The following is a 57,671-nucleotide window of genomic DNA, read 5'->3' as shown; positions in this document are numbered from 1 at the left end:
CGCAGCATCCGTTTCAGGGACCACGGCGGTTGCCCCCACCAAGACCGTCGTCGCTTGGTCGGATACTCCGGTCGCCCACTGCATCAGTCCACGCCAGATCACAAACGCGGGCCAAGCGTCAGCGGCCGTGAACATCTGGTTCCACGATCGCGTCTTCTTCGACAACGCCGGCAAGGGCGTGGTGAGCACCGCGACGCGACCTGATTTCACACTTGATTCATCCGACTCAATTGTGCGAGCCAGGATGGCAGGGTGCTGAGTCCCGGCGTAGCGGACCACCGTCTGCCAACCGGCATCCACATTGGGTTCGGTTTGCCAGTAGCGATTGACAGGGAAGGAACTCCACGGCGGCTGATCATCGAGCAAGGTCAGCGGTCGCAAGATCGGGTGCGAAGGCAGACGCTCTTCCCAAAACTCCCCTGGCGCCGGCACTCGCCACGAGCGCACCAAAGGCGGCAACAACCGATCCACCTCGTCCGTTTGATTGTTCGGCCGCGCAACACCCAAGACCTCCGTTGACGGCCCCATCATCATGACCACGCCTCCACCGCGACGAGCCAACTCCATCAACTGGTCGACGGTGTTCTTGGTCAGCCCATTGCCCGAAACGACCGATTGCGATGCCGCGTCGATTTGGATCGGCGGGTCGATCATCGCCACCGCATCAATCAGCTGCCAATCAACCGCCGACAAATCCGAGTAGGCCACCCCGGCAACACGAAATCCTGCCCCGTCATCATCCGGTGCTTTGGGTGCTGTCAAAGCGAGTCCAAGCTCGTTGCGTTCATCCGCGTTCTCACCCACCAACAGCACTCGCGGCGGAACGGGAATGTTGAGTGTCAAAAAACGTCGATCATCCCACTCAAACGCATCGTCTCCCACCAGCTCAACCACCGCGTGATGAGTCCCCAAGTCCAAGGGTGGCAATGTCAGAACCAACTCCACATTGGCTCCCGCAACAACCGTTGCCGAAGCTCGGTCCACCCCGCGCAGTCTCGGCAGCACCAACTCACCGTCACGAATCACGGGCAACGATGGATCGCGTTCATACAAACTCAACTGCACCGTCACATTGAGTGATTGGCCTTCGCTCGCTGACGATTCCATCCCAACAGAGACCGAAATGGGGATCGAGACCCCCGGTGCCGGAGCCGCATCGATCAACTTCGGTGGCGACAAAAAGCGATTGATCAAAGCCCCTTCCGAAGCACCTGCACTGCCATCATCACTGGCAGCGACTTGCAACATTGAGATTGCAACGTCTTCCAATTGCATCGCGGGTGTTTGCGCAGAGGGCTTCCACGACGCCGCGTTCCAGTCCGACACCACCACCAATTGCTTGCCCGGCAAATCGCTGGACCGCAACAACTCGACCGCCGCGTCCATGCGTTCTTGCACCGGCAGTGGATTGGCCAGCGGTTTCATTTGCGACAAACGCAACCTCGCCGAAGCGGCATCCAGCGCAAACCCGATCGGTGTCGCGGAGCGGTCCAACACCGCCAAACGACTTCCCTCTGGCAAACGTTCGATCACTGTCGCCGCTTCGCGAATCGCTTGGTCCAGCCGACTGGAATTCGTTCCATCCGAACTGGCAACCGATCGCATCGCCGAGGGCCCATTGTCGATCAACAACGCCATCGCGACGGGTTGCTCATTGCCTTCGGACAGCTCACCCGATGTCGCCCACGTTCGTGTGCCCAGAAACAACGATGCAAGCAATGCGACCAAGCCGGCCACCGCCACGCCAATGGCCAACGACCGCCCCATTCCACGAGCAACCGCAAGGCTGGCCAAAACTAGAAAACCGACTCCGGTCAGCCCCATCAGACCGACCGTCCACCACGTCGATGACAATGCCGAATCGATGTGCGGCCGAGCCAATGCAACCGCCAACGCGATGACTGCCAACACACGAAGCGCCAGCAACCACCACCGACGGATTCGCAACCGACTTCGCTGGGAACTCAGCTTGGGTCGCAAAAACCGAACCCCGGGAAACACAACGCGCTGCGGTTCACGACGAGCCAGCAGGTGCAATGCAATCGGCACCACCGCCGCCAGCGTCCCCAGGATCAACGTTGCGTTAAAAAACGTCACTTGCGATCCGTCAATTCAAGAATCCATTCGGCCAACGCGTCCAGTGTACCCGCCTCGATGGTGTGCGGTCCCTGGAACGCTCGGAAGTCCCACTCCTCGGCTTCCTCATGCAACGTGTCCGCCAACGTCGCGGCACTGGAAAACGGCAAGATTTGATCCAGCGTTCCGTGCGACTGCAGCACTCGCGTCGCTTTCAAACGGCCGCCTCCGGACTTCGACGCTGCCTCGCGCCACTTCGGCCCACACACCAATGTACCGGAGAATTGCACCAAAACATTCGGGGGAGGGATGTCGCCGGTCAACGCCGCGTTCATGCTCACCATCGCGCCCTGGGAAAATCCGCCCAAAACATACGGCCGAGACGACTTCGTCGTGCCTGGCTGCTCGTTGGATCCGGCCGGCGGATCCGCGGGCATGCTGCTCAAAACCGCCTGAATCGTCGACACCAATTGGTCGCTGGCAGACTCGATCCCCGGAGGCGTTTGATCGTGCAGTTGGTCAAACTGGGAAGTCTGCAAAAGCTGCTGAAGCGATGCCATGTTCAGTGGCCACCACGCTCGACCGCCCGGCATGCCCTGGTCCGCCAAGTCACCGGGTGCGACGGGATACACAAACCGAACCGCTTTGGCGGCATCACCCAGCTTGCTGACCAGGTAGTCCGTCAACCCGACCAAGTCATCGCCAGGGGCTCCGTAACCATGACAGAGAATGACAGGCAACCAAGGCTCATCCGAGCCGTCGACCACGGTGCACGCGAGCTCACCGAATTCAGACGCGTGAAAAGATTGTTTGGGAGTGTTCATGCCTCCCAAGATAGTGCGTGGGCGGTGGTTGAGTCAGCCCAGACCCGATCGAGCCATTGCCCCAATTGTTCCCCCGAGTCCTCGCGGAATGACTGTCTCGAATCACTCCTCGATCAACTCGCAACCAAGAACAATTGGGACAATGGCTCGACGCCGCCCCCCTCTCCGTCATCGGGCTTGTTTGATCCAACTCATGAGCCGGACGTCGGCATCCCGAGCTGACGCATCTTGCGATACAAGTTGGATCGATGCAGCCCCAATTTGCCGGCCGCTTCGGTCATGTTGCCGCCGCACGACGCAATCAAACGCTCGATGTGCTGAACCTGAAACACCCGCGTGGCCGAGTTCAAATTGCCGTCCACATCACCCATCATCGGTGCGACCGTCGCTGGACGAGATGCCGAGGGGGACATCATCAAATCATCCGCTCGAACCACATCGGTCGTGGTCAGATAACAAATTCGCTCGACCGTATTGCGCAGTTCCCGCACATTGCCTGGCCAATCATGCGACAGCATCGCATCACGAGCACAGGGAGCAAACGTCGGCACCGCTCGGCCAATTTGCCGGCAAAAATCAATCAAGAAATGCTCGGCCAACTCCATCACATCTTCGCCCCGCCGCGACAACGGCGGCAATGTCAGCGAGACAACATTCAACCGGAAGAACAAATCTTCGCGGAAGCGTTTCGTGGTGATCAGCTCTTGCAGCGGTTGGTTGGTCGCCGCGATCACGCGAACATCCACCGGAATCGGACGCGACCCACCGACGCGGACCACGACCTTCTCTTCCAGAACCCGCAGCAACTTGGCTTGCCCGCCAGCGCTCATGTCGCCGACTTCATCCAGGAACAACGTGCCTCCGTTGGCCAGTTCAAACTTGCCCACACGAGTGTCCGAGGCGTCGGTGAACGCCCCTTTCTCGTGCCCAAACAGTTCGCTTTCCAGCAACGTTTCGACCAAAGCCGCGCAGTTGACGGCGACGAACGGCCCGTTGCGACGCTCGCTCTGATAGTGAATGTTTTGGGCCAGCACTTCTTTGCCCGTTCCGTTGCTGCCCAGCACCAGAACGCTGAGATCGGTGGGCGCCACCTTGGTGGCGTTCCGGCGGATCTCTTGAATGGAATGGTGGTTGCCAATCAGCGGCTTGGACAGGGCAGCTTGCTCGACCAACCGGTCACGCGTTTCCGTCAGATTCGTTCGCGTTCGATAGGAATCAATCGCAATCGAAGCGTGCATCGCCAATTCGGTCAACGTCCGAACGTCCGCTGCATCAAAGCTCTCGTTGCGGTGATCTCCGGGGCGAGCGTTGATGCCCTCAAACACGCCAATGACTTGGTTGCGCGCGTTGACCATCGGGACGGCCAGCAACGACCGTGTCGTGAAATTCTGGGCCTGATCGATTCGTCGGTTGACGCGGCCTTCGTCGGTCCCACCGGCGGACCACCATCGGGGGCTGCCGCTGTGCAAGGCTTCGCCAACGATCCCCGCGTTGTCTTCGACTTCCAAAACACCGCCTTCGATTCCAATCGCCGGTCGCCCGATCAGCTTCTTGGTGCGTTTGTCCCACAGAAAGATCGTGGCTCGTTCGCAGTTCAGCACTTCGCAAGCGCAGTCGGCCATGGAAGCCAACAATTTCTCGTCGCTGTCCAGCTGCTGCCACACAGCCGCGTGCTGCAACATTTTGGAGGTTTGCCACAGCCGGCGAGCGTCATTTTGATGATTGCGTTGCAACCACAAAAAACGGCCCAAAGCAGTGGCCAACATTGCCAGGGTGCTGGCATCCGCCGGCCGGCCGTCCACCGACAACACAATCGCATCGCTGCCGACGCCGGGCAAAATTTCTTGGCTCGACGGATCTGCGGATCCGCCCGATTCAGCCGCGGCCGAATCGGTCGTGTCACAGCCCGGAGCAACCTGAACTCCCACCGCCGCGAAGCCCTCGGCCGTGACGGTTTGATCGTCGGCCACCGCTTGGCTGGCCAAAGATTCCGCCTCGCTCCAGCGGTCACCCGTCCAATACGTGGGCTGCCAGCGATCTTGGATTTGACTGACGATCCCGCCTCGCAAAGTCGCCCGATTCCCAACCAGCCCCAGCAGAACGGGCATGAACGATGACATCGCACGGGTGTGCGTCATCGAGCCCTCCGAAGTGACCGGGGAAGCGAGTGGGGGCGAAGCCGTGTGCGACCGTTCCATGGTTGAAGGTGCTTTGACAATAGTGGGGGATGAGTAACCAATCACGCGTCGGTGTCCCAGTTACGAACGTCGGCTTGTCGGTCTTGGAAACCGCCGCGATGATGTTCACCGTCGGACAAACAAATAGAACTAAGCCGAAAAGGTTGAAGATGCAATTTGAAGGAAAAAAAGGGCTGATCATCGGGGTCGCCAATGACCATTCGATCGCGTGGGCGATCGCTCAAGAAATCCTGAAACAGGGCGGCAAATGCGGTTTCACGCACCTTCCCGACCGAGCTGACGACGAAAAACGACGCAATCGACGCCGTGTCTCCAAATTGACGGATCTGGAAGACAATGCCGAATTCCTCCTACCCATGGACGCGAATAACGACGACGACATCCGCACCGTTTTTGAGCACACCGAGAAAACCTTCGGAAAAATTGACTTCCTGCTGCACTCGATCGCCTTCGCGGACCGCGACGATTTGGGCCGCGAAACGATGCACACCTCGCGTGCCGGCTTCAAATTGGCCATGGAAGCCAGCGTTTTTTCACTGCTGGCCGTCACCGCCGCTGCGGAGCCCATCATGAATCCGGGCGGTTCCGTGCTGACCATGACCTACTACGGCGGCGAAAAGTGCGTCCCCGGCTACAACGTCATGGGCGTCTGCAAAGCCGCTCTGGACGCCTCCATGCGTTACCTGGCCTTTGACATGGGCGCCCGCGGCGTCCGCGTCAACGCCCTCTCCGCCGGCCCCATCCGCACCCTGGCCGGACGTGCCGCTGGCGTCGAAGAAATGCTGACCATGTACGAACACATGGCACCGATGGGCCGCAACGTGACTCACGAAGAAGTCGGAAAATCTGGTGCGTTCCTGCTGAGCGATGCCAGCTCCGGAATCAGCGGCGAAATCCTGCACGTGGACGGTGGTTACAACGCCATGGGCAGCCCCGGACGCTTGCTCGACGAAATCAAAAAGCATTCGAACTAGCTCCTAGCTAACTGCTAACTGCTAACTTCAACTCCTCCTCCCCAAGGACTTCCCATGGTTCGCACCGCTTCGACGATGATGCCACTGGGCACTGCCGCCCCTGACTTTTCGCTGCCCGAAACCGATGGCGGAACGGTCACGCTCGCCGACTTCAAGGACCACAAGGCCTTGCTGGTCATCTTCCTTTGCAATCACTGCCCGTACGTCAAACACGTCGCCGAGCAACTCAAGTTGCTGACCGATGAGTACATGCAGCATGGCGTCGGCGTCGTCGGCATCAACAGCAATGACATTGCGAAGTACGCCGACGATGACTTCGATGCCATGAAGGCCGAAAAGGAATCTCGTGGCTACGGATTTCCATATGCCTTGGACGAAGACCAATCGGTCGCCATCGCCTACGGAGCCGCCTGCACACCCGACTTCTTCTTGTTCGATGCCGATCACAAACTGACCTACCGCGGCCAGCTCGACGCCAGCCGCCCCAAGTCCGACCTGCCGGTCACCGGCGCGGACCTGCGTGCGGCACTCGACGAAACCATCGCGGGCCGCTCGCCCAAGGCGGAACAACGACCATCGATTGGTTGCAACATCAAGTGGAAAGAAGGCAACGAGCCGACTTACTTCGACCCCAACGGCACCGCGTGAACCCGATGACTCCCGGAACGCTCTTGAAGGACGCCCGAGCCATGTTCTCACATGGCGTCGAAGCGGTTCTGGGAGACCGTCTGATCATCGATGCGGTCTCCTTCGATGAGACCGCGATGCTGATCGCTGAGCACTCGATTCGCAAAGACTCCTTCGATCGCGTGGTGGTTGTCGGTGCCGGCAAAGCCTCCGCGGCGATGGCCGCGGGTTTGTCGGAAGTCATCCAGAACAACCTGACCACCGACAGCGGCGAAGACTTTCCCGTCATCGGGCATGTCAACGTGCCCGAAGGATGCCACCGCGACCTGCCCGGCATCACGATCCAGGAAGCTCGCCCGGCGGGCGTCAACGAGCCCACGATCGCCGCCATCGAAGGCACCGATCGGATCCTGCAACTGGTCGCCGACGCCAGTCCTCGTGACCTCGTGATCGGGTTGATCTCCGGCGGTGGCAGCGCGCTGCTATGTCGACCATCCCCCGGCATCTCGCTGGATGACAAACTGACGGTCACGCGTTGGCTCAGCTCGCACGGCGCCGACATCGTGGCCCTCAACACCGTCCGCAAACACCTCAGCGAAGTCAAAGGCGGTGGACTCCTGCGAGCCAACCAAGCCGGTCAGTTTCTTACCCTGATCCTCTCGGATGTCCTCGGCGACCCGCTCGATCTGATCGCGTCTGGCCCGACCGTGCCCGACACCTCCACGGCAATCGATGCCCTGGCCGTCTTGGACCATTTTGATCCTGATCACCAACTCCCCAGTCTCGTTCGTGAACATCTGAAACGAGCCGCCGACCACCCTGCGTCCTCCATCGCGGCTGCCGACCATTCCACGTTCGTGCTTGGCAACAACGCCGTCGCGGTCGACGCAGCCGGAATCGAAGCGGAATCGCTGGGCTACAACCACGTGATGCATTGCCATCGCCAATCCGAAGGCGAGGCGGAAACCGTGGGCAGGCACCTCGCTGACCTAACACTGACGATGCTGCAAGCCGACCCGGCCGTGCACCGACAAGACGCCTTCCTGAGCGGCGGCGAACCCACCGTCTCCCTTGCAGACGCGTCCATCCGAGGCATCGGAGGCCGCAACGGGCAACTGGTCCTGGCCGCCTACGCTCGCCTCTTGGAACTGAATCTATCCGACGATCAATGGTCACGGCTCGCGATTCTGTCGGGCGGCACCGACGGCGAAGACGGCCCCAGCGACGCCGCGGGCGGAATGATTGACGGCAGCATCCATCGTCGAATTGTCGAGCTTGGTCTCGACGTCCACGACGCCTTGCGACGCAACGACTCGCACAGCTTTCTGCGGCAAGTCGGCGGCTTGCTCCTCACCGGGCCCACCGGCACCAACGTCTGCGACCTCCGCATCGCCCTGGTGGACCATCCCCAGCACCGCCGCCACACGAACTGACTCCATCGCCTGCGTCCGCAACACACCCGGCCGCGTTTCCCTTCGGGACCCAAACGCCCGAGTGAAAGACTACTTTTCGAGCGAAGCATACAAGTGCCTCCGAGCATGTGAGCCGTTTGTGCATTGGCCCCGGTTCCCACGCAATCCCGTCAGGGATTTCAGACGGTCGCCATCGGTCGCGTAGCGCACCGACGGATCAGAGGCAGACACCAGCAATCGAGCACGACCGTTTCTCAACCATGCTCCTTGAAATCAACGGCACCAGTCATCTGTTCCAAACTGCTGGGATCGGTCACAATCAACCCTCAGGATGAGCCCGACTCATCCCCAAGCACCCGTGGCACAATTGGATAGCGCGTCGGCCTCCGAAGCCGAAGGTTGTGGGTTCGAACCCCGCCGGGTGTATTGGCTAAAAACACCGTGATTCGTTGATCAAACGATTCCCTGCCGCTGTTGGCAGCGGCCTCGGGGCTTCCGCCCCGAGCTATCAACGCGGGCTCCCCCGGAGCCATTCTCAAAACTTCGCCCCGGACGGGGCCGACTTCACTAGCTCGGGGTGGAAGCCCCGAGAACGTTGGCGGACATCACCAGGCCGCCCCGGACGGGGCCGTCGTCGATGATGCGGCGAGAAATCCCCACGTCCAGAGAAGGCCAATTTGAACGCAAGCTTGTAGAACGCGCACCGCTGCGCCACATCCAGAATACGCCCACTGCAATCGACTACCACATCGAGGGGCTATCAAACGGCTGTGGCAAATTCCCTTCACCTGCGGGCTGGGTGGAACCGGACGACGACCAATCAGCTCCAACGTCATCCATCTCGGGGTGCGGTGAACGCAACGAATGGCTTCGGCGTCCTTCAAAGTCTCGAGTCCCATCGAAGCCAATCGTTCAAGCATTTTCAAGTTCTCGCGGTTTGTCCACGGAGACCACATCGAGTGACACGCCCTCGTGTTTTTGCAGGTAAGCAAGGATGGCAGATAGGTTTTCAGATCGTGGGTTGCCATCCTTGCTCAGCATTCGCATGAGACTTTGTGGTTTGAATTCACCAAGCCCCTTGGCCAAGCCTTCAAAACCGATCGTTGCGTTGACGTAGTCGCGAAGCGTCAACCGCCCAAGTGCCGCCTCACCGTTTATGAAAGCAGCAACGGCCGACCGAAGCATCGACACGCGAAACTCCGGATCGTTGTCCGCCTTCTCTTTGATTGTGTTGATGAACTCTCTCGTGAGTGCCATGTCATTTCTCTTTCCCCCTCGGCGTCCGTCCCGAAGGCTTGTGGGTTGTTTTCTTTGCTCGTGTCTCCGCCCGTTTTCGGGCCTTGTAATTGGCCCAGTTCGTTTTTGCATCCTCAATGTCGCGTTGCTGACGCTTCTTCGTGCCGCCCGCAAGCAGGATGATCCATTCATCACCGTCCCGGCCAAAGTAGATGCGGTACCCCGGACCGAACGTGATGCGGCGTTCGGAAACACCTTCGCCAACTGGCTTCACGTCCCCCAAATTTCCAAGCTCCATCCGCAAAACAACTTCACGGATGCGGTCGGCGGCTTGGCCATCCAAAGCGACAAACCATTCACCGAATGGAGACCGGCCATCTTCGTTTTCGAACTCTCTTACTGATGGCATATCGCCTCCCTGCTCTTGAAAGATTGCTCCCGATGGCCATGACTCATTCCTTGTGTCCATCGGATGGGATAGCAACGAACCGAAGATAACACATACGTTATCTATTGTCAACCGATTAGCACGAGCGGGGCGATGCCCGAGAAGTGGCCAGGGACCCTGAAAAATTCAATCTTTGGATTCACATTCACATCGGCCATGAGCTCGATCGCTCCGTCCCAGTTTCCGGAGGCACCTTCCAACGCCATTCTCAAAACTTCGCCCCGGACGGGGCCGACTTCACTAGCTCGGGGTGGAAGCCCCGAGAACGTTGGCGGACAGCCCCAAACCGCGACCGTGTCGGTGGATTGGATGTCGCAGTTTTCCGCCGCCATGTAACCGGTCGGAAAGATGTCCGACAAGAAAACGACTTGTTCATCCGGCAGTCCATCGGGCACTTTGATCGGTCCGACGTCCGCATAAGGCACTCGCAAGTACTCCGCTTGCCCTCCCGCGTATCCACCGAGCATGTGTGTGTAGCCAAACAAACCGGCGGGCGAATGCCCCACGATCTTTTCCGCCTGTTCCGCATTGCGATTGGAATCAGCTCACATCAACAATGCCGCATCGCGAAACGCTTCAAAAAAACCCCGCCACGACTGAGTCCAATCGTGGCGGGCGAGCGAATTGACAACGCGATGGCGTGCTCGCATCAAGCGGACACGCCCACATGCAAAAGGCTGAGGTTCACGTCACTTTGAGGCTGACCCAAAAAGTGAATCGTGATCTCGGCGCCGGGCTGGCCATCACGCACGACTGGTGCCGCGTACACCGAAGTGATCGCCGGGTTCTTTGCATTTTGCGAGGTCAGCGTGCAGAACACATGCCCAGAACGAACGCGAGTTGGCACGAATTCTCGCAACTGATTCTTCGTTTCCGCTTCCGGCGTTTCCCGCGGCGAAAGCGTCAATTCCGAGCAAAACACGTCGGTCACTGAAGCACTTCCGTCGGAAGCTTGGGCCGGGCGGTTCGCGAGAATGCCAGCCAAACCGCCGACGCCTCCGGTGAGCAATGTGCCAACCGCTTCACGCCGTTTCATACTACTTTTCATGACGTCTCCTTCGAATCAATCGACCAGGGGTGGAAGCTTCCGCTCATTTCTCCATTTGACCTTTCTGAGCCGCCGACTTCGGCGAAGCGGCACCTAACTGTGGCTTGTCACCCAGCGGTCGCATTCTGACCACGGAGTTGGAGCCTTTTCCGTCAAACGATTTGCCCTGGGTCCATTCGCCGCGTGGCGTTTCAAAGTCATCGCCAATGCCAAAGGACTGGAACGCGTAGGCGTAGTCACTGTTCTCGTTCTCTTGTGGGAACGAGTTCGGGATCGGATGGTTCTCCGGACCGCCGAGCTCTTCCCAAGCCGCGAGCCATTGGTTTTGGTGCATGGTGTCGCGAGCGATCATGTAGCTCAACATGTCTTTCATGCCAGGATCGTCCGTCATTTTCCACAACTGAACCGCGAGCATGCGTCCGGTGGATTCCGCGGTCGCGTTGGCCAGCATGTCGGCGGCAACGTTTCCGCTGGCATACACATGGCTGCAATTGAACGGCACACCTTCGCTGTCGACCGGCATCGCGGCCATGCAGGTGCCGATCGCATGTTGGATGTTCATGCCTCCCATTGCCGCCATTACGACTGGGTCTTTCGCCGCCTCTTCTTGTTCCAGCGGTGCGTCTTCCAGGTTCAATGCAACAGCGGTTGCCAACATTTCAATGTGGGCCATCTCTTCGGTGCCCGTCTCCAGCAACATATCGCGATACTTTGCCGGACCACGTGCGCCCCAAGCCTGAAACAGATATTGCAAGCAAACGCGAACTTCGCCCTGAATACCGCCGATTGCTTGCTGAAGTGCCTTGGCAAAGATCGGGCTTGGTTTTTCAACGCGAACCGGATACTGAAGCTTGCCACCATCGTGATAGAACATCGATGACCTTTCGATTTGGAAGTGGGAAGAAAAGTTTCTCCAATAGCGCATCGACCGAAGCAAGTCATGCGCCATCTCACTTCATTACCGATCACATCATGGATGTTTCGGACTGAGTCAATCCCGCCAGGCTCCTGTCATCGATTCACGCCCGACGCTTGCGTTTGCGGATCGCGTCGGAGATTCGGGGCTGGCCAAAATCGTCGTCGAAGAAATCTTCCGAATCGTCTTGCTTGGTCAACACATCTCTCATCTCCGGTTGAGATGGTTGGTTTTGAGCCAGCAAATTTCGTTCGAGCAAATGACGACGAACGAGCTTCAGCAATTGATCACGGTAGCGATCGGCGTTTTGCCCTTGTTCGATCCAAGCACGCACTTCAATTCGTTGAGACCGTTGGCCGACGCACACCAAAGTGGCTTGAGGAGCCGGTGTCAGCAGCACATCGGGCTGCTCGATCATCAATTCCTGCAAGGTCCGACACAGGTCCGCGGGCCGCTCGTCTCGCGTGACCGCGACTTCCATGGGGATCACACACAAGCGTCCGGCCCCCATCCAGTTGACCACGTCGTCACTGACAAAGTTCTTGTTCGGGATGATCACTTCGCGACCGTCATCGTCCGACAACACGGTCGTTCTCAGACGCTGTGCCGCGACGCGTCCGGTGAAGTTCCCAACCGTGATCAAATCACCCAATCGAGCAGGTTTTTCAAACAACACGATGAATCCGCCAAACAGGTTTCGGACCATGTCTTGCAAACCGAAGCCCAAGCCAATCATCAGACCAACGGCCAGCCACTGGATCGTGTGCCAACGGACTCCGATCCATTTGCAGGCGATGAAGCACCCAACACTGAACAGCAGGAACCGCCCCAACACCAACGTGAAGTGTTCCATGCCCTCATCAAACGACACTCGCTGCAGCACCAAGGCATCAAACAAGGCTGGCAGCAACTTGGCCAATTGAAATGCGACGAACAACGTGCCCGCGGCCAGCAACAAATGCACGGCGGTGACGGGCGTCGTTTCCACCACCGATTGCATGACGGTTTGCCCCATCGCGTTGACGCTGGCTTGTTGCACGGTGTCGTCCACCGTCCACAGCTCCGGGTTTCCCATTCGGACGTTTGGGAACACGTCGATCCATAGCCAACCAAAACACACCACCGCGCTCAGCACCAACGCACACTGGCATAGGAATGCGAGGTGATGTTTGAGTTCCAAGAAATGTTCACCCAGGGCCCCGGCAACACGGCCAGCCTCAGGCTCGTCGTACTCTTCCTGTGCTTGTTTGGTCGAACGCGTGCCCGTCAGCAAGTCCCAGGCTTCGGCGGACACATACTTCACACCCGCCCAAAGAATCGCCGTCGACATCAACGTCACCGCCGTGAAGATGATCCGCTGAATGATCTCATGCGTGGTGACGCTGTACCCGAGCGTGGACAAAGCAATCAAAAACAACGGCAATCCAATGCCGGCCAAGTACATCAAGAACCGACCGCGATGAATCACACTGCCGCAGAACTTCTCAATCAACGGTTCCAGGAATCCACCAACGGGACGAAGCGTCAAATGCATCGTCCACGCCGCCAACAACATCGTCAGGATGAATCCCACGCGAGCAACCGAACCACGCCACATCCCGTGATCCACTTCACTCATCAACGTGATCGTGTAAGCAGCGATGACCAATCCCATGCCGATGATCGTCAGGTACTTCATCGCACGTGGTCGACGAGGCATTTCAATGTCGACGTGTTGATCCAAGTATCCTTCCGCCCGCAGCCACTGCCGCGGGACCTCGATCAACCAAGCCACCAAACTGGCAGCACAAAAGGCATCGGAGGCATGCAAGGTTGCTTCGGAAACCACGCCCGTGCCCAACCAACGCCCGACCCAAAACAGGATCGCAGGAATTCCTGAAGCGACCAGGACCGTCAGCACACCCGCAAACAATTTCCGTTTGTGCGGCGAGGCCTTTCGCATTCGTTTCCGACTTCCAATCGCAATCAGTGCCGACTTGGCAACCCAACGCAGCACCAGAATCAACACGACGCCGACCAACAGACCGATCGCACCGACCGGGTTGGTCGAAATCTTTCGTTCAAAGGTCGGTCCAAAATCTCCGCTGCGGTTGGAATCGAACAAAGCCGCCATCCCAGCCTTCAAATTCTGGGCGTCGCTCAGCCCGAGTGGCTCATCGCTGCGGATCCACATGACGTGCCGGTCGATCAGCATTCGATAGTCGTCCGCCAATGCCTGCGATGCAGTGGCGATCGAATCCAATTCGCTGATCTTTTGCTGGTGATCCTGATATCCGATTTGCAACGAGCGGATCCAGGCACTGCGTTGTCGCAGCAGCTCTTCGACTTGCAATCGCAACGGGTCGCCATAACGAGTGGCGTCGTAACCGGCCGCCGCAAGAACTTCTGTGGCTTGCTTTTCAGGTTCCGTCCCATCCAATCGGATCAGGTCCAATTCCAATTGCTGCTGGCGTGACTTTCCCAGAGCCTCGCTCGCCAAAGCAGTTTGACTGTTTTCGATTTGCCATTGTTCGAGCTGATCTTTCTTGTGACGCAGCAACAAACCAATGGTTGGCGTCAGACCGTGTTGCGTCAACTTCTGATTGACATCCTCGTAGTCAGTCCGTGTGGCCTCGAATTGTTCGCTCGCTGCGTACACTCGACTGGCGAGTTGGTTGTAGTCCGCTGCGAGAACAATCCATTGCTGAACCAGTTCCGCATTCTTCTCAGCAATGTCAGCTGCGATGGGATCCGAGGTTTGGGCGGCCGAGCGAAACCGGTTTTCCGACTGCTGGGCCGCGCGCACGTGCATCTCTGCGTACGGCGATTGTCGCCAATCTTCCACCTCAGTTCGTTGACGAGGCAGCAACGGATAACTCGCCGTGGTTGCTTCGGTCGAATCGACTGCGTTCCAATCGGAACCGTTGCTCGACTTGCCATTGCCTGCCAACGAGGATGTCTGAGTCGTCCCAGGAAAAGGGCGTTGAACGGGGCGTCGATTCGGTGACGAATTCGTCGTGGCCGAACTCGTGGACGACGAGGGTCGTGATCGAGAGCCAGAGGTGGAACGGGATGACGTGTTGGATGTGAACGCTGGCGGCGACAAACGACCTCGCGAAGAGGTTTCCGTGTGGCCGGGCCAGCTTTCAACGGGTTCCGATGGAGTCGACCAAGATGAACTCGACGACGCCACTGGCAACGACGTTTCAACGGGGTAGGTCGTGACAGACGAAGTGGTGAACGGCGGCGGTTGCGGGGTCGTCCAGACGATCTCCTGTGCGGACGCCACACCCATGCTGAGCCAAACCAGGAAACAGCACCCCATCCACAACAGCGTCGCGGTGCTGCCGTGCTGCGAACGATCGACATTCACCGCCTGCAGCACTGCGTGACGCGGCTCGAATCGCGATTGCGAAACAGAACGAAACGACTTCGATCTCAATGGGTGGTTCATCGGGACCACAGCATGCAAACAGAATGGCGGCGAAACCGCCAGGAAGAATTGGCCGCCGGCGGAGAACGGACACCGAATGAATACGGAAAATCGGGGTTCATCGCCACATCGATCCAGTTTCACACCCGACGAATCAACAAAACAGCGAGCGTGCCAGATTGAGACGCGGATCAACCACGGACGACCACGGCCTGGCAGTGGTCCACTTGTGTTCAGAAACGTTTCCGATAGGGTTGGAATTGAAGGGCGGGTCATCAAAATTGTCGGGATTCGCCCAGTCCAATTTCTCAGGATGAATTTGATGTTCACGAAGCTCACTCAATCGTTGCTTGCCCTTTCTTTGGTCGCTGTTTTGGCTGGATGCGAAAAGGGCTCGGACTCCGCCGCTGGAATCGCTGATCAAGCCAAAGCAGGTGTTGATTCCGCCGCTGTTACCGCCAAAGACGCGAGCGCAGACATGGTCCCAGAAGCTGCCAAAGAAACCGTTGACGGTGCGATCGACCAAGGTGGCGACAAGGCCAAAGAAACGATCGACGCAGCCGCTGGCACTGCTGAGTGATCAAATGGACTCCGCTTGAGTCCGATTGATTCACGATCCATCACGGAGCCCAACTGGCCGGCGAGTTCAAATTCCCGGAAGTTGGCTCCGTTTTTTTGTGCGCGTGCCTCTCCGACTCTGCATCGAAATTGGCTCGCGTTCGCGTTGAACGTTTCGATGAGTCTGTGCCAGCACGGAAACAGTTGCGGACAACTGTTCGACTCAGGTTCCGCCCAATCCTGCCTGCCTGTTCATTTCGTATTCAGAGCTCGTGCCGTTTTCTGATGCCGCGTCTCGGCGGATTTCCACTTTCCCTTGTCCCTTGTTCCCAGGCTCTGCCTGGGAACACACTGTCTTGGAGGCTCCGCCTCCCGATTCTGTCTCAGCAGGCGGAGCCTGCAGTGCATTGCGTTCCCAGGCAGAGCCTGGGAACGAGCAGATTTTTTTGTAGGTTGGCCACTCTTGGCCGACATCCACCACTCTGACGGACAAGAGTGCCCATCCTACATGCGTTCAAACGTCGTTGATGACTCAAATCGACAAGCCGGTTGGAGACGGGAGGAGTCGAAAAGCGAGATTTCCGAGGGAGGGCAATTCACGCCGTCTCCCGTGCCCGGCCCTCACCCTCGCGTACGCCTGAACGGCGTCGCCCGACCTCTTCCATCAAGGGGCCTAGAAACAGCGGGTGGCAAACGGACAATGAATGGCCCGCTCGGTCCGCCGAGAACATTGGTGACTCTCTCATGCCCCAGGATCGTTTCGTGGCCTCCGATTCCATTGCCAGCCGCGTTCAACAACTCGTCGACGAAATCAATCACCACAATCGTCTGTACTACGACGACGCGGCTCCTGAGATCACCGACCTGCAATACGATCAATTGCTGGCCGAGCTCAACCAACTCGAGAACGAACACCCCGAACTTCGCCAGCCGAATTCACCGACCCAGTTGGTCGGTGGCGCGGTGGTCGATCAACTGGTCCAGGTTCCTCACCGAGTCCCAATGTTGTCGATCGACAACACGTACAGCCGCGAAGAATTGGCGGCGGCGATGGAGCGAATTGAAAAATCGCTCGAAGGCGAATCCGTTGCCTGGACAATGGAATACAAAATCGACGGCGTCGCGGGTTCGATTCGTTACGAAAACGGGGAACTGGCACTGGCTCTCACACGAGGCAACGGGCAAGTCGGCGACGACATCACTCACAACATTCGTACGATTCGCGAATTGCCTCGGTCCATCGCCGATGCCGCTCGCGCCCATCCCGAAATTGCCGGTGGAAACGTCCCTGAGGTTCTCGAAGTTCGCGGCGAACTCTACATGACCGACGCCGACTTGGCCGACCTCAATGTCCGCCAAACCGAAGCCGGTCACGAACCGTTCAAGAACACACGCAACGTTACGGCGGGCACGATCCGCTTGCTCGACCCCAAGATCGCAGCTTCGCGAAATATTCGATTCTTTTGTCACGGCAGCGGCGAACTGGTCGGCGTTCAAGCCGCTGATCACATGACGTTCCTCAAGCATGTCGAGGCACTGGGCATTCCCATCGCACCGGATGTTGTTCGCTTTGAGAACAAGGAGGACGCCCTCCAAGCGATTGCGAAACTGGAACTGGAAATGCCCGACCTGCCATTTGAGATCGATGGCATCGTGTTCAAAGTCAACTCGTTCGAGCAACGCGAAAAACTGGGCGTTCGCAGCAAGAGTCCGCGCTGGGTGATCGCTTACAAGTTCGAACGCTACGAAGCCATCACCACACTCGAAGCAATCGATGTCCAAGTCGGCAAGACCGGCACGATCACGCCGGTCGCGTACCTGACGCCCGTCGACATTGCCGACACCACCGTCTCGCGAGCCTCGCTTCACAACGCCGACGAGATCGAACGGTTGGACGTTCGTGTCGGCGACACGGTGGTCGTCGAGAAAGCCGGCAAGATCATCCCCAAGGTCGTGCGGGTTGAAAAACATGCTCGCACCAAACCGCTTCCCAAATTTGAATTCCCAACTCATTGCCCAAGGTGCGACGAACCACTCACACGTGACGAGGGCGGCGTTTACATCCGCTGCACCAACCCGGCATGCCCCGCTCAACTTCGCCAACGACTGGTTTACTTCGGCAGTCGAGCGGGCATGGACATTGATGGTTTGGGCGAAGAGGTGGTCGATCTGTTGCTGCAAAAGGAACTGGTCGAAAACTACGCTGACCTGTACCGATTGAAAGTCGATGAACTTGCGGAGTTGACTTGGCCACGACTGCGAAAGGGCAAGGGCGACGAGATGATCGAAGTTCAATTCGGTCGCAAAAATGCCGAGAGCCTTGTCGCGGGGATCAACGAAAGCCGCACGCGTGGGTTGGCCCGTGTGCTGTCATCGATCAGCATCCGCCACATCGGACCTCGCGTCGCCAAATTGATTGCGGCAAAGTACTGGAACCTGGATCTGCTGCGTTCGGCGAAAGCAGAGGACCTCGCTGCGATTCATGAAATCGGTGACCGAATCGCCGAAAGCCTCCTTAAATTCATCCACAGCGAATCGGGTTCGCAAACGCTGGCGGAATTGGACGCAGTGGGCGTCACCATGTCGAGCCCCGAGCCAGTTGAATCACCAGACGACACGGAAGACCGGCCATTGGCAGGCAAGAACATCGTTGCGACAGGGACGCTGCAGCACTACACCCGCGACGGAATCAAAGCTCGGATCGAAGAACTGGGCGGACGGGCAGCGAGCAGCGTGAGCAAGAAAACCGACTTTGTGATCGCCGGTGAAAAAGCGGGCAGCAAACTCACCAAAGCGGAATCGCTGGGCGTCGAAGTCCTCAGCGAAGAGGAGTTTCGTTCACGGTACGAAACCGACGATCACGAAAAACGTACGTCAGCCTTTCCAGGCTGAAGAGTAGAACAGTTGTCCCCTACTGTTCCGTCGAGCATTTCTCGAACGTCAAGCCACGTCGCCCCCCATCCCATTGGTAACCATTCGCGTCTCGCTGCTCGAAGACAGAAACCCGTCACGCAAACATTTGGGGACAAATGTTCTACTCTGCTGTAGCTTCCTCGTCCGACTTCGACGGCAGCTTGCCGCCATTTTCCTTGGACTCGATCACAGCCTCTTCCAAGTCACGCACCAGCTTCGGGCTGATGTGCTTGGTCAGCAACTCACGGGTCACGCTGAACATCTCGTCGACCTTGCGTTGCTGATTGGCATTCTTGCCGATCGCTTTGATAAATTCGGTCTGACGCTTGCCCATGTCATTGGCGAGCCGTTCATTGGTCGGTTGGTTCCGCAACACCTCCAACAACTCTTCGGCCGATTCGAGGTCTCCTCGTTCCAGCCGCATCATGATCCGAGCCTTGAACAATTCACGAATCGCCAGCAAGTCGATGATCGAGTTCTGAACGCCACGGATGTAGGATTCCGCCTGCAACCGCATGTCGTCGCCGGCAAGATCCGCGACAGCATTTGCATGGTGCCCGGGGACCATCGGCAATCGAGCCAACACCGCTCCACCATTCTTGACATACAGCAAACGCAGTGGCTGGTCCTTGGCAAACTCGACATCCAAGCGACCGTTCCAATCGGTGCGTCCGATGAACGTCATGCTTTTGCCTTCCAGTTCCTTTTCGTAGATCTCGTATCCAATCAGCGGCTGATTGGGGTCACCCTTGGCATGCAAACGCAACAGGGTCTGGTCCTTCCGCGGCCGAATCCGCAGTCCCATCCGGTGCGTCCTGGCATTCTTGCGACCTTGCAAACCGCCCGCACGCCCTGCATGGAAATCCATCTTGACGCGTCTGCCATCCAACTCTTTCGCCAGCAAGTAGGCCCAGTCGAGCGGCCCAATCGAAATCGGATTGCCGTTGCGATCGTCCTTGCGAACCATCGGCACCAACACGTCGCCCACCTGGACGAGGGCAGGCGATTCCTTGTCTGTCACCAAGCCGGATGCTCGCACCAATCCCACCGCGTTGCTCTTCCCCGCATCATCAATCCGAGCGACGGGAGCAAACACATCTCGCAATGTCGAGCCAACCACTTCGGGCAACAGATTGAAACTCGACACGGTGGCGCTGGATGTGTCACCGAAGTACCGCATCAGTGTGTCGAATTCCACGCTTTCAACCTTCATGGGCGTGGTCGCCGTTCGAATTCGAACGATGAAGATCTTGTCATAGGCTTGGGCGGCATCAATGACTTGGCCAGTGATCGGCGGCACGATGATCTTGGCTTCGGGCTCCGTCAGCGTTTCCGCCATCCCGCGAGAGACCAAGATGGCCTCCGTGGTCTCGGTCGCCCATGCTTCTTTCAGCGCGACCGCATCGCCCTCCACCGGATGCAGGATTTGCAACCAAGCATTCTTGGGGGAACCTGGATCGCCAACCAATCGCGAACGCACCTCTTCCATGCGTCCTGGCGTGGTCAGAATGCTGGAGGCGTAACGTCCCACATCGCCTGCGAAACGAATTCGAACCGCGTCATTGTGAGATTTTTTGAGCGCGATCACCGGGTCGGTGGCAGCCAACGTGTCGAAGTCGACTTCGGACAGGACGCGCATTGCCATCGAGGCAACGGACGTGGGTGCGTCGGCAATCGTCGTTCGCCACACCGCATGAAAATCGCGATCCAGCACCTTCTGCAAATCGTCTCGTAACGTGTCGGCAGACACACGCGGCGAATCGGAGGCCACCCAAATCAAGGTTCGGTAAGGGGCAAAGTCGAACGGTGGTGGCTCCTCAGGCTCGGCCTCCGCCTCGGGATCAGCCTCTGCATTGGCATCCGCGACGACAGTGGTTTCGGCACCCGATTCCTGAGCCGGCGCAGACGCGAGCGATCCGAACGTCACGAACAAGACGATCAGTCCAATCGCACACCGTGGCAGAAAACGGAAATCAGAAAACAAGGTTGCGATACTCATTGACTCAACCGCCATTTCTCAGCGTTTTGATACAGCGACACGATGTCGGAACCCACACCCAGCAGTTCTCGGCTGTAGGCATAAGAATCAACCAATTGCCACAACGGCAACACGGGCAATTCGTGGTGAGCGATCGCGTGCAAATCTAACAAACGATCTCGAGCGTCGCGCCAGTTCTTTGACTCTTCCAATCGACGCAGCCCCAAACCAACCAATTGATCGGTGCTGCCGGCCATGCCTTCGGGGCCCAACACTCGTCGAGCGTCAATGATCGGTTCCCAAACGGCCGCGGAAACATAGGCGATGTCAGCGGTGCCAGGATCCGGGAACGCGCGACCGACCGGCAGTTCGACAAGCTCGATTTCAAGCCCCAACAACTGCCACTGGCTGCGAATGGCCTCGCAAGCGATCCGGGAAAGGTTCTCCGGCGGAAACGCCAATCGAATCGGCTTCAGCTCCGGTGGTTTTTCCTTCTTGCGCGATGCCTCGGATTCCATTTGTTTGGTCGTCATCGTCATCAGCAACTTCGCCAAACGAGGCTCATAGTTGCGAGGTGCGATGGATTGGTCGTAGGCGTAACCGAGCGGGTCATTGTCTTCGAGCCCGGCAGGGAAAGGACCGGAGAGCACGCGGCAACCAGGCACTTCCAAGCTTTCCAACAACTCGCCGTTGAGGATGTCTTCGCGGTTCGTGCCGTACACCAACGCACGTCGGAATGTCTTGTCGGCGAGGTACTCGTGGTCGCTGCAGGGAACCAGCATGTGCACGCTGGGCAAGGGATAATTGACCACTCGCACCTTCCGGTTGCTGGACAACCGCACGGCATCGGCGGGGAACAGTTGGTCCAACACGTCGACTTCGCCTTGCAGCAGTTTACTGACCCCTTCGGCGGCGGATTCGGTTCGAATCTCGACAATTTCTCGAGGCTGCAATTCGGTGCGAGGCTCGCCTTTGAGAACGTACCGCACCACGTCGCCTTCGACGACATCTCGGCGATAGTCCCCCGTCGGCGATCCAGGCTCGCCACCGAACCAGGACCCATCGACAGTGACCTGAATCAGCGCCGACGGAAGCACATTGGGACGACGCAAAATGCAGTCAATCCGCTTGGGACCGTCCAGCCCGATGGCCTGAACCGCGGCCGCCCAAGGCGAGAAGTAAGTCGGTGATTCTGATTGGACGCGTTCCGCCAAAACATCCGCGAGGTAAAAGCCATCGACCTTGTTGAGCGGTTCCGGCAAACGCTCGGGTTCAATGAACATCGAAAACCGCTGACGGTCAGGGCTCTGCTCGGTGTCGCCGAAAATGAACTCGTACTCGCCACCCTCGGGACCGGCCCCCTGCATCTCAAACAGGACACGGTACAGCAACCGCCCAGCACGACGCGCGGCCCAGTTGTCCAAGCGAGTCGGGTCCAGCACGGTGGCCGTTTGGAGCACACCGACATTCACCAGCGGGTAGATCTGGTCGACTTTGCGAACCAGTTCCGTGCCGCCTTCGATGTCCGGTTTCAGGAAAATGCTTTCGCGCGAAAACTTGCGTGCGTCGCGGTAGTTCTTCGCTTCCAATGCCGCCAAGGCGAGGTCCCGTTTGTCTTCCGCCATCGACAGGAATTGAGCGTTCCATTTCTTGATCGAAGACAGATTCTGGCCCCGGTACTCCTGTTCCAATCGAGCCAGCAGTTGCTGGCCCAACTCCAACTTGCCATCGCTGACGAGTTGTTCCATCAGTTGATCCGTCAACGCGCCGATCGCGGTCAGCACCGTTTGTGTTTTGTATTCGGGAGCGTAGCGACGCAGCTCCTCCAGCATGGCCAGTGACGCACCGAACTCTCGATTCTTAGCGCGTCGCCCCGCATCTCGCCACAGGAACTCAGTCCGCAATTGACGCATGCCAGGCCGAGCCGGGTAGTCACGAATCAGCACGGACAGGAACGGATAAGCACCGACGAAATCACCCGCCTTGATCCGTTCCGCCGTCTCTCGTTCGAGCCGTGTTTCCCAAAAGTCGATGTTCTGGATGTCCGTCCATTTGGCAACAAACTCCTGCTGCTCCACACCGACAATGCTGAACTTCAACGACCCACTGGGGGAAGCTGGCATCTCTCGCCTCGGCAACTCCAGCAACCGAGTTTTCACCCAACCGCCACCGGCCTTTTCCGTGAAGAAGATCAGGTCATGAGGCTCTTCTTGCAACAGCTCCAAACCGGGAGCTTCCGGCCGGCCAGAGTCGGCGTAGTTGAGCAACTGAGCTTGCGCACTGGTTGCACCCAAAACACAGAGCATCAGGAACAGAATGCTGTTCCGAACCATGCGGTGAAGGCGGCGAGGTCGTCGAAAATGCAACACGTTGGAATTCATCAAGGACTGGAAGTGCATGGATCAGGCGTCACCGGGAATGTTCGTGATGTAAACGACACCTTCGGTGCCCGGGACCAGCAGCTTATCGCCCACCGGCAAAGGACCGGCCGACAAAGGCTGGCCAAGTTTCGTTGTCCCAACCACGTTGCCCGAAGCGGGATCGATCGAGGTCAACCAACCGTCTTTCCCCGTCAAAACCCAGCGTCCACCAATCGAGACGACCCGGTCAACCAACTGACCGGCTTCAGGCATTTGCGTTTGAAAGAGAGGTTCGCCCGAGGCACTGAAGCCTCGCAACACTTGGTCATCCGTGATCACCAATGCGATCTCGCCAGTGGATTCGGATTGGGCCGCAACGGGTCCCCAAACAACACGTCCATCCAAGACCTTCTTGAAGGTTTGCTCGAGACCGGTCTGGTCATGCCCCACCAAGAAGTCCGAGGCTGGACCACTGACACTGCCAAGCAGACTCGACTCCACACCCGCCACGGTTCCTAAGAAAGGCGACTCCAAATCAACGCTCGACAACTCTCGAATTTGGTCGCCGACTCGCAACCGGTACAGTTTTTTACGACTGTCTGCGATCAAGACTTGGTCCGGGTCCGCAGCACTGTTGATGGGGTTGGTCCACTCGACGGTCGCCGTGGGGTCGCTGGCCGGTTGGAACGGTGCCCCTTTGACACGCCCCGTTTGCCAATCCATCAACACCGCGCGTCCGGTATCGAGCGGCAAGAACAAACCACCACCGCTGAACGTTGCCACGCCGGTTGGCTTGGGCCCCGTCAATTGGAATGTGACCTTGCGAAGCTTCTCACTTCGACGAGTCGGGTCGTAGATCAACGCTTCGCCCTTCTGGGCTTGGTTCAACAGGATGCGGCGAACGTCGTCCACCGCGATTGGGTTTTGGAAACTCATGGAGATCCCCTTGGCACCGGGGTTCTCAATCGGGCCCTGCGTCGAGCCCGTCGCCAGTGATTCCGAGGTCAACTCGAACAAGGCTCCTTGGCTGGTCACGGCATGGAAACCGCTTTCCGGTGCAGGCGTGATCATCGCGATCGGGGTCCCCACATCGGTTTGCCACAGCATGTTCCCCGTCTTGGGTTCGGCCGCCGTCACGCGAATCGCAGAGGTGCCTTTCAAGACGCGAGCGTGGACGAGCACATCTTCGAGCGACAATGGTTGGCCGATGAAGGTGTCACCTTCACTTTTCCCCCAACTGAAAACCACTCGCCCCGTGTTGATCTGCAACTCGTAGCGACCAATTCGTGTGCCCGTGATCCACATTTGACTGCGTCCGACCGCCATCCGAGTCAGCGTGGGTTTGTCATACGCGGCGACCTGCTGAGCGATCAACGAGACCTGATCTTTTTCCGAGGTTGGCTCGATGTCATACACCGCCACTTGGCCGCGATCGGTCAACACGATCAGACGACGATTCTGAACAATCGGTGGAACCACCACGTTGCCATCCAACCGGAATGGACTCTGAGCAATTTTGATGTTCTCGCCGTTCTCATCGACTTTCAAAACGTGAACTTGAGCGTAATCGCTGCCCGTGTTTTCGATCACAAACACGTGGCCGAGCAAGGACACGGGAGCGACCGCGATCGTTCCTTCATCGTGTTCGAGATACAAACTCTCGATGCATTTGCCATCGCGTGCGTTGAGCACGTACAGGTTGCTGTGACTGCCGGGAATGTAAATCCGATTCAGAGTGTCATCGAGTCCGGCGGGCGTCGACAATTCCTGGGACAGATCCGTTGACCATTTGACGTCGCCAGAATCCGAATCCATCGCGGCCAGCGTCCCGGACTTCATCGTCACCAAAATGGAATCGCGTCCGGCAACGGGTTCGACAAACGGTTCGCCGATTTTCGCACGCCACTCCACTTCGCCGTCTTCTCCACGGCAGCGACGAATTTCATCGTTGGCCATGTCCGACAACAAAACCGCCGTGCCATCGTCCAATCGCAACGGCGTGTAGTCTTCGCCTTGTCCGGTGTAATCACGCCACAACAAGCGACCGTCGTCGACTGCGAACGCCAACACCGATCCACCCGCACGAAGAAAGAAGACCTCGTCTTCAATGCCGGGAATCGAATTGCCTTGGCGCGTGGTCAACACGATGGACCGCAGCGCGGCATCTCCGGCAGGGTCCGTGCTGATCTCGGGTGTCTTCGCCGATGGCTTGACCAATGTTTGCTGGATCTCGCTGGCCTCCTCGACCAACGTCACCAAGCGTGAGTCCTTGGCCAGTTCAGGGAAATCACGCAGCAACGAATCACGTTGGTCGTAGGCTTCCTTGGTCTTCTTTTCCGCGAGTGCGGCTTGCATCGCCGCTTCCGTCTCGTCCAGGCGAACGTTGCGATCGATTTCTCGTTTGACGCGGTTGCGAGCCTCTGAGAGTTGCAACAACCGACCCGACAAAGTCGTCTTCATCGATGACAACATGTAGTTCGGGTTGTCAATCAACGTTTGTTGCTCATCGAGTCGCTCCAGCAGGCGTCGTTTCTCTTCGGTTTCCTTGGCGAACTCAGCCTCTTTCGCGATGTTTTCGGCGACGTCAACGAGGAAACCTGCCAGGTTGCCACGTTCATCGTTCATTGCCTCCTCGTTGATAACGGTTGGCAACTTTTCTTTCGCCATTTCCAACCCAGCCACCGGATCGGTCATCTGCTCCGCACGAAACAACTCGCACATCGTGATTCGCGTTCGAGCCAGCGAAGAGTATTGGCTGCTTTCGCCAAATTGATCGAGGTAAGCGATGTAAGCGTCTTGAGCCGGCTGATAGCTTTGGCTGTCGTATTGTTTGTTGGCGAGCGCGATGAACTCGTCCGCGTTGCCCTTCGAAAGCACGAACCAAAGCACACCGCCGGCAATGATCAAGAATCCAATGATTCCCAAGTAGCCGTAGATTTTAAATGAGTCCCAAGTCGACTTGGTCTCAGGTTTCTTGATCCGAGAGGAGGACGGGCGACCGCGCGATGGTGCGTCCCCCATCGAATCCGCTTCGGCAACCACTTCGACGGGTTCCGCGACAACGGCTTCCACTTCGACCGGATTGTCACCGAACGGGTCGTCGTCTTCGATGATGGCTTCGGGAACATCGTCGTCATCGATCAGTTGTGCTGTCAGATCCTCCTCGCCATCGACCACTTCCGCAGCTTCGGAATCGTATGACTCACTGCGCAGTTCGCCAATCAGCTTGGTCGCTTGGAATCGTGTCAGCTGGCCATTGTCGACCAACAGCTTGGCCACCGCTTCGGGCGTCACGCGTGAGCCTCCTTGCGACATTTGTTCCCGCAACGCCTCGATGATCTCTTGGTCCAAGAGACCCCGCCGTTCCAGTTGGTCAATCAGTTCGTTTGCAAGCATGTTGTTGATTGTGAAACCGCCGACCATCGAGCCGGTGGGTTCTGTTGGTGGAGAGAAAAGACAAGAGTCAAAGAATCACAAACGCCGACGTGGGGAATTCGCCAACGTGCTGGTGGTGGGGACGAGCGTCAAGAAAAGCGTCAATCAAAACCGTCGACTTCGGTGACCTGCAGGGCGGCGAAGCCAGCGATGGTGCCAGCGTCCATGCCATCGACCAGAAACTGGAGCTTGGCGTTTTCGTGAATCTTGATGTTCAACTGCATGCCATCCCGATTGTCGCCCACCGCCTCTTTCAGGGCGCTGATCAGATTCTGCTTCCCGGGTGTTTCTTTTTCCCACTCGGGAGCGAGAACCAGGAAGCCGCCGTTCTCGTCGATTTCCAGCTCGACCGGATCCTTCTCGTCCGTTTCTTCTGGGTCGTTGTTCGTACTGGGAAGTTCGGATTGCTGGCGAGGCATTTGAATCGATTTCTGCAACGAGAAACTCGCCGTGACCATGAAGAAGATCAGCAGCAAGAACGTCACATCGACCATCGGTGTCATGTCGAGTTCACCGTCGTCACGTTTTTTACGCGGTGGCAGGGCATCGTCATCGTCGTCCAGGTTGAACGCGGCGGGCTCCACGCCCTCTGAAACGGCCGCGAGCTCGTCGCGCATTGCGGCGTGAGCGGGACTGCCGAACCCCGCCTCTTCGGCTTCCGCACCCACCGTGGCTTCGACGACGGGCTCCGCTTCGAAGGCATCCATCGCAATCGGTTCCGCTTCCACGAGCTCCACCTCAACCGGTTCGGCTTCCGCCACAACGGGAGCTTCCGGGATCGTGATCGGTGAATCGCAACCAGGGCATCGAATTTTTCGTCCGCCCAAGCGTTCGTTCACAAGACGTGACTCACCGCAGGAAGGGCACTCAAATTGGATTGACATCTTTGTCACTCAAAACGGATGCGGGTTACTGTTCTTTAACGGCGATGTAGGTGAATTCCAAATCTTGAAACGCATCCCCGACGATTTTCTGAACCCGGGTGACCTCGGACACCTTCACCTCGGCGTCCCCGAGCAACATCACTTGGTTCTTGTTCGTTCCGATGGACTTTTCCAATTCGCCAGTCAGGTATTCAACGATCTCGCTGGTTGCGGTCTCTTCGTCTTTGCTGAATTCGCTGCCGTCGTAGCGACGCAAAATCGCGGGAGAATCACCGCCGGCGGGCTCAATGAAAATGACCGCTGAATCCTTGGCCGAAATGGCCAAGCCGTTGGTGGCTTCCGGAATCTTTCCCGTTTGCGTCGGATCCATCTTGGAAGCGACCACAAAGAAGATCAGCAACAGGAACGTGATGTCGATCATCGGCGTGATGTCCATCTCCTCCTCAGGTCGCTTCTTCCGAGGCAGCGCTGGTTCGTCATCCTCATCGTCGTCAATGAATCCCTGACTCATCATCGCACCCCAGCAGTGACTTCGGCGCTAGCGGAGGCACCGTTTTTGGCAGCGGCACCTTGTGACTTGGCCAGCCCAACTTTGAACGCTTCGAAGAACCGCTGCAGACCGGATCCGAGCAAATCTTCCATCTTCGCAATTCGAATCATCACGGTGGCCACCAACAACATCAGTGGAATCGCGATCGCCAAACCACTGGCGGTCGTCACCAACGCGACTTGAATGTCGCCGGCGAGCGCCGATGGTTCGACCTGCTCGGCGGTGGCCAGCGTTTTAAACGCTCCCATCATTCCGAACACCGTCCCGAACAACCCGATCATGGGAGCACTTTTGATGACGGTGCTGACCCAGCTGAGTCGGTACTCGAGGTCACTCATCACGTCGCGTTGAAAGCGGTCCATCATGATTTGCTTGGCGCGTTTGAACCCTTCTTCGCGATTGACGACGGCCATGTCGATCATCTGTGGGATCGCTCGAACGTCTCCGTCACAGTATTCGTGAACACCTTCGTAGTCGCCCGCTCGCAGCATCTGCTCGACGTCGTCCATGAACGCGTCCTGTTGTTCTTCCGTCTTGAATCGTTTCTGACCGACCCGGGTCCACACGATCACGATCTGATACAGCCCCCAAAGTGCAACGGCAGCCAGCGCCAGGTACGTTGAGTTGGAGATGATTTCGTACAGCGAAGTTTCAGCGAGCAACAACGTTTTGTCCTATGTACTTTCAGAGTGATGCGATTGTTTGGTTGGGATTCGGTTGGGCGTCTCGCTGACGAGACAAGTCTGGTCAGTGTCAGTCCGCGTTGATTCCCGCGATGGGAATCTCACGATCAGGTGTGAGCGGAGAATGGGAACGAGGAGTGGAGACAACGGAGGCTGCCGCGTTCCATTGTGGTTACCCGATTCGAAATTTCACGTCATTTGCCTTTGCGATAGCGTTGTTCGACCACCTCAAATTGGTACCCGCTTCCGCTGGCAGTGCTTTGAAAGACCGTTTTGGCAATGGAAACGACGCTGGGATGCCCTTTTTCCCTGGCGTATTCCAGTTCGATATGAGCCAATTCGTTCTCGAGTTGTTCCGGGATGAATTTCAGCATCTGACGGCCGTTGACGTTGATTCCGGCCTGAGTCAGCAACGTCCGATCGAATTGCATCAGCGGGCTGGGCGTCGTCCACATGAAATACAGACGCTTTTCAGCCTCACTGTCGTCGACGTGCCGCGACTTCGGCTTGCCAGCCAAGTCGCTCGCGTAATCGACCCCTTGGACTGATCCACCGATGGAACCGAGCTCGATTTTGTAGTAATCCAATTGGCTGGCGTAGGGCTTCAGCCCTTTGGCCGAAAAATTCAATTGCCAACGCTCGAATCGAGGGATGATGTCTTCGCCTTCACCCTCGGGCCCTGGTGGACGGCTGTCCCCTTTGCCCGTTCCCGCGGTGCTGGCTGTGGCACTGGTGTTCATCGTGTCCAAGGCACCAGCGACGCTGCTGACCGCGTCAGTCACCGCTTCGATGGTGTCCTGCAGAGTGGGCTCCATCAGCTCCTCGACTTCTTCCGCCCCTGGCGGCTCAAAGTCACGCTCGAAACCTTCGGCATTGTCGGCACGACCGGCCGCATTTTCTTCAATGGGCGGGAAAGACTTCACTCTCTCTGGCATTCGCATCGTCAGCCAGACGATGAACAACATCACGACAAAAGCCCCGATGAACAAAATCAGGGACATGAACAGCGAGGTCACCACGTCGAATTTGCTGGTCCGCAAACGCTCCCGTTCTTCCAAACGCTGCTTCTGAATCTCCGACATGCCCCCTGAACTGACAGACCCCGCCCCTTGCGACGCACCGTCGTTGCTCGTGGAAGTCGTTTTTTCGTCGATCTGCGGTTCGTCGATCACATTTTGATCGGAAGAAGCCATATTCAGTCCTTGAGCAAGGAACGACCAAATCGTTGGCCAGGAAAAGTGTTTTGAAGAGGCCGATTGACGACGACACCCATCATAGCGTACTTTCCTACCTTGTCGCCGAGGAACTTGTTCTTTGGCGCAAGCAAACGGTAACATTTGTGAGGCAATTTGCCTCCAAATCACGGTTAGATAGCTCAGTTGGTAGAGCACGGCCCTGAAAAGGCCGGTGTCGGCGGTTCGAGCCCGCCTCTAACCACTTTCGCCTTTCACCACTGCACCACGCAGACGATGAAAGAGCTTCTCAATCGCGGCGAACCGCCGCTTGGAATCAAACCTCGGTTTGAATCAATTCCAGCCTTCCCCCCCCCCGCGGAACGAATACCGGGGTGAATCGGCAATCACCGGATTCCCCACCAGCCGCCGAGATGCCCCGGCGGCCTGTTTCACTTGGCACGCAGGCCAACCGGCTACTTTCTGCCGATGGCTTCCAGGTACTTGCTCAGTTCGTCGCGAACCTTCGGGAACAGCAGGAACAGCCCAATCATGTTGGGAAAGACCATCGCAAAGATCATCGCGTCCGAGAAATCGATGACAGACCCTAGCGAAACCGCCGCTCCGATCACCACCACCACGCAGAACAGCAATTTGTAGGACAAGTCCGCTGCCAAGCTGCGTCCAAACAGATACTTCCACGACTGCAGACCGTAGTAAGACCAGGAAATCATGGTCGAAAACGCGAACAGAATGATCGCGATCGTCAGCAAGTAGCGAAAACCGGGCAACACGCTGTCAAACGCGGCCGAGGTCAAATCCACCCCACCCAAACGAGCACCGTCGATCAGCACCATGCTGGACTCGACCTGCCCCCACTCGAACGAATTGTCTGCGTTGAACAAAACGATCACGATCGCGGTCATCGTGCAAATCACGACCGTGTCAATGAACGGCTCCAGCAACGCCACAATGCCCTCGGAGGCGGGAAAACGCGTCTTCACGGCGGAGTGAGCGATGGCAGCCGAACCGGCCCCGGCTTCGTTCGAAAATGCCGCCCGACGGAACCCTTGGACCATCACGCCCAGCAATCCGCCAAAGCCAGCCTCCAGCGAAAACGCACCGGAAATGACTTGCCCGATCGCCCAGGGCACGTCCTGAATGTGCATCAAGATGATCCCGAGTGCCGCGATCACGTACATCAACGCCATCAATGGCACGACCTTCTCGGTGACCTTCGCGATTCGCTTGATGCCGCCGATGATCACAATCGCGACCAAGACTGCCATCACCAAACCGATGATCGTTCCGGAGGACCCAGTGTCGGGCAAATTCAGCAAGGATTTGATCTGCTGAGCCGCTTGGTTGGACTGAAACGCGTTGCCTCCGCCAAACGATCCACCCACACAGAAAATGGCGAACAACACGCCCATCACTTTTCCGAGTGGTGCCAGCCCGAGTTCAGCGAGCCCCTTTTTCAGGTAATACATGGGTCCGCCATGGACCACACCATTGGCATCCACGTCGCGGTATTTCACACCCAAGGTGCATTCAACAAACTTGGTCGACATGCCCAGCAAACCGCAGACGACCATCCAGAAAGTCGCCCCGGGACCTCCGGTGGCAACCGCGACGGCCACACCCGCGATGTTCCCCAGGCCAACCGTTCCCGAAACCGCGGTCGCCAGAGCCTGGAAGTGCGAAACCTCGCCTTCACCCTCGTCACGGATGGTGTCGACCAAGTCACCATCCACCTCCATGACCTCAACCCCCGTGGGGATCGTCTGGCCTTGTTTTTCAATCTCGTCAAACTTCCCGCTGACCACCTCGATCGCCAACGGAAACAACCGCAGGTTGATGAACCCAAACACGATCGTGAAGAACAACGCTCCGCCGACCAGCAAGATCAAAACCCATGGCAGGGGACCCACGCCCGGCAATTCCACACTGTAAAAAACAATGTCGCCCCAGGTGTCGGCGATCGGCTTGAACCATTCATCGACCTGCTGGTCCAGCCCCAACGCCGGTTCAGCGACCGACTCCTCCACCACCTCCTCCGAGGTCACTTCTTCTTGCGCGAATGCAGCCGCTCCCCCCACCCCGAACAGGGCAACAATTAAAGTGGCGATTCTTAGCAAGCTGAAACGAGCGAGCTTTGACAACAACATGAAGACTCCTGTACGAAGGACTGATTCGAACCAAACTGATGGGGAGATGGGCCATAGGATAGTGAATCCTTCGCAAACGCGTCGGGGGTTTGTCACCAGCGATGTGCCAAGAAACGCTCGAAAGCGGATGAACTCGCAAAAAAGTAGCCTTACGTGACAAAACTCTGCATTCTGAACGTCGTTGGATTGACCCCCAAACTGCTTCGCCACGCGCCCAACCTGGCCGCGATGGGAAATCACCGGCCCTGGACCAGCCCGGTTCCGGCCGTGACCTGCACCAGCCAAGCCACCATGCTGACCGGGCTCGCCCCGCGAGATCACGGAGTCGTTGGCAACGGCTGGCTGTACCGCGACACCCAAGAAATCCGCTTCTGGCAGCAAGCCCGGACGTTGATTGAAGGCGACGTTTTTTATGATCGCTACGAAACGGCCAAGATGTTTTGGTGGTTCAACCAATCCACCACCGCCCAGTACGGGGCCACGCCCAAACCTCACTATGGATGCGACGGCAGCAAGGTCTTTGACATCCTGGATTGGTCTGGCTGCAATCTCACGGAGAAACTTGGCCCCTTCCCGTTCTTCGGTTTCTGGGGCCCCGCCGCCGGCATCGCCTCAAGCGAATGGATTGCCCAAGCCACCGCACTTGTGATGCGAGAGAAGCAACCGCAACTGACGCTGTGCTACCTGCCTCACCTGGATTACGACTTCCAGCGGTTGCCCCACCATGATCCAGCCCGAGTTGCCGAGGTCGATGCGGCCGCGGCAAAGGTCATCGAGGCCGCCGGCGAAATCGGCGCCCAAGTGGTTGTCGTCAGTGAATACGGACTCGTTCCCGTCGACACCCCCGTCGGCATCAACCAAATCCTGCGTCGCAACGATTGGCTGAAAGTCCGCCGCGGCCCCTTCGGCGAAATCATGTTGCCTGGCGAAAGCGATGCCTTCGCCGTCGCTGATCACCAGTTGGCCCACGTCTACGTCCGCCGCCCCGAACTCATCCCCACCGTTCGCAGCACCCTGGAACAAACCCCCGGCATCGCCGCGGTCGTCTCCCCCGGCGACCTGCAACTGGATCATCCACGAAGCGGTGAACTGATCGCGTTGGCCGAACCGAACGCTTGGTTCACCTACTACTACTGGCTCGACAACGCGAACGCACCGGACTTTGCCAGAACCGTCGACATTCATCGCAAACCGGGCTACGACCCGTGCGAACTGTTCCTGACCAGCAAACTTCGCGCGGCAGCACGGTTGGCTCAAAAGAAAGCAGGGCTCCGCTACAAAATGGATGTGATCCCGCTCGATCCAACGCTGGTGCGTGGCAGCCACGGCGTCCTCCCCGCCGACCACAACGATGGCCCCCTGATCATCGGCCCCAGCGAGCTGCCGGAAACCATGCAGGGCTTTCCTCGCTACGTTGAGCAGCTCCTAGCTCCTCGTAGCGGAAGTCGTCAAGACTTTCGGCTTTCCCGCAACGAACGAAACTCTTGACGAGTTTCGCTACCCTAAAATCGAGTTAGCAAGCGTCGCTGGAAACACTCTCGGCGTCCTGCGACTCCCGCTTGGGGTCGTGCAGCGGGAAATACTCCTCGACCACCGAATGAAATTCTTCGGCCGAAGAAACCTTGGCGACATGAGTCCGGAAATAACGGGCCCCGTGCTTGCCTTGGGCATAACAACACGCGTATTTGCGCATCAGAACGGTTCCCTTCTCTTCGCCAAAGCGATCGACCACCAATTGGTAGTGCTTGAGCATCACGTCGCGCTGCTCCGGCAGAGTCGGTTCGGGCGGAATCGGTTCGCCCCGCAGCGCCGCCGCCGCTTGCGAAAACAACCACGGCCGGCCCAGGCACGCGCGGGCGATCATGACCGCATCGACGTCGTACAACTCAAACGCCGCCACCACCTTTTCAGCGCTGTCCAAATCGCCGTTCCCGATCAACGGGATGTTGCGGAGATGCGATTTAATTTCGCTGATCCGTTCCCAGTCCGCATTGCCACGGAACATGTCCGCCGCCGTCCGCCCATGAACGGTGAGCGCCGCCGCGCCCGCTTCTTCGACCACCCGTGCGATCTCGTTGCAGTTGATATTTTCGCGACTGCACCCCAAACGGATTTTCGCCGTCACGGGCGTCGGCGCACACACCTCCACCAATCGCGAAATGATCGCATGCATCCGACTCGGTTCCCGCAGCAGGTAGCTTCCGCTGTGAGCTTTTTCAGTCACCTGCCGAACCGGGCAACCGAAGTTGATGTCGACGACGCTGACGCGGTACTCCTCTGCCAACCGGCGACCGACCTTGGCCATGGTCTCGGGATCGTTGTCCCAAATCTGAACTGCCAGCGGCCGGGGTTCGTCGGCCACCCCCCACAATCGATCCGGATGTTCGGCTTCGTTTTCATCCAGCCAGACGAACCCTCGAGCGTTGACCATTTCCGTGGCCAACAGCCCGGCACCGCCGAATTGACGTACAATGTGGCGAAACGCAGCGTTGGTGAACCCAGCCATGGGCGCCTGCAGAATCGGTGGGTCGATGACCAAGTCACCAATCCGAAGCGGCGGCACGGTTCGCGTGGGGGCGGAAACGGGCGTGGCGTCTTTTTCAATCATTCGACGGTCGATTTTTGCGGCGGTTTGTTTTCACCTCAGTTTATCGTCGCCTTGCATCATTGGCGAATCGCCCGTTCATGAATCCAAAGCCTTTTCGCGTCGGCCTGGTCGCTTGGCACGCCCTGCCAGCCATTGTCCCCCCCGCAGCGGCTCACCGAAACGTGGCGGAAACAAGCGATGGCCGGATCGCGACGCAATCCGCCCCCACACGCTTTGGTGAGACATTCGGCGGACTCGAAACCGCGATGTGGACACTGGCACGGCACCTCGCCCACCAAGCAGACATCGAGCCAATCTGCTTTCTAGAAACTGACCGCCCGAGAAATGATTCCATTCCTTGGCCCTCGGAAGTCCAAGGGGTCAAGCTCGACATCAGCGTCAATCGTTTTCGAGCGATTCGCCACGCGGTGGGAGATTGCATCGACACGGAATCCAAACGCATCCAGCGTTTCTCCCCTCACTTGCTCTGGCAATTGCCGCTTCTGGCCGTGACGCGTCCTTTTCGATCCCGCGATCCCATCGACAGCCAACCGGACCCCCGCTTGGTCGGCAAATCAATCGATGTCTGGATCTCATTTGGAGTCAGCTCTTCCAGTTCGCGAGTGGTGGCAACCGCAACCCTGGAACAAACGCCGAGCTTCGTTTGCGTCCGCTCCAACGCAGGCTTGGAAGACGGGCTGGCAACTGACACGGAATACCGCAATGAATGCGGCGAATCCTCTTCCGCACGTCGATTTGCCTTGCTGCAATCAGACCATGTGGTCTGCCAAAGCCAATGGCAAGTGGATCGGTTGAAGCAACTGTTCGATCGAGACGGGTTGCTCTCTCGCAATCCAATCCATCGCGAAGATTGGCAACCCCCGTTCCCGATGCCGGCGCCGGAACCGTTCACCCAACCGTTCGACGTTCTTTGGATCGGCCGCTACGACGACTTCCACAAACGCCCCTTGCTGATGCTAGAAGCTGCCAAAAAGCTTCCAAATCTGTCGTTCAAGATGATCGCCAATCCGTTCGACCCCGACATCGAATCTCGCGTTCGTCAAGAAGCTCCCGAGAACGTCGAGCTGATTGACCGGGTTCCGTTTGCCCAGATGCCGGCCGTGTTCGCGGCGGCCAAGTTGTTCGTGTCGACCGGAAGTCGAGAACATGAGGGATTCCCAAACGTCCTGCTGCAAGCGGCCGCCTCCCACACTCCCATCGTGTCGCTTTCCGACCACGACGATTTCCTCGTTCGATCAGGCGCTGGAGTGGCCTGCGACGAGTCCATGGAAACGTTCACGCAAAGCATCGAAGAGCCATTTCGACGCGACGCGACTGACTGGTCACGCGTGGATGAATACCTGGATCGTTTCCACGACGCTGGCGGTCGAGCCGCCGAATTCGCGAATTGGATCCGTCGTTCGATTTCCTCCCCGACGGATTGCTCTCACTGAGCCACGAAAACGTGTTTGGGATTCACCGTCAGGTACCATTCCATCCAGGCTCGCTCCGCTTTGCGAAGCTCAACCTCGGTCGGTTTGTCGGGCATTTCAAAGCCCTCAAATTTACGGCTGATGAATCGCAATCCATCTCTCGCATAACGACGCACCGAAAGATCGGGATCGCTGAGTGCATAGATGAGCGCCGGGACCACCCGCATGTCATCGCTCTTGCCTAGCAAACGAGCTGCGACGCGGCGGGCTTGGTAGGACTGACTGCCTCGAACCAGCCGTTCCAATCGATCCAGTTGAGCACGCAAATCTTTGGGATCCGTCGCCAACTGCATGTCCTCAGGCAAGGACTTTCCCTCCAGTGCTTCGTTGCCGTCATCTTCGAGTGCCGACAACAAATCCAACACCGACGCACCGACAGGCTCCCCTTTGATCTGCGAACCTTCCCGCCGAATCTTCGTCGTGTCCTTTGGAAGTGATCGCCCACCTCCCAATGTCCCCGAACTGGCTTTCACGATGGCCCGTTTGGTGCTTCGGATCAGAAACAAAACCGAGAACGCGGTGCTGACGGAACTGGTCGTATAGGAACCGCCAGGCCAACTTGGTCCTTTGCGAACTTCCTTCAGGTACTCGACGCCGCTGTTGTACCAAGCAGGACTGGGATTGATTTCCGACTCAAATGCCATCTCTCGAAAGCTTTCGTATCGCTCCAGCGTGTACAGCTGATAGTAGGGCCAGATGCTTCGCTTCACGCCCGGGTCAGCGGAATTTTTGCCCAGATAACCTTCACAAGCTTGAATCGCTGCCACGACAGGTTCTTTCGGCATCTTGGGCCGTTCCACCTTTTTCAGGCTCTGCCCTTCTTTGAATTCTTTCACGGCTTTGGGCAATCCGACCAGTGCGGAAGCTTCCCCGCCCAAACTCTCACCCCACATCCGGAGGATGTCGGTCCCGATCAGCAGAGCGCTTCCTCCGGCCACAGCCATCGAGGGAGTGACACCACCTTGCTTGACCCGATTGTTCCCTCCCGGGTCAATTCCCTGGTAGGGCCATCCACCACCTGGGTCTTGGACGCGAAGCAACCAACCAACCGTTCGGCCGACGCCTTTGTAATCGATCTGGATTCCCGCTCGATCCAGGGTCCAAAGCGCCAGCATGGCATACTGCGTTTGGGAAACGTCCCCCGTTTTCTCGCCCACGTAACCGTAGGCACCGTTGCGGTATTGAGCGTTTCGGAAGTAGCGATCGATCTGTTTGAGTTCCGACTTGTATTTTTCTGCGTCCACTTCAGCGAGCAACAGCGTCGCCGCAGCAACGGCATACACCGTTTTGCTGCTGTGCCCGCCGGGGTCAGGAGCCCCAAGCTTCGAAACCAAGGTCCGCGACGAAGAAATACCTTGCTGAACCACCGGATCGGTCGGGTCGTGATTGACCTTCATCGCCGCATACCCCGTCAACGCATGTTCGCCGAATCCACCCGTGAAAGCGGTCGTCAACGCGTAAAACGTCTTCTGGCGTGCGTTCGTTCGCAGGGATTGGACACCGCCATCGACCAGGGCCTGGATTTCAGGATCCTCGGGCGTGTACCCATGCGCAGCGCCACAGAATGAGAGCAAACCACCTAGCGACACCAAGCATGCGACACACAACGTGGCAATAGAACCGGTCTCTCGTTTTCGCATTTGGTCTTCGGTGGGTACCATGAGGTTCCTTCGGACAGAAAAGTCTCTTCGACAAGGCCAAAACGCGACTCGTTTTGACGGCCGCACTATCCTAGCACGACAGCGGATCGATTGAAAAGAAAAGTGCCCCCTCGACCAGGCAAGGAATCAAGCGGATTCGCACGCCTTCTACCAGGCAAAATCTGGCGTTTGCTTGGTCGATGCTTGGTTCCCAACACCCTGCATCACCACCTCCAGTGGCGGGCCGACCGCCTGGGCCAGAAACTCTCGCTCGGGGAGAAAATCCGATTGCGATTTCGGCTTTTGATCGAGCCCCAGCCTCTGACATGGCTCACCTGGCATGAGCTGACTCACCCGGTGGCGATTCGCATCGGAACGTCGGACGAATACGTCTTTGAGCAGATTTTCTTTGATCTGGAGTACAAAATCGACGTTCCCACGCCGAACACGCTCCTCGATGCGGGTGCCAACATCGGCCTGGCGTCCGTCTGGTTCGCGAACCAATTCCCCAAAGCAAACATCGTTGCGATCGAACCCGACCCTTCCAACTTTCGCGTGTTGGAACAAAACGCAGCGGCCTATCCACAAATCCATTGTCTGCAGGTTGGTTTGTGGCATCGAAATGCGATGCTGGAACGAATCTCCGAGGACGCGCAGCCATGGGCATACCGGTATCAAGAAACCGCCCCAGTCGCTGAGACAGATTCATCCGCGATCGAATCGGTTGGGTTGGACGAGGTCGTGAACCAGTACTTCGACGGGAAAATCGACCTTCTCAAAATGGACATCGAAGGCGCAGAAAAAGAGGTCTTGGCCGTCGGCGGGCAGTGGGCTGATCGAGTGCAGACTGCCATGATCGAGTGCCATGATCGCTGGGTCCCCGGTTGCGAAAAGGCAATGGCCGAACGCTTCCCACCCGACGAATTTGACGCCCGACAAAATGGCGAGAACACCGTGTTCGTTCGCCAAGTGAAATCCCATCCCCCCGCAGACTCAGGGAACCAAACGTTCTCATGAGTTCGAGTGAACCGCCACCACGACGATCCTGGCCTCGTCGCACATTGAACCGTTTGGAAGTCGACCGCGCCACGTTCTACGCCGTCGCGACTCGTTACTGGCAGTTTCTTTCCGGCCCGATCACCCTTTGGCTGGTGGTCAAATACTTCTCGCCGGAGATGCAGGGGTTCTACGTGACCTTCTGGTCCGTGATCGGACTGCAGATGTTCTTTGAACTGGCGTTCCCACAAACGATCGTCACGATGACGAGTCACCTCTGGAGCAAGCTTGATCTCGATGAAGATCGACGGTTGATTGGCGACGAGGATTCGATCTCGCGATTGACGCATCTGATGCGCATCTCGACCGCCATGCAGGTTGGACTCGCCGTCTCCTTTGGATTGCTGGCAGGTCTCTTTGGGCTGTGGTTCTTTGCCGACGACGTGGCAGCGGACCAATTGGTTTGGCGTGCACCCTGGTTGACGTTGGTTGGCCTGTCTTCCTGCGCCTTCGCGCTGATCCCGTTTCTCGCGGTGTTGGAAGGATGCGACCAAGTCCGCGAGATTCACAAGCTCAACCTGGTACGAGGCATCGCGGGCAGCCTCGCCGTTTGGATCGCCATTCCGCTGGGGGCGGCTCTTTGGATCCCGGCGTTGGCAACCGCCGTTCGTTTGATTTGTGAACTCGGCTGGTTGCTTGGCAGGTACCCAAGATTCTTTGCGACGTTTGCCCGCCGCCCCACAGGTGCATCCATCGCTTGGCGAAAAGAAATCTGGCCCTTTCAGTCCAAACTCATGCTGAAAGGTCTTTTCAATTACTTCAATGCCGATGTCATGCTCCCGGTGTTGTTCCGATACCAAGATTCAGTGGTGGCGGGTCAATTCGGATTGACCTGGAACATCCTGCAGTCGCTGCGTGGTGCGTGCTCCTCGTGGGTCCGGACTCGCACACCTCGGTTTGGTGTCTTGATCGCCGAGCGGAACTACCAAGAACTGGACCGGATCTACTTCCGAGTGGGCAAAGTCGCCGCGACTCTGATGGCGTTGCTTGGCGCCTGCTTTTTGAGCGGCGTGATCGGGCTGGATCTGATTGACTTTCGATATGCGCATCGTTTCTTGCCGGCCTTGCCGACCGCATTGTTGATCATCGGACTGTGGGCTGCATTGATCATCGAATTCCAATGGATTTACCTGCACGCTCATGGAAAATCACCGTACCTTGCGATCAGCTTGGCTGGCTGCATCACGAGCGGTTTGGTGATTTGGGGGATGGGAATTCAGTTTGGAGCCGTCGGCGTCAGTGCGGCCTTCCTACTGATGCACGCGATCGTTTACCTGCCGCTTTCCACCCTGGGTTGGATCCATCTGCGCCGAGATTGGCATCGCAATGAATGAATCCAACTCACCTTCGCCACCCAAAATTTCAGTTCTGCTACCGGTCTTCAATGCGAAGAAGACTGTGGGCGAAACGATTGACAGCATTTTGGGTCAGACCGAAGCCAACTTTGAGTTCCTCATCCTCGATGATGGATCGACCGACGGATCTTGCGACGTTGCACTTCAAGCCGCCCAGAACGACAGTCGAGTGCAACTGATCCGGCAGAGCAACGCGGGCATGGCGGTCTCACTGAACCGCTTGATCGACCAATCACGTGGACAATACTTGGCCCGAATTGACGCTGACGATGTTGCCGAACCCACTCGATTCGCAACGCAGGTCGCTTACCTCGACGCTCATCCCGATTGCGTGTTGGTTGGTTCCGCCGTTTTAAACATCGACGGCGAAGGTGATCCCTATGGTGTGACCATCCTGCCCGCCGATCACGACGCGATTGAGACAAGGTTGCTTTCGGGTGCCGGTGGCGTCATGCATCCGTCCACCATGCTTCGTCGTGAGGCAGTCATCCAGACCGGCGGCTTCGCTTTGAATTACCCCGTCGCGGAAGACCAAGATCTCTGGCTACGCCTCGCTCGAATCGGCCGCCTTGCGAACCTGCCTGAACCGCTCACCCGTTACCGAGTTCACCCTCAAAACATGTCGTTTGTTCGGCAGACCGACGGAGCGGATGCACTGGACCGGCTGCTCGCGAAAGCTCATGCAGATCGTGGGTTGCCGTACACCCCGTCCACCAATCAAGCGTCCGCGGAGACAGTGTGCTCAGCCTGGGACCGGCAACGCACCTGGGCCTGGACGGCGGTTCAAGAAGGCTACCTGTTGACCGCCCGCAAACACGCTCGACGTCTGACACGTCAAAGGCCCCTGGACGCGCGCGCGTGGAAACTTTTGGCTGCTTCTCACTTCCCTCGATTGTTCGCATTGCTTCGATCTAAATCGAGCTAACCCCTTGCGAATGTCTCCCCAACCAACACCTCCAGACGACGCTCGCTTACTTTGGCAACAATTGCTGTGGGCGACCTTCATTGGGTGCGCCGTGCTGGCGACAACAAGTGGGCATCGATTTGTTGTTCCGAGCGAGACAGACGCCTCCATGTCGGGGCTTTTCATCGCGGCATGGCGAGTCTTTCAAGCTTTTGCTCCGGTCGCATTTCTGCTGTATCTCGGTCGTTGGAAGTTGTCGTGGCATCGATGGATCTTGGCCTCGATGACATTGTGGTGGGTGTGGGTCTTGGCTGACCTGTTGGTCTTTCATTGGATTGGAATCCGTTTGATTTCCACCGATGCATGGAATCTGTTTTCCACGCGAGTGTCAAGTCTGGTGCCTTATGTCACCCTTGGAATGCTGCTTCGATTGACATTCTCGATTGCCGGATTGTTTGCGATTGGATGGACCTGCCACTGGTCGGTGCATTCCTTGGCTCGAACCTTCACGACCCGAAATTGGCAACTGAGCATTCGTGGAGCAACCTATGCGTGGACGCTTGGTGTCCTGATGACGGCGATCCCAGGATTGGTCACTTGGTCGTCGACTCAAAACAGCATGACAAGCGCCCCCTCACGCCATGCCTTGGGAGTCACCGGTTGGTTCGATGACCCTGGTGCTGATGCGCGGACGAACGAACAACAGGTCATCCCAGTTCCTTTGTTCACAGCAGCGGATGTCACGCGACGCACCCGCCTGTTTCGCTTCAATGTGGTGCAAGAAACCCGACCGCTGCCGCCCGACATCCTGCTCGTCGTGGTCGAATCGCTGCGACCCGAACTGGTTCATCCGTCGGTCATGCCCAACATTCATTCGCGAGCCACGCAGGGACTGTGGATGCACCGCCATCATTCCGGTGGCAACGCCAGTTCTCTGGGGCTGTTTTCTTTGGTCAACGGCCTGGATGCGATCTGGTTCTATCTCGCGGACGTTCGTTTCTCTCCCGCAATGAATCGTTTGTTTGAGCAAGCGGGTTACGAACTGGGATTCTTCGGCGGCGCCGAAGACTGGAACGCCTTTCAAATGGATGCGTTCCTCCATTCGGATGTCTACGACACCTTCAAGGTTGAACCGCGGGACGGTTTGGCCTCGGAGCAACGTGCCATTGAGTCAGCTCAGATGTTTCTGTCTGACACTGGAATGCCAGAGGGCGAACGACACTCGCCTCGTCTCGCGGTGCTGTACCTCTACGCCACACACGCACCGTTCCTGGTTGACTCCCAACACGTGCGAGACCTCCCTTCGGCGGGCACGGACTATCCCTTGCCGTTTGGCCCCGATTCGCGAACAGCGGTTTGGAATCGCTATCGAAACTCAGCCAGAACGCTGGATGCCATGATTGCCCCGTTGTTGCAAGATCCAAACCGACTCGTTGCGATCGTGGGCGACCACGGCGAATCCTTTCTCGATGACGGAACCATCGGCCACGGAACTCGTCTCTCATCCGCACAAGTTCGAACTCCCGCCATCGTTTTCGGGCCAGACGTCGTCCAGCGAGAAATTCGCTTCAACACCAGTCACGCGGATCTGTTGCCCACACTGATCTCCCTCGCCGGAATTCGGGTCAGCGATCCCGATTCCTTCGATGGTGTTGATCTGTCAGCGGAATCTCCTCGTCCCCGAATCCTCGCCATCGCGGACTACTTGAGACCGCAAGCATTGCTGATTGACTCAACGATGATCGATTCCGAGATTTTCGGGTTGCAGTGCGAACTGGCCCTGCGGCCGCCTGAGGTTCAAATTCTGGGGCTGAAGGATGCGCGAGGACATTCACTCGCCTCGCCGAGTCGCTTTCCATCGTCACGCGTCCTCCATGACTATCTCCAGCAGGCGTTTGGCGAGTCCAGGCAATAGACGACCGTTGTGTGACCCACAAACGATCGGGCCGCTGCGTCACACACATCTCAAACTGGCATATCTTCCCCGCTCCACCCAAGCCGCTTATCTTCTCCATTCGTCGTGTGATGTCACACACAGCTTGCAGGCCCCCCCAGAAAAGCAGTGACGATGAGATTCCCCAGTCGCAAACCACGGACAGATTCCCGTTCCACCATTGGAATGCACCGAGGCCGGCGTCGATTGTTGTTGGAATCCCTTGAAAATCGGCGGTTGTTGGCGGTGGCGTCTGACTTGGTGACGATCCAGGGGCAGGTCACGGACAGCTTCCTTGGGGGCAACTTTGAAGACGTCGCCTTGGATCTGTTCCGCGATGATGGCGATGGGGTGTTCGAACCCGACACGGACGACGTCGAAGTCAACATGGCCATGGCAGATCCCAGTGGGAACTACCAATTCACGGGCGTGACCGCGGGTTCCTACTTTGTCTTCCAGCCCGCTCAGACCGTCAACGGTCGCTCGCTGCAGCAGCAAACTTCGCCGTTGATCACGGTGACCACCACGCAAGTGGCCGGGCAATCTTTCCAAACCATCGACTCCTTCCAAACCACTCAAAGCGTGGAAGACACGGTCACCGATGGGACTCCGGTCACGTCCACGCAAGCCGCGGCCGAAGCCATCGGCGGCTCACGTGATTTGTTGGTCGACAAAACCCAAGGTGGCACAGGCGACATTGGCACAGTGGCCATTGGCGTCAACCAAGCCGTCTCCCCGAACTTGCTCAGCTTCGATGCCAACGGGTTCGCCGACGGAAGCCGCTTGGTCATCTGGGACGGGGCCGGGGACGACGCTGCAACCGTCGACGACGACGGCTTGGGTGCCATCGATCTCACCAGCGGTGGTTCCGCGACGGGCCTGCGATTTGTCATCGGCTCGGTGACCAGTGGCACGGCGCTGATCCGACTTTACAGCGACGATGGCATCGCGGGCAGTCGAACCCTGGTCAGCCAAGCCACGCTGACCATTCCCGCCCTGCCAACGCAGCCCACTTCGGTGGAGTACATCCCGTTCACCGACTTCCAAACCATCAGCGGAAGTGGCGCCGACCTGACCCAAATCGGTGCGATCGAACTCGAAGTCAGTGGCGGCCCCGACTACGACGCGATCGCCGACCTGCTCGGCACCGTCGGCCCCACCATCATCGTCCAGAACATCGACAACGCTGGCGAAGCGGACTTGGAATTGACCAAGACCCTGATCACCACGGAACCCACGTTGAACGAGAACGTCGTGTTCGATGTGGTGGTCACCAACAACGGCCCCGATCCCGCAACGGGCATCGTTGTGACGGACCGCATCCCCGCGGGAATCATCAACACCACCGGAACAACCTCCACAGGAACCTTCACGCCCGGCACGGGACTTTGGACCATCCCAAGTCTCGCCGTCGGCGCGACGGCCACGCTGCGACTGACCGGGCAACTGGACAGCCTGGATCCGCAAACCAACGTGGCGGAAATCACAGCGGCCGAACAACTCGACGCGGACAGTCCCCGCGACAACAACGTGCTGGCTGACGACGATCAAGACGCCGCGACCGTGACCGCGACGCGAGTTGATTTGCAGTTATCCAAAGCGGTTTCCGATAGCCAACCCAACGTCGACGACGAGATCACGTTCACGCTGACGTTGCAAAACTCATCGCTCGACACGGCCACCGACGCGACGCTCAGCACCGCCACAGGGATTGTGGTGGAAGACCGCTTGCCCGCGGGATTGACGCTGGTTGGCAACACGCCCAGCGCCGGCACTTCGTTCAACACGTCAACGAACCGTTGGTCGATCTCATCGCTCGACGTCGGCGGACTGGCAACATTGGAACTGGTCGCTCGCGTTGACCAAGCCGGTGACTTCACCAACGTGGCGGAAGTCCTGGCGGTCACCCAAACGGATCGCGACAGCACTCCAGGCAATGACTTGATCGATGAAGATGACCAGGATGAAGTCCTCCTCCAAACTCCGGTCGCCGACCTTTCGCTGACGAAGACCGTCTCCAACGAAACACCTACGGTCGGCGAGAACGTCACCTTCACAATCACGGTCGACAACGAGGGTCCCAACGACGCAACGGGGGTTCAAGTTCAAGATCGCCTGCCAGCCGGATTGACTTACGTCAGCGATGTGACCTCGTCTGGAACTTACGATTCAGACACGGGACTTTGGACGGTCGGCGATGTGACCGCTCCCAACCCAGGCAACCCAATCCCGGCCATGCCAACTCTGCAGATCATCGCACGTGTCGACAGTCTCGGGATCAAGACCAACTCGGCCACCATCACGGCGTCAGACCAGAGCGACCCTGACAGCACTCCTGGTGCAGGTGCTTCCACCGAGGACGACACCGACTCGGCGACACTGACCCCCAATGCGATCGACTTGCAATTGACCAAGACGGTCACACCGGCCCGCCCAGAGCCCGGCGACACAATCACCTACACGATCACGTTGTCCAACGCCGAAACCAGCGTTGCGATTCCGATCACAACAGCGACCAACATCCAAGTCACCGACCTGCTTCCAAGCGGACTGATTTTCCAGGACGCCCAAGTCACCGACGGCACTCATGTCGACGCCACGGGAACATGGACGGTCGATTCGCTGGCGGCCGGAGCAAGCGAGACGTTGACCCTGACCGCGATTTTAGATCCCGGTCGCAGCGATCTGTTCGCGTCCATCACCAACACGGCCGAGATCACGCAGGCGGCCCAGTTCGATCCTGACAGCACGCCTGACAACCAAGACGCGACCGAAGACGATCAAGCGTCCAGCGCCGTCACTCCCGCACAAGCCGATTTGTCACTCACCAAATCAGTCGACAACACCAACGCTGACGTTGGCGAAAACGTGACCTTCACGATCACAGCTCGCCACGACAGCGGAGATCCCTCGGGGCAGTTCATCGTCCTGGACTCGCTGCCTGCCGGGCTGCAATACGTCGAATCCACCGCCTCCATCGGCACCTACGACGAGAACACCGGTCGCTGGACGGTCCCCGAGCTGGACGCTGACTCCGGAACCGCCGCCCCGTCGTTTGCCACCCTCGAAATCGTCGCCACAACGCTTTCCCGGGGCACACTGACGAACACTGCGGAAATCATCCAAGCCACACTTCCGGATCCAGACAGCACCCCGGGCAACGGATTGATCGACGAAGACGACCAAGCCGCAGTGAGCCTACAAGCCGAACAAATCGATTTAGAACTGTTCAAAACCGTCGACAATCTCACACCACGCTTGGGCGAAGCCATTCAGTACGAAATCGTCATTCGCAACGAGGGCTTGGACACCGCCACCGGAGTCATCGTCGAAGAGAACTTGCCGATCGGCCTGACGTTCATCGATGCCACACCGACAACGGGCAGCTTCAACTCATCCAACGGTCGTTGGACAGTCGGCGAATTGGCCCCCTCCGGAACGGCGACGCTGATCGTCAACGCTCGCGTCAACAACAATGTCACGTCGGACTCACCGACGATCACCAACCGCACCGAAGTCATTGCGGCGGGGCAGATCGATTCGGACAGCACGCCGGACAACAACGAACCGGCCGAAGACGACCAAGCCAGCGTGACCGCTCGCGTCGAGTTCATTGATCTGTCGTTGGAAAAGACCGTCGACAACCCGTCCCCCAACGTCGGCGACCGCGTTGCCTTCACGATCACGTTGACCAATGATGGCGAGACCGCCACCACGCGAGACACAGCAACCAACATCGTGGTCCGCGACTTGCTTCCCGCGGGAATGACTTACGAATCCAATTCTCTCAGCGACGGCACCTACGATTCCGACACGGGCGAGTGGACCATCGACTCCTTGGCCGATGACGCGACTGCGACGTTGACCCTGTTTGCAATCGTCGACCAAGTTGGAACACAAACCAACACCGCTGAGGTCGCTTCCGTCGATCAAGACGACATCGATTCCACGCCCGACAACAACGTCGCGGCGGAAGACGACCAAGCCAGTGCGAGCATCACCACGCCGGTCATCGATCTCTCGCTCACACAGACCGCTTCCCCCGAACGTCCCGCCATCAACGGCGAAGTCACCTTCACGCTGACGCTTCGCAACGATGGGCCCGACGATGCCACCGGAATCGTCGTTCGCGACTCGCTTCCCGATGGATACACCTTCACATCCTCGTCGCCCGCCGGTGCATTCAATGCAGCGACCGGACTTTGGACGATTGGTGATTTGGCATCCGGCGAAGAAACCACGCTGGAGCTGACTGGCACCATCGGCGACGTGGAAACACTCGAAAACCGAGCCGAAGTGATCGCTGCCGAGCAAGCCGACCAAGACAGCGTTCCTGACAGTGGATTGGATGACGGCGAAGACGACACCGCCACCGCCATGGTGACCCTTGCGAGCGCCGACCTTTCGCTGACCAAGACCGTCGACAATGCCTCGCCCAACTTTGGCGACGCGGTCACCTTCACGATCACCGTTCGCAACAGCGGCCCCGACCCAGCGACCGGAATTCGCGTCCGTGACTTCTTGCCCGCCGGAATGGACCTCACCGACCAAACCACTTCCGACGGCACCTACTCGCCGGTCACCGAGATTTGGATGATCGATGAGCTCACATCTGGTCAAACCGCCACGCTGACACTGACCGCAAACGTCGACTCCGAATCGTTGCAAACCAACGTGGCGGAGATCATGGCCAGCGACCAACGCGACCCAGACAGCACGCCGGGCAATGGCGACGTCGATCCAGCCGAGGACGACCGAGCCTCGGTGGACGTCCAAGCCCAGCTGATCGATCTGGCGCTCAGCAAGACGGTGGACGGCACCCGTTTCGACTTGGACGACCCGGTCGAATTTGAATTGACCGTTTCGAACACGGGACCAACGACAGCCACCAATGTCGAAGTCGCCGACTCATTGCCCGCCGGGCTGATCTTTGTCTCTTCGTCGACCGCCAACGGAGGCTACAACCCTCAGTCGGGCACTTGGTCGATCCCGAGCATCCCCAGCAACGAATCGGTCACGCTGACGCTGAACGCATCGGTCAATCGAGACGCGATCACGGACGACCTCCTTCGTGACGGCATCACCAACTTTGCCGAAGTCGCCTCGGCCGACCAACCTGATCGCAACAGCGTGTTTGGAAACGGCGACGTCAACGAAGACGATGCCGACTCCGCGATCCTGATGATCGCACGTGCGGACCTGTCGTTGACCAAGTCCGTCGACATCTCGGATCCCAATCGCGGCGACACAGTCCAGTACTTGGTGACCATCACCAACGCCAACAACGATCCTGCGACCAACGTCGTGATCCGGGACATTTTGCCCGGTTCGCTGAACTTCCAAGACGCGACGCCAACCCAAGGCACCTTCAACGCTGGAACAGGTCTTTGGACCTTGACTCGCTTGGAACCCAATCAATCCGCGACGTTGCAAATCAACGCCATCGTTGAGCAGTCTGGATCGGTGACCAACGTGGCCGAAATCATCCAGTCGGATCAAATCGACCCGGACAGCATTCCAGGCAACGCGAGTGCCGACGAAGATGACCTGGCTTCGGTCCAGATCACACCTCAAGTGGTCGACGTCAGCGTCACCGCGACGGTGGACAACTTGGAACCCGAAGTCGATGACATCATCACGATCACCTTGACCGCCGCCAATGCCGACGGTGTTTCGGATGCCACCGGCGTCGTCATCGAATCCTTGTTGCCCGATGGGTTGACGTTGGTACCACCGGTCTCACCGCAGCAAGGCACCTATGATCCCGCGACGGGCCTGTGGAACATCGGCCCCTTGGCGTCCGGTGCAAGCGTCCAGTTGGTCCTGACCGCACGCGTCGACACTCGCGGGTTGAAAACATTGAACGCCGAGGTCACGCAAACCGACCAGTTCGACGTCGACAGTGTGCCTGGCAATGGCGATCCAGACGAGGACGACCAAGTCGCTCTTGAGATCCGAGCCCCACGTGTCCTATCCAAGCGGCTGTTTTTGTCTCGCTGAGACGATCCCACATCCGCTGCATGACGAGCACCCGCCGCCGCAGCCACCGGCGTCGGCGGTGCCGCACCCCGGTCCGCAACCGGTTTGCATCAAATCACTCAGCTCGATGCTCTTGACTTCGGCTTCGTAGCGGCGAACGATCGCATCGGTCAGCTCGCGGCCTAGGGCATCCGGTTCCCCCAAGAAGTGCATCACCAGCGTCCCGCCGTCGAACAATTGATCGACGTCCAACAAAACCGCTGACGATTCGCTTTCCGCCAAAATCGCTTGGCATTCGCGAACCGCGCGAACCTTGTGCCGCTGCAAACGCTCGATCAGAAGATCATCGTTGTGTGTGGTCGGCCGGAGGATTTCCAGGGTGGTGGGTGTGCCGTCATCGTCGCAAACCGACAATGCTTCGGCCAATTCCACCCCGCGGGGTGTTCGCACCAACACTCGCCGGCCACGTTCGATCCGTCGCTGGGCACGAGCCAGGTAGATTTCTCCCGCGAAGCCGATTCGAACATGGTGCGTTATCATGTCGATCAGTCTAGCCGTCCGACACGACGTCGTCGTCCCCAACTCGCTCTTCACCCACCCCGCCCGCAGGAAGCCTCTTGAGTCACCGCCGCATTCTTCACGCCGCCGACATTCATCTGGACAGCCCCCTGCAGAAGCTTGACGCCTACGAAGACGCTCCCGTCGACGAAATTCGTGAGGCATCCCGGCGAGCACTCGAGAACATGACCCAGTTGGCGATCGACGAACAAGTCGACTTGGTCGTCATCGCAGGCGACCTCTACGACGGCGATTGGCCCGACCAAAACACCGGTCTGTTTTTTGTCAAACAAGCCAGCCGATTGGTTCAAGAAGGCATCCACGTTGCCGTCATTCGAGGCAACCACGACGCCGCCAACAAAATGACGTCGAACCTGCCGCTGCCAAAGAACCCTGACGGCTCCGATATTCTGCTCAGCGAAAAGAAAGTCGACCAACGTGTGCTCGAAGACCTCGGCATCGTGATCCACGGCCGATCCTATGCCAAACGAGCCGAAACCGGCGACATGGCCGCCGAATACCCCGCACCGATCGGCGGCATGTTCAACCTCGGCATCTTGCACACCGGACTGTCAGGCCTGGACGGTCACGATCCGTATGCCCCCTGTTCCCCGCAGCAACTCGCCGACAAGGGCTACGACTACTGGGCCCTCGGCCACATTCACTTGCGCGGCGAGCACCAAATCGAAGGCACCGCCCCGGTGGTCTTCAGTGGCAACATTCAAGGCCGACACATTCGCGAATCGGGACCGAAAGGTTGCCTCCTCGTCGACCTTGACGCTCGCAATCAAACTGAGCGTCGGTTCATGCCGCTCGATGTCGTCCGATTTGAAACCTTTGACGCCAATGCAAGTCAATGGTCGCACACCGATGAATTGATGGACGCCTATGAAGCCTGGATGAACGACCAACTGGAACAGGCCGAGAATCGGTTGCTGGTCACCCGAGTCATCTTGTCCGGCCAATCATCGCTGCATCACCAATGGATGCGTGAACAATCCAATTTGGAAGCGTCGCTGCGAGCCACTTCGGTCACCCATGGCCACGGACAAGTCTGGTTGGAACGGTTGAAGATCAAAACCTCGGCCGAGGTCGATCACTCGCCCGCGGAACAACACGATACGAATCAGGAGGGCCCGCTGCACAGCATTCTCTCCGTCGTCGAAGAATTGAAATCCGGCGGAGGCGACTCGGATTGGATGGCCAGCGAGATCACCCCATTACTGAAAAAACTGCCGACCGAATTCAGTGGCGACCAAGCCCCCATTCGCTTGGACAACCCTGAAGAATGTCACGAATGGATCGAAGCAGCAACCACGGAATTGCTCGCACGACTGCAAGGAGGCAAACGATGATCATTGAACGCTTGGACCTGATCGCCTTTGGGCACATCACCAACCGCAGCCTCGACCTTTCGGCAGGCCCGAACCGATTCCATTTGGTGGTCGGTCCCAACGAATCCGGTAAATCGACCAGCCTGCGTGCCATCTCGTCTTGGTTGTTTGGCATGGCCACCCGCGCCGACGATGCCTTCCTGCATCCCGCCGCGAAACTACGCGTCGGTGGGCGACTGACCACGCTGTCCAGCGATGGATCCGCCCCCGAAAGAGTCCTCGAGTGCATCCGGCGTCGCGGTCGCAAAAACACCTTGCGAGGTGCCGACGACCAAGCCGAGATCGCCGAGTCCGAATTGGCTCAAATGCTAGGCGGCGTCGATGAAGCCACCTTCCGTTCACGCTTTGGTTTGTCGCACGAAGAATTGCTGCTCGGCGGTGAACAAATTCTGCGAGGCGAAGGCGAACTCGGCGAAATCTTGTTCTCAGCGGGTGCCGGCATCGGACGCCTGCGAGAGATCTATGAACAACTCGACTCCGAAGCCAGCGAACGCTTCAAACGCACCGGCAAAACACCCACGATCAACCACAGCCTGCAACAACTCGACGAAATGCGTCGCCGACTGCGTGAGGCACAAGTCCCACCGGCCGAATTCGCGGACCTGCAAAAACAACTGGCCGAAAAAGAAGCCCAGATTCAAAGCTGGCAAGAAGAGTCCCAATCGCTCGTCCAACAAATGGGCCGCTTGCAATCGACCGAACAAGCCCTGCCATTGATCCCACGCTGGAAAGCGGCGACGCAAGAATTGGCCAGCGTGCAAGACGCCCCCATGCTGTCCGATGACTTTTCTGACCGCCGACGGGAATGGGAACAAGAGCAGAAATCGACCACCCGCCTGCTACAAAATCTACAACAAAACCATGCTGAACTCACTCAGCAACGGAAGCAACTCGGACACGACGAATCCATCGGGCTCTTCGAGAGCGAAATCCTGGCCCTGTACCGAGACCTCCCCAGCCGAGAAAAAGCCGAGGGAGAAAAAGAAACCTTGCAACAAGCGTTGGCAAGCCTTGAACAAGAGATGCGATCGCAACTCCATGACCTCGCCTTCGGGGAATCCCCGCTTCCAGCGGTGCACGCAACAACCGATGACAATCAGGATGCGTTGACTCAACAAGTTGACTCACTGCAAATCAGTGAATCGCAACGATCCAAGATTCAACGTTTGGCTGGCGAATACGAGAAGTTGGTCCAACAATGCGACGATGCCTCGGACCAACTCGACAAAGCCAAGCGTGAACTCACGATGGCCGAAGACGTGTTGGCAGAATCCAACGTGCCAACGCAGTTTCAACTGCTCGACCGCACGCTCGAAGAAATGGGCGCCCCGGAGCGTTGGATTGAATCCGCGAGGCGAGAACAAACGCAAGTCGACAAACTCGCTCGCGAATGCCAAACGATCCATCGCCGATTGAAGTTGGAGACGTCCAGCGATGACGCCGCAATTCAGTCCGCCGTCGAACTGTCACCGCCGACCCAGTCGCAATTGACCGAACAAACGCAAGCTCTCGAACGGGCTGGCAAAGAAGTCATGCTGGGCCAGCAACGAGCCAAGGAATTGCAACAATCACTTGCCAACGCGGAAGAAAAACTGGCGTCCCTCAAGGCTGACGCGGGAGATCTGCCGACGCCCGAAGATCTTCGCGACGCCCGCCAGCATCGCGACGAGATCCTCGCTGGCATGAAGCAAAACGCGGACTCGTTTTCCCCCGATCAATGGTCAGCGAACCTCGCCGCAGCCGAACTGGCGATCCATCGGGCTGATTCCATCTCGGATATCTTCCAGTCGCAACACGAATCGATCTACCGACGGCAAGCCGCCCAGAACAACTTGGATCAACTGCGGCGTCAGTCAACCGAGCACGACCTCGCGATCGCTGACGCTCAAGCTTCCCTGACGCAGGCTCAAGAAAACTGGCAATCCATTTGGCATGCCGCGGGCATCCCAGCCAGCGATCCCGATGCGATGCGAACCTGGATGTCGGATCATCAAAAACTAATCGAGCAATTCGCGGAACTGCAAACCGCAATCGGCGAACGGGACCAGTCTCACGCTCAACTGCGACAAGCCATTGCGAGGCTGCAACAAGCCCTGGAAATCCCCGAATCCGACACCTCATCCGAGGATTCTCTGGAACCAACCTGCACCACGCTTTCGCGTCTGCATGACTTGGCGTTGACCCAACGCGCCGAGCAGGCTCAACAACTCAAACTTCGCGAACAACGCGAGCACAAACGCAACGACTGCCGAACCGAAATCCCCGGCCTGGAATCCAATCTGCAGCGCCGACAGACCGCCTTGGACGACTGGAATCAACAATGGGATGAACTCACTGCGTCTCTCAATCTGAGTTCCAAACCGGCCCCGCAAGACGCCTTGTCGATGATGGACTCGATCACGCAGTTGATCGGTCAAAAGAAACAACGGGACGACATCTCACTTCGAATCGCAGCCATCCGCCAAGAATCCGAGACCTTTGTCCGACGCGCCATACGCTTGCGAGATTCCTTGACGGCGCAGGACGTTGACTCCACCTCCCCGACTGATTCCGCAGGCGACGCAGTCGGTTTGACCGAACTCGCCGAGACCATCAATTTGGCACACGAACGCCTGCAACGCGAACAACGCGCCCGCAGCGCTCGGGACGAAGTTCAACAACAACTCCGCCAACGCGAACAGGAACTCGCGGACGCAAACGAGCAACTGGAACGACTCACGATCACGCAGCAACAACTCTGCGACGAAGCCCATTGCACTGCTCCTGAAGAACTGGGCGAAGTGGAAGCACGCAGCCGTCGCCGCGTGATCGCGGAATCCAAAGTCGCTGACCTGCAAGCCCAACTGGATCACTGGGCGAGCGGGCAGGATCGCGAATCGTTCGTCGAATCCTTGCGTGACCAGCAGCCCGCCATGATCGCGGAAGAACTCAAACAATTGACCGAGAAGAAACGTGAGCTGGACGAAAGACTCTCGGTGTCGCAAAAAGAACTCTGGAGCCTGACTGAAAAGCTGAAGGCCATCGATGGAAGCGGTGAGGCGTCCAAGCTCTCCCAACAAATGCAGTTCTCACTCGGCAAACTGCAACGGGAATCAGAAGAGTACATCCGCCTGCGTTTGGCCGCGGCGATCTTGCAGCGAGCCATGGAACACTACCGCAACCAAAACCAAGAACCCGTGCTGCGTGAGGCAGAATCCTTTTTCGCGACGCTCACCTGCGACGAGTATCAGGCCTTGCGAGTCGATTACGGCGACAGCGACAAACCATCGCTGTTCGGCGTTCGAGATGGGATCGATGTGCCGGCCAATCGCATGAGCACCGGCACCGCGGACGCGCTGTATCTGGCGCTGCGTTTGGCGTCGTTGAAACATCAATTGGCCCACGCCAATGCGATCCCACTGATCATTGACGATTGCTTGATCCAGCTCGACGACCGCCGGGCTGCGGCGGCACTCAAGGTCTTCTCAGAACTCTCCACCACCACCCAAGTCATCTTGTTCACCCACCACGATCACTTGGTCGACTTGGCGTCCGAGACGCTTCCCGTTGATGGGTACCACGTGCATCGTCTGGGCGAAACCAGCCCGCATGCGTCCACTCCACCCGTCAAACAATCCGAGTCCGCCCCCAAACCAAAGAAGAAACCGACTCGCAAAAAGACGGCCCCCCAACCAACGCCCAAGAAGTCCGACGAAAGCCTTTCGCCGCCTGACACGCTCTTCGACGTCTTCTCGCAATGAGCAATGAGCGATCTCGGGGCTCCCACCCCGAGCTATCAATGTAGGCACCTCCGGAGCCGTCCATGCAAATTCGCCCCGGACGGGGCCGTCATCGCTAGCTCGGGGTGGAGTCATCCCAACGAAAAACGGAGAACGGCCTCAGGCTCGATTGTCAGACGTTGGAATGGGTCTGCTGCCGATAGGCAGCCGGTGATTGGCCGACCATCGAGGTGAATCTTCGATAGAACGTCGAGAGATCAGCAAAGCCAGATTCAAAGGCGACCGATGCGATCGGCAGATCGGTTTCCTGCAATAGTTTTTTGGCGTGTTCAATTCCCAGTTCACGCACTCGCCTCAACCAAGTCGTGCCCGTCAGTTCACGAAACAACTGGGTGAAGGTACGACGAGACAAATTGAGTTGATTCGCGGCGGCATCAAGCGTGGTGGCTTCTAAAAACGATGTCTGCAACTCATCAATGTATTGCTGGACGATTCCGACGTCGGTTGCCTGCTCGACACCGATTGGTTCCAGCATCGACTCGATGTTGCCGGCTTTTCGATGGCAATCGTAATCCGTGACGCCACGAAGCAATCTCCAGGCATCGATCATCATGTCGATGCCGCACGACGATGACGCCAAGTTTTGCGTGTAAACCATTCGTCGCAATTTCGACGCAACAAAATGCGTTTGTCGGTTGCCACCCGACAACTTGCCCGAAGCAATTCTTGCCGCGGTGACGGGCTCCGCCTTCAACACATTCTCGCAGATGCACCCGGCATACAAGCTGGACGGGGTGCCTTCGCCGTCACAGATTCGATTCCGCAGATGGGGCGCGATGACGAACACGTCACCAGCAGAGAATGCAATGGGACGGTCATCGAGATGAAACGTTCCCGCACCACTCAGGAAGTAAACGAGTTTGACAAACGGGTGCTCACGCCACTGCATCGAAAAATCAGGTGCATGATGACTCTCAAGCACCAACACCCCCCATGGCGGCAACTGTTCCGGCATCGCCGTGCGGACCTGACGGGCGCGGGTGGGCGACGTTGAAGTTGGCGGAACAGATTCCCCGGACATCAGGCAGATTCCCGGCGAGTATCAGAACGCTTGCGCGGAAAGCTTGGCACGCAAGGACGCGATGACCGGACGCGGCACAAATTTCGCCAGGTGCCCATCGTCCTCGCTCAGCATTGCGATCTGTTTCAGCAACGAAGAACTGACGTGCGCAAATCGCTCGTCGGCCATCAAGAACACGGTTTCAATTTCCGCGTCGAGTTGGCGGTTGGCCATCATCATGGTGAACTCGCCGGCGATATCGGTCAGTGGACGAATCCCCCGCACCATCACGCTGGCACCCAGCGAACGCACAAAATCGACCGCCAAACCATCAAAGGTTTGAACACGCACGTTCGGCAAATGATTCGAGATGGCTTGCACCAATTCGATGCGTTCTTCCGGATTGAACAACGCTTTTTTGTCTGCGTTGATGCCGATCCCGACCACCAATGTGTCGAACAACTTGGAGGCGCGTTCGATGATGTGCAAGTGACCGAGCGTGACAGGATCGAACGACCCTGTGTACACAGCGATGGAATGCGACAGTTCGCCAGCGTCGGCGTTGGAGGAGTTCAGAGACAAGGCAGATCAGCTCCGCGCTGGATTGGAAGAAGAAACAGCGGGGGACGAAGTGACCAAATCGGCCAATCGTTGCAAATCCGCGTCGTCATTATAGACATGAACGCTGGCCCGAATGCCGCCGCCGCGGCAACTGATCACCACCCCCGATTCGAGAGCCCGCGTGCGGAAATCATCTGGTGATTCCCCAGGCACTTCAAATGTCGTGATCGCACTGGCGTGAGGCGTCTCATCCCAAGGCCCAAACAACAATTTCGCACCGGCTTGCGTCAGCAAACCGCGGAGACGCTGAGCGCGTTCCAACACGCGATTTCCGATCGCATCGGCCCCGAATCGTTGCGACACCGCGGTGAACATTTCCAAACTGGCCGCGAACGCGATCATTCCGGATTGGTTCAGCGAGCCACCTTCAAAACGGGATGCGTCCTCCCGCAACTCAAATGTGGATCCCGAAAACAGGTGCGCGTTCTCAACGCTCTTCCAGCCCACGGTGGGACAACGCAGCGAATTCAAATGACGCTTGCGAATCACCGCCACCCCGGCCCCTTCCGGACCGAGCAGCCACTTGTGCCCGTCAGCGGCGACGAAGTCGACATCGCAGGTTCGCATGTCGAGCGGGTACATGCCCAAACCTTGGATCGCGTCGAGGAACACCAGCACGCCTCGTTCGTGGGCCTCTTTCACCAAGTGATCCAGGTCCACGCGAAAACCGCTGGCGTAGCCGACCCAACTGACTGAGATCAAACGAGTGCGTTCATCAACTTGAGCCATCAAGTCCTCGACTTCGACGCGTCCATCACGACGCGGAACGATTCGAATCTCGACACCGCGAGCTTGCTGGTTCAGCCACGGATACAGGTTGCTTGGAAATTCGCCTTCCGGAACAACCATGTTGTCACCGGCTTTCCAAACCAGACCTTCGGCGACCAGGTTGATTCCGGTGGTGGTGTTGGGAACCAACGTGACCTCTTCCGACTCGCAGTGAATCAAATCCACCGTCAGGTCACGCAATCGATTGACGGCATTGGACCAATCCATCCAGTGCACATCGCCATGCGATGCCGCGACTTCGGCGAAGGAACGAAGTGCCTCGGCGGCCGGTTGGCTGATCGGTGCCACGGCTGCGTGGTCGAAGTAAGCCCAATGGTTGGTCACCGGCATGCGATCCCGCCACCACAGCCATGGGTCGTCTCCCATGTCCGATCCGATCGGCACATTCGCGTCTCGCGACGAAGGCTTGGAAACCATCACGGTTTGATCCCAGTCATCAGCCCCAGTCCGACGCGACTGGCTGCGATGAAGGTGAACTGAATCGATTCCAATCCGGCAGCCTTCATCCGTTCCTGAGCCTCTTTCAATTCGGGCACCGCACCGCCTTCGGTCTCAATTCCGATCCGCAGGGCTTCAATCGACTCCGCCAAACTCGGGCGGTTCGGGCCTTCGAATGAATCAATCACAATCACCCGCCCACCCGACTTCACCGCGGACGTCGCGCGTTGCAACATCAAACGAATCTGATCGGGCGAATAGCTGTTCAGTCGC

The 57,671-nt window shown here is 58.0% G+C and carries 39 protein-coding genes, 2 tRNA genes and 1 pseudogene (2 of these 42 only partly in view); 17 read left to right on the top strand and 25 right to left on the bottom strand.

The features are described 5' to 3' along the window. The 3 genes from RISK_RS23415 to RISK_RS23405 form a co-directional block, all read right to left on the bottom strand. Nucleotides 1–2,097 carry the 5' portion of a BatA domain-containing protein gene (locus tag RISK_RS23415; RefSeq protein ID WP_047816664.1) on the bottom strand. The gene continues 462 nt to the left of window position 1, outside the view, so 2,097 of the gene's 2,559 nt are visible here — the first part of the coding sequence; it begins with the start codon at nt 2,095–2,097; the stop codon falls past the left edge of the window. Further along, complete coding sequence (locus RISK_RS23410) at nt 2,094–2,900, bottom strand: alpha/beta hydrolase (protein ID WP_047816663.1); 807 nt, start codon at nt 2,898–2,900, stop codon at nt 2,094–2,096. The genes RISK_RS23415 and RISK_RS23410 overlap by 4 nt, the downstream gene beginning before the upstream one ends. Before the next feature lie 191 nt (nt 2,901–3,091). Further along, nucleotides 3,092–5,038, bottom strand: a complete 1,947-nt coding sequence (locus tag RISK_RS23405) for a sigma-54-dependent Fis family transcriptional regulator (RefSeq protein ID WP_047816767.1) — start codon at nt 5,036–5,038, stop codon at nt 3,092–3,094. Between the two features lie 209 nt (nt 5,039–5,247). On the opposite strand from RISK_RS23405, the gene RISK_RS23400 reads away from it, so the two are divergent. The 4 genes from RISK_RS23400 (at nt 5,248) to RISK_RS23385 (ending at nt 8,537) form a co-directional block, all read left to right on the top strand. After that, nucleotides 5,248–6,072 carry an enoyl-ACP reductase FabI gene (locus RISK_RS23400; protein ID WP_047816766.1) on the top strand — a complete coding sequence of 275 codons (825 nt, stop codon included), beginning with the start codon at nt 5,248–5,250 and terminating at the stop codon, nt 6,070–6,072. A 54-nt stretch (nt 6,073–6,126) separates the two neighbouring features. Continuing rightward, nucleotides 6,127–6,720, top strand: coding sequence for a thioredoxin family protein (locus tag RISK_RS23395; protein WP_047816662.1), 594 nt, complete (start codon nt 6,127–6,129; stop codon nt 6,718–6,720). Between the two features lie 41 nt (nt 6,721–6,761). Next, a complete protein-coding gene (locus RISK_RS23390) occupies nt 6,762–8,132 on the top strand; it encodes a glycerate kinase type-2 family protein (protein WP_236696612.1) in 1,371 nt (456 codons plus the stop codon). 331 nt (nt 8,133–8,463) lie between these two features. Beyond that, nucleotides 8,464–8,537 (top strand) — tRNA-Arg (locus tag RISK_RS23385). 486 nt (nt 8,538–9,023) lie between these two features. Here the strand turns inward: RISK_RS23385 and RISK_RS23380 are convergent. The 6 genes and pseudogenes from RISK_RS23380 to RISK_RS23355 all read right to left on the bottom strand — a co-directional run bounded on the left by RISK_RS23380 (nt 9,024) and on the right by RISK_RS23355 (nt 14,583). Next, complete coding sequence (locus tag RISK_RS23380; RefSeq protein ID WP_047816661.1) at nt 9,024–9,368, bottom strand: helix-turn-helix domain-containing transcriptional regulator; 345 nt, start codon at nt 9,366–9,368, stop codon at nt 9,024–9,026. Nucleotide 9,369: 1 nt separating this feature from the next. Next, on the bottom strand, nt 9,370–9,867 hold the full coding sequence (locus tag RISK_RS23375) for a type II toxin-antitoxin system RelE/ParE family toxin (RefSeq protein ID WP_201778960.1): 498 nt from the start codon (nt 9,865–9,867) through the stop codon (nt 9,370–9,372). 197 nt (nt 9,868–10,064) lie between these two features. Next, nucleotides 10,065–10,334 (bottom strand): annotated as a pseudogene (locus tag RISK_RS33455) (glutathione-dependent formaldehyde dehydrogenase); the annotation flags it as partial. Between the two features lie 110 nt (nt 10,335–10,444). Further along, nucleotides 10,445–10,831: a hypothetical protein gene (locus RISK_RS23365; RefSeq protein WP_047816658.1), complete on the bottom strand. Its 387-nt coding sequence runs from the start codon at nt 10,829–10,831 to the stop codon at nt 10,445–10,447. Nucleotides 10,832–10,886: 55 nt separating this feature from the next. Further along, entirely contained in the window at nt 10,887–11,717 is an 831-nt protein-coding gene (locus tag RISK_RS23360; protein ID WP_047816764.1) for a manganese catalase family protein, read from the bottom strand. Between the two features lie 145 nt (nt 11,718–11,862). Further along, complete coding sequence (locus tag RISK_RS23355; protein WP_390173960.1) at nt 11,863–14,583, bottom strand: mechanosensitive ion channel domain-containing protein; 2,721 nt, start codon at nt 14,581–14,583, stop codon at nt 11,863–11,865. 172 nt (nt 14,584–14,755) lie between these two features. Between RISK_RS23355 and RISK_RS33230 the strand changes: the two genes are divergently transcribed. After that, nucleotides 14,756–14,956 (top strand): hypothetical protein, encoded by a 201-nt coding sequence (locus RISK_RS33230; protein WP_236696610.1) that lies wholly within the window; start codon nt 14,756–14,758, stop codon nt 14,954–14,956. Here RISK_RS33230 and RISK_RS33225 read toward each other — a convergent pair. Beyond that, the gene (locus RISK_RS33225) at nt 14,945–15,265 is read right to left on the bottom strand and encodes a hypothetical protein (RefSeq protein ID WP_236696609.1); all 321 of its coding nucleotides are present in this window, start codon (nt 15,263–15,265) and stop codon (nt 14,945–14,947) included. The genes RISK_RS33230 and RISK_RS33225 overlap by 12 nt on opposite strands. A 228-nt stretch (nt 15,266–15,493) precedes the next feature. On the opposite strand from RISK_RS33225, the gene RISK_RS23350 reads away from it, so the two are divergent. Together RISK_RS23350 and ligA are read left to right on the top strand one after the other, a co-directional pair. Then, complete coding sequence (locus tag RISK_RS23350; RefSeq protein WP_047816763.1) at nt 15,494–15,751, top strand: hypothetical protein; 258 nt, start codon at nt 15,494–15,496, stop codon at nt 15,749–15,751. A 722-nt stretch (nt 15,752–16,473) separates the two neighbouring features. Continuing rightward, on the top strand, nt 16,474–18,621 hold the full coding sequence (gene ligA / locus RISK_RS23345) for an NAD-dependent DNA ligase LigA (protein ID WP_047816656.1): 2,148 nt from the start codon (nt 16,474–16,476) through the stop codon (nt 18,619–18,621). Nucleotides 18,622–18,763: 142 nt separating this feature from the next. Here the strand turns inward: ligA and RISK_RS23340 are convergent, their stop codons facing one another. From RISK_RS23340 to RISK_RS23310, 7 genes are all read right to left on the bottom strand, one after another. Further along, nucleotides 18,764–20,656, bottom strand: coding sequence for a hypothetical protein (locus tag RISK_RS23340; protein ID WP_047816762.1), 1,893 nt, complete (start codon nt 20,654–20,656; stop codon nt 18,764–18,766). Next, nucleotides 20,638–23,019, bottom strand: coding sequence for an ABC transporter substrate-binding protein (locus RISK_RS23335; protein WP_047816655.1), 2,382 nt, complete (start codon nt 23,017–23,019; stop codon nt 20,638–20,640). Before RISK_RS23335 ends, RISK_RS23340 begins: the two co-directional genes overlap by 19 nt. 3 nt (nt 23,020–23,022) lie before the next feature. Further along, on the bottom strand, nt 23,023–26,403 hold the full coding sequence (locus RISK_RS23330; RefSeq protein WP_047816654.1) for an outer membrane protein assembly factor BamB family protein: 3,381 nt from the start codon (nt 26,401–26,403) through the stop codon (nt 23,023–23,025). 113 nt (nt 26,404–26,516) lie between these two features. Next, the gene (locus RISK_RS23325) at nt 26,517–27,254 is read right to left on the bottom strand and encodes an ExbD/TolR family protein (RefSeq protein WP_047816761.1); all 738 of its coding nucleotides are present in this window, start codon (nt 27,252–27,254) and stop codon (nt 26,517–26,519) included. Between the two features lie 70 nt (nt 27,255–27,324). After that, the gene (locus RISK_RS23320; protein WP_047816653.1) at nt 27,325–27,810 is read right to left on the bottom strand and encodes an ExbD/TolR family protein; all 486 of its coding nucleotides are present in this window, start codon (nt 27,808–27,810) and stop codon (nt 27,325–27,327) included. Then, nucleotides 27,810–28,514, bottom strand: coding sequence for a MotA/TolQ/ExbB proton channel family protein (locus RISK_RS23315; protein ID WP_047816652.1), 705 nt, complete (start codon nt 28,512–28,514; stop codon nt 27,810–27,812). The genes RISK_RS23320 and RISK_RS23315 overlap by 1 nt, the downstream gene beginning before the upstream one ends. A gap of 212 nt (nt 28,515–28,726) precedes the next feature. Further along, on the bottom strand, nt 28,727–29,725 hold the full coding sequence (locus RISK_RS23310; RefSeq protein WP_047816651.1) for a hypothetical protein: 999 nt from the start codon (nt 29,723–29,725) through the stop codon (nt 28,727–28,729). 171 nt (nt 29,726–29,896) lie between these two features. Between RISK_RS23310 and RISK_RS23305 the strand changes: the two genes are divergently transcribed. Next, nucleotides 29,897–29,969: transfer RNA gene (locus RISK_RS23305), tRNA-Phe, on the top strand. 211 nt (nt 29,970–30,180) lie between these two features. On the opposite strand, the gene RISK_RS23300 is transcribed toward RISK_RS23305, so the two are convergent. Further along, nucleotides 30,181–31,872 carry an alanine/glycine:cation symporter family protein gene (locus RISK_RS23300; RefSeq protein WP_047816650.1) on the bottom strand — a complete coding sequence of 564 codons (1,692 nt, stop codon included), beginning with the start codon at nt 31,870–31,872 and terminating at the stop codon, nt 30,181–30,183. Nucleotides 31,873–32,025: 153 nt separating this feature from the next. On the opposite strand from RISK_RS23300, the gene RISK_RS23295 reads away from it, so the two are divergent. Next, nucleotides 32,026–33,360 carry a nucleotide pyrophosphatase/phosphodiesterase family protein gene (locus RISK_RS23295; protein ID WP_047816649.1) on the top strand — a complete coding sequence of 445 codons (1,335 nt, stop codon included), beginning with the start codon at nt 32,026–32,028 and terminating at the stop codon, nt 33,358–33,360. A 25-nt stretch (nt 33,361–33,385) separates the two neighbouring features. Here RISK_RS23295 and dusB read toward each other — a convergent pair whose 3' ends face one another. Then, nucleotides 33,386–34,480: a tRNA dihydrouridine synthase DusB gene (gene dusB / locus RISK_RS23290; protein WP_047816648.1), complete on the bottom strand. Its 1,095-nt coding sequence runs from the start codon at nt 34,478–34,480 to the stop codon at nt 33,386–33,388. A 77-nt stretch (nt 34,481–34,557) separates the two neighbouring features. Here dusB and RISK_RS23285 point away from each other — a divergent pair, with 77 nt between their 5' ends. Continuing rightward, the gene (locus tag RISK_RS23285; RefSeq protein WP_236696604.1) at nt 34,558–35,913 is read left to right on the top strand and encodes a glycosyltransferase family 4 protein; all 1,356 of its coding nucleotides are present in this window, start codon (nt 34,558–34,560) and stop codon (nt 35,911–35,913) included. Here the strand turns inward: RISK_RS23285 and RISK_RS23280 are convergent. Next, nucleotides 35,907–37,613, bottom strand: coding sequence for a hypothetical protein (locus RISK_RS23280; protein ID WP_047816646.1), 1,707 nt, complete (start codon nt 37,611–37,613; stop codon nt 35,907–35,909). The genes RISK_RS23285 and RISK_RS23280 overlap by 7 nt on opposite strands. Nucleotides 37,614–37,715: 102 nt before the next feature. Here RISK_RS23280 and RISK_RS23275 point away from each other — a divergent pair, with 102 nt between their 5' ends. From RISK_RS23275 to RISK_RS23255, 5 genes are all read left to right on the top strand, one after another. Beyond that, nucleotides 37,716–38,609 (top strand): FkbM family methyltransferase, encoded by an 894-nt coding sequence (locus tag RISK_RS23275; RefSeq protein ID WP_236696603.1) that lies wholly within the window; start codon nt 37,716–37,718, stop codon nt 38,607–38,609. Next, a complete protein-coding gene (locus RISK_RS23270) occupies nt 38,606–39,982 on the top strand; it encodes a lipopolysaccharide biosynthesis protein (protein ID WP_047816645.1) in 1,377 nt (458 codons plus the stop codon). The genes RISK_RS23275 and RISK_RS23270 overlap by 4 nt, the downstream gene beginning before the upstream one ends. After that, complete coding sequence (locus RISK_RS23265) at nt 39,975–40,928, top strand: glycosyltransferase family 2 protein (RefSeq protein ID WP_047816644.1); 954 nt, start codon at nt 39,975–39,977, stop codon at nt 40,926–40,928. Before RISK_RS23270 ends, RISK_RS23265 begins: the two co-directional genes overlap by 8 nt. A 10-nt stretch (nt 40,929–40,938) precedes the next feature. Next, nucleotides 40,939–42,822 carry a sulfatase-like hydrolase/transferase gene (locus RISK_RS23260; RefSeq protein ID WP_047816643.1) on the top strand — a complete coding sequence of 628 codons (1,884 nt, stop codon included), beginning with the start codon at nt 40,939–40,941 and terminating at the stop codon, nt 42,820–42,822. Between the two features lie 153 nt (nt 42,823–42,975). After that, nucleotides 42,976–48,840 (top strand): DUF11 domain-containing protein, encoded by a 5,865-nt coding sequence (locus RISK_RS23255; RefSeq protein WP_236696602.1) that lies wholly within the window; start codon nt 42,976–42,978, stop codon nt 48,838–48,840. Here RISK_RS23255 and RISK_RS23250 read toward each other — a convergent pair. After that, nucleotides 48,811–49,359 (bottom strand): hypothetical protein, encoded by a 549-nt coding sequence (locus tag RISK_RS23250; protein WP_047816642.1) that lies wholly within the window; start codon nt 49,357–49,359, stop codon nt 48,811–48,813. The genes RISK_RS23255 and RISK_RS23250 overlap by 30 nt on opposite strands. Before the next feature lie 77 nt (nt 49,360–49,436). Here RISK_RS23250 and RISK_RS23245 point away from each other — a divergent pair, with 77 nt between their 5' ends. Continuing rightward, entirely contained in the window at nt 49,437–50,732 is a 1,296-nt protein-coding gene (locus RISK_RS23245) for a metallophosphoesterase family protein (protein WP_047816641.1), read from the top strand. Further along, nucleotides 50,729–54,511 carry a YhaN family protein gene (locus tag RISK_RS23240; protein ID WP_047816758.1) on the top strand — a complete coding sequence of 1,261 codons (3,783 nt, stop codon included), beginning with the start codon at nt 50,729–50,731 and terminating at the stop codon, nt 54,509–54,511. The genes RISK_RS23245 and RISK_RS23240 overlap by 4 nt, the downstream gene beginning before the upstream one ends. Before the next feature lie 151 nt (nt 54,512–54,662). Here RISK_RS23240 and RISK_RS23235 read toward each other — a convergent pair whose 3' ends face one another. The 4 genes in view from RISK_RS23235 to RISK_RS23220 are tightly spaced (at most 21 nt apart) and all read right to left on the bottom strand, a layout consistent with a single transcriptional unit that may run on beyond the window. Then, nucleotides 54,663–55,571, bottom strand: a complete 909-nt coding sequence (locus RISK_RS23235; protein WP_047816640.1) for a helix-turn-helix domain-containing protein — start codon at nt 55,569–55,571, stop codon at nt 54,663–54,665. Between the two features lie 21 nt (nt 55,572–55,592). Continuing rightward, on the bottom strand, nt 55,593–56,132 hold the full coding sequence (gene coaD / locus RISK_RS23230) for a pantetheine-phosphate adenylyltransferase (protein WP_173442718.1): 540 nt from the start codon (nt 56,130–56,132) through the stop codon (nt 55,593–55,595). A gap of 6 nt (nt 56,133–56,138) precedes the next feature. Then, the gene (locus tag RISK_RS23225; protein WP_047816639.1) at nt 56,139–57,377 is read right to left on the bottom strand and encodes an aminotransferase class V-fold PLP-dependent enzyme; all 1,239 of its coding nucleotides are present in this window, start codon (nt 57,375–57,377) and stop codon (nt 56,139–56,141) included. Then, nucleotides 57,377–57,671, bottom strand: partial view of a class I SAM-dependent methyltransferase gene (locus RISK_RS23220; protein ID WP_047816638.1) — the end only. 725 nt of this gene lie beyond the right edge of the window; 295 of the gene's 1,020 nt are visible here — the last part of the coding sequence; its start codon lies beyond the right edge, outside the window; it ends in the stop codon at nt 57,377–57,379. The genes RISK_RS23225 and RISK_RS23220 overlap by 1 nt, the downstream gene beginning before the upstream one ends.

It is taken from the genome of Rhodopirellula islandica, assembly GCF_001027925.1.
Taxonomy (GTDB): domain Bacteria; phylum Planctomycetota; class Planctomycetia; order Pirellulales; family Pirellulaceae; genus Rhodopirellula; species Rhodopirellula islandica.
Note: the sequence above shows the minus strand (reverse complement) of the source record. Positions and strands in the feature narration are given on the sequence as shown.

Excerpts from the sequence above, each read along its gene's own strand:
- RISK_RS23405 (WP_047816767.1), bottom strand. The coding sequence starts at position 5,038 with ATGACGCACACCCGTGCGATGTCATCGTTCATGCCCGTTCTGCTGGGG.
- RISK_RS23350 (WP_047816763.1), top strand. The coding sequence starts at position 15,494 with ATGTTCACGAAGCTCACTCAATCGTTGCTTGCCCTTTCTTTGGTCGCT.
- RISK_RS23365 (WP_047816658.1), bottom strand. The coding sequence starts at position 10,831 with ATGAAACGGCGTGAAGCGGTTGGCACATTGCTCACCGGAGGCGTCGGC.
- dusB (WP_047816648.1), bottom strand. The coding sequence starts at position 34,480 with ATGATTGAAAAAGACGCCACGCCCGTTTCCGCCCCCACGCGAACCGTG.
- RISK_RS23260 (WP_047816643.1), top strand. The coding sequence starts at position 40,939 with ATGTCTCCCCAACCAACACCTCCAGACGACGCTCGCTTACTTTGGCAA.
- RISK_RS23320 (WP_047816653.1), bottom strand. The coding sequence starts at position 27,810 with ATGAGTCAGGGATTCATTGACGACGATGAGGATGACGAACCAGCGCTG.
- RISK_RS23395 (WP_047816662.1), top strand. The coding sequence starts at position 6,127 with ATGGTTCGCACCGCTTCGACGATGATGCCACTGGGCACTGCCGCCCCT.
- RISK_RS23225 (WP_047816639.1), bottom strand. The coding sequence starts at position 57,377 with ATGGTTTCCAAGCCTTCGTCGCGAGACGCGAATGTGCCGATCGGATCG.
- RISK_RS23250 (WP_047816642.1), bottom strand. The coding sequence starts at position 49,359 with ATGATAACGCACCATGTTCGAATCGGCTTCGCGGGAGAAATCTACCTG.
- RISK_RS23340 (WP_047816762.1), bottom strand. The coding sequence starts at position 20,656 with ATGGCGGTTGAGTCAATGAGTATCGCAACCTTGTTTTCTGATTTCCGT.
- RISK_RS23235 (WP_047816640.1), bottom strand. The coding sequence starts at position 55,571 with ATGTCCGGGGAATCTGTTCCGCCAACTTCAACGTCGCCCACCCGCGCC.
- RISK_RS23270 (WP_047816645.1), top strand. The coding sequence starts at position 38,606 with ATGAGTTCGAGTGAACCGCCACCACGACGATCCTGGCCTCGTCGCACA.
- RISK_RS23265 (WP_047816644.1), top strand. The coding sequence starts at position 39,975 with ATGAATGAATCCAACTCACCTTCGCCACCCAAAATTTCAGTTCTGCTA.
- RISK_RS23400 (WP_047816766.1), top strand. The coding sequence starts at position 5,248 with ATGCAATTTGAAGGAAAAAAAGGGCTGATCATCGGGGTCGCCAATGAC.
- RISK_RS23280 (WP_047816646.1), bottom strand. The coding sequence starts at position 37,613 with ATGGTACCCACCGAAGACCAAATGCGAAAACGAGAGACCGGTTCTATT.
- RISK_RS23255 (WP_236696602.1), top strand. The coding sequence starts at position 42,976 with ATGAGATTCCCCAGTCGCAAACCACGGACAGATTCCCGTTCCACCATT.
- RISK_RS23360 (WP_047816764.1), bottom strand. The coding sequence starts at position 11,717 with ATGTTCTATCACGATGGTGGCAAGCTTCAGTATCCGGTTCGCGTTGAA.
- RISK_RS23330 (WP_047816654.1), bottom strand. The coding sequence starts at position 26,403 with ATGGTCGGCGGTTTCACAATCAACAACATGCTTGCAAACGAACTGATT.
- RISK_RS23240 (WP_047816758.1), top strand. The coding sequence starts at position 50,729 with ATGATCATTGAACGCTTGGACCTGATCGCCTTTGGGCACATCACCAAC.
- RISK_RS23335 (WP_047816655.1), bottom strand. The coding sequence starts at position 23,019 with ATGCACTTCCAGTCCTTGATGAATTCCAACGTGTTGCATTTTCGACGA.
- ligA (WP_047816656.1), top strand. The coding sequence starts at position 16,474 with ATGCCCCAGGATCGTTTCGTGGCCTCCGATTCCATTGCCAGCCGCGTT.
- RISK_RS23310 (WP_047816651.1), bottom strand. The coding sequence starts at position 29,725 with ATGGCTTCTTCCGATCAAAATGTGATCGACGAACCGCAGATCGACGAA.
- RISK_RS23380 (WP_047816661.1), bottom strand. The coding sequence starts at position 9,368 with ATGGCACTCACGAGAGAGTTCATCAACACAATCAAAGAGAAGGCGGAC.
- RISK_RS23410 (WP_047816663.1), bottom strand. The coding sequence starts at position 2,900 with ATGAACACTCCCAAACAATCTTTTCACGCGTCTGAATTCGGTGAGCTC.
- RISK_RS23300 (WP_047816650.1), bottom strand. The coding sequence starts at position 31,872 with ATGTTGTTGTCAAAGCTCGCTCGTTTCAGCTTGCTAAGAATCGCCACT.
- RISK_RS23285 (WP_236696604.1), top strand. The coding sequence starts at position 34,558 with ATGAATCCAAAGCCTTTTCGCGTCGGCCTGGTCGCTTGGCACGCCCTG.
- RISK_RS23390 (WP_236696612.1), top strand. The coding sequence starts at position 6,762 with ATGTTCTCACATGGCGTCGAAGCGGTTCTGGGAGACCGTCTGATCATC.